Origin of the sequence: Micromonospora qiuiae, assembly GCF_016863555.1 — a bacterium.
Classification (GTDB): domain Bacteria; phylum Actinomycetota; class Actinomycetes; order Mycobacteriales; family Micromonosporaceae; genus Micromonospora; species Micromonospora qiuiae.
In genome coordinates this window covers 55,623-113,293 of the sequence record NZ_BOPC01000023.1, presented here as the reverse complement: position 1 = coordinate 113,293, position 57,671 = coordinate 55,623, and the positions used below count along the sequence as shown (strand labels likewise).

Genomic DNA, 57,671 nt, shown 5'->3' with positions numbered 1-57,671 from the left:
GCGCGGCCCGCCGCACCCGCCGCACGATCGCCTCAACGTTGTCGGCCTCGTTGTAGGTGGGAATCACCACCAGGACCCGACCCACCCCGGGCACCACCGCACGGCTGCCGCTGCGCTGCGCCACCGACGCCCCCTCTCGTGCCCGCCGGCCGGTCCGGCCGGTGGACCCTAGCCGGGCTGAACGCCCGCGCGGCGGCGCAGCACGGCCGCACCGGCCAGCGCGACCACGCACAACCCGGCCAGCAGCACCTCCGGCAGCATCCCGACCTGGGTGGCCAACGTGCGCCCCCCGGTCAGCGGCAGCTGCCGCACCACCACCGCGCGGGTGTTGAACCCGGTGGCGTCGCTTACCCGCCCGTCTGCGGTGACGAACCCGGACACGCCGACCGTGGAGGCCATCAACGCCGGCCGCCCGTGCTCCACCGCCCGCAGCCGCACCATGGCCAACTGCTGGCGTGCCTCGGCCACGTCGAAGGTGGCGTTGTTGGTCTGCACCACCAACAGTTGCGCCCCACCGACGACCGTGTCGCGCACCAGCCCGTCGTAGGCGACCTCGAAACAGATCACATCACCGAGCACCACCGCCGGGGTACGCATCACACCCGCTTCGGTGCCGGCCACGAAATCCGCCCGCACCCGGTCGACCTGGTCGCTGACCATCCGCGCGATGCGGCGCAGCGGCACGTACTCGGCGAACGGCACCGGATGCCGCTTGACGTACAGCTGCTCCAGGTCCGGGCCGACGCCCGGATGCCACAGCAGCCCCACGTTGCGCACCTGCCCCCGGCCCGGGCCGGACAACACCGCCCCGACCAGAATCGGCACACCGACCGCGTCCGCGGCGGCCGAGATCCGGGCCCCGGCAGCCGGGTTGCGCAGCGGGTCGATGTCGCTGGAGTTCTCCGGCCACACCACCAGGTCGGGACGAGGCCGGACGCCGGCGGCGACCTCGCCGGCCAACGCGATCGTGGCGTCGACGTGGTTATCGAGCACCGCCTGCCGCTGGGCGTTGAAGTCCAGCCCGAGCCGGGGCACGTTGCCCTGCACGATCGCCACCGTCACGCTCTGGCCGGAACGCGCCCCGGCCACCGGCACCATCAGCCCACCACCGACCACCAGCATGACCGCCGCGACGCAACCGGCCACCGGCACCCACCACCGGCCGACGGCGGCGTCCCGGCGGGCCCGCAGCAGCCACCAGCCGCCGGCCGCCAGCAGCCCGCCGGCCACCGCCACCGCGAACGTGACCAGCGGGGCGCCGCCAAGCGCGGCCAGCCGCAGCAGCGGCGAGTCGTCCTGACCGAACGCCAGCCGACCCCACGGAAACCCGCCGAACGGGGTGCGGTCGCGCAGCGCCTCCTGCCCCACCCACAGCACACCGGTCAGCGCCGGCCACGCCGCCGGAATCCGGTCGGCCAACGGCGACACCCAGGCCGAGGCGGCGCCCAGCAGCGCCAGGTAGCCGGCCTGCAACAACGACAGCAACACCCACGGCAGGTAACCGGTGTGCAGGTTCGTCCACGCCAGCAACGGCGCGAACAGCACCAGACCGGTCAGAAAACCCACACCGGCGCCGACCCGCAGCCGCCGCCGGTGCGTCGCCGCAGCCAGCAACGCCACCCCCACCGGCGCCATCGGCCACCACCCGTACGGCGGGAACGCCACCAGCAGCGCCAGCCCGGAAACCACCGCCATGACCACCGCCACCGGCAGAGGCACCGGCCGGGAAGCCGGCTCAGAACGCCGCGGCGAGGCAGCAGGCCACTGCACGGCCGCCACGGGCGAATCAGGCGCGATCACGCGCCGAAGGCTACCCGCCCACCGGCGGCCACCGCCCCTCAGCCCGCCCCCACGAAGTCGGGGCGCGGCGTACGCCGCGCCCCGATGCTCCCAGGCCCCTCCCGGCCGGTGCGGCGAGAATGGGCACGACGACCTTCGGACCGACCGGACGACGACTGGCTGCCCCCGTCAGGCCGTTGTCTACTGGCCCCGCACCTCACCCTGCCCGAACACCGGTAACCGCGGCCCGGTTCGCGCCGCCCCGCCGACCCCCGCCCGCTGGACCTGGCCGCCGCGACCAAAATGCACCTGTCGCTCGGCCAGCGGACGAAGGGACGAAGCGAACAACGGCCGCTTCCCGTGGTAGGACTCAAAGACGGTACGTGGCCCACCCCCGACCTTGTCAACCCACCCCCGACGAGTCGCCGCGCCACCCCGGCGTGTCGCACCGTCCGCGCCCCACCCCACCACCGGCCGGAACCCCCCGCCACTCAACCCAGCAGCGGACGCAGCAACGCCCGCGCCGCCACCGGATGCGCGACGGCGAGCAACCCGGCCGCCGCCAACACGTAGTCCACATCCACCACCGGCCGCGCCGCCCGCGGCAACGCCCACCCCCCGCCGTGGTCGGCCAACACCGCGTCCAGCACCCCCGCCGCGTCGTTGTGCCGGGCGTGCCGCAACACCCCACCCGAACCGACCAACAACCGCACGTCCCGCAAATCCCGCCCGGCCCGCTCCCCGGTGCCCACCCCGCGGGCATGCCGACGCACCGCCACCGTCGCCGCCAACGCCGCGATCCGCGCGTCCACCGCCCGCGCGGCGGCGTCGGCCGGCAGAAACCCGGGATCGGCGGCGCGGACCGCCGCCGCAGCCACCAAAGCGTCCTCCTCCCCCGCCGCGACGAGACGCTCCTCGACAGCCGCCCGCACCACCCCCGAAGCGCTCCACCGCACCCCCAGATCCCCCTCGACGGTCCGCGCCCGCCACAGCGCGCCGGCCACCTCCCGACCCGGCCCGCCGGCCCGCTCGTCCGGAGTCAACACCGAGTACACGTCCGTGGTGGCCCCACCCACATCGACCACCACCAGGTCACCGCCGACCACCTCGGCGAGCACCTCCACCCCGGTCAACACCGCGTCCGGCGTCGCCGCCCGCACCAGCCGGGCAAACCGGCCACCGGACGACAGCCGCTTACCACCGATGACGTGCCGCAGAAACACCTGCCGGATCGCCGAACGCGCCGACAGCGGCGCCAGCAGCCCGATGCGGGGCAGCACGTTGTCGGCCACCGTCACCGGCACCCCCGCCCCGACCAACAAAGCGTGCAACTCGTCACGGACGTCGACGTTGCCGGCCAGCACCACCGGCACCCGCCAGCGGGCCCGCGCCAGCCGCGTCGCGTTGTGGACGAGCGTGTCGGCGTCCCCACCGTCGGTGCCACCCACCAACAGCACCACATCCGGACGGGCCGCCCGCAACGCGGCCAACTCCGCCCGACCCAGCCGCCCCGCCGCCACGTGCACCACATCCGCCCCCGCCGACAGACCCACCCGCCGACCCGCCCGCGCCGTCACCAACGGCTCGTAGCCGATCACCGCCAGCCGCAGCCCACCCCCGGCCGACGAACACACATACCACGGCACGTCCCGCACCCCCGGCCCCGGCCACGCGGCACCCACCGCGGCGTCCAGGCCGTGCAGCACATCCGAACCCACCGTGGTCGGCACCGCCGCCGCCGCGACCAGCCCACCACCGTCGAGATCCACCACCGCCACCTTCGTGTACGTGGAACCGACGTCGGCGCAGACCGCCACGCTCACGCCGACGCGGGCACGACCACCGTGCCGGTGGCGGTCACCGCCACGATCGGCGGATCCAGAACCTCCGCAGCCGACCCACCCCCCGGCGGGCGGCCCCGGCAGACAACCCGGGCCTCGAAGTCCATGGTGCGGCTGCGGCTGCCCACCCGCGTCACCGTCGCCGCCACCTCCACCACATCACCGGCCCGCACCGGCGCCTTGAACTGCACCTCCGAATAGGACGCGAACAGCCCCTCGTCACCGTCGGTACGGATACACACCTCCGTGGCCACATCCCCGAACAACCCCAGCACGTACGCCCCGTCAACCAGGCTCCCCGCATAGTGCGCGTGCCCATACGGCACATACCGCCGATGCGTCACCGTCACACCCAACCGTGGATCGCTCATGCCACCCTTGCCTTCTTGTTCGTCACCAACGCGTGGACCAGATACGACGCCACCTCACCCGGCGTCGTACCCCGACCGAAAATCCGATCCACCCCCAACTCGGCGGCCTGCGACTCGTCGAACCGCGGCCCACCCACCACCAGCAGCGGCCGCCGCCCCACCGGCATCGCCTCCCGGAACGCCGCCGACATCTCCCGCGTGTTGTGCAGATGCGCGTCCCGCTGCGTCACCACCTGCGACACCAGCACCGCGTCGGCCCGCTCCACACGCGCTGCCTCCACCAACTCCGGCACACTCACCTGCGCACCCAAATTGGTGATCTTCAACTCCCGGTAATACTCCAGGCCCTTCTCCCCCGCCACGCCCTTCACGTTCAGAATCGCGTCGATGCCCACGGTGTGCGCGTCCGTGCCGATACACGCCCCCACCACCGACAACTTGCGCCGCAACTGCCGCTTGACCAGCGCGTTGACCTCCCTGGCCGACAGCAGCGGATAATCGCGCTCCACCACCCGCACCGCCGACAGGTCCACCAGATGATTCACCCGCCCATACACCACAAAGAAGGTGAACCCCTCGCCCATCGGCTTGGCGTGCACCAACAACGCCGGGTCGATGCCCATCTTGTTCGCCAACTGGACCGCCGCGCCCTCGGCCCGCTTGTCGTGCGGCACCGGCAACGTGAACGACACCTGCACCATCCCGTCACCGGTGGTGTCCCCGTACGGCCGCACGATCCTCTTCCCCGTCATACCGTGCTGGCTGGGCATGCCCCCCTCGCTTCGCTCGGTGCATTCGCTCATGACGGCTGCTCCAGGATCTCGGTCGCCGGGTTGTAATAATCCGCCTCGTGCCGCGCCACCCCGTCCAGACCCTTGCCCCGATCCGCCGGCCGCCGCATGATCCCGAACGTGCCCTCGGCGATCGCCGACAACAACGACTGCTCTGAGATCCGCTCCAACAGGTCGACGGCCTCACCGAGGACCCGATTGGCACGCCGCTGGATGAACCCGCCCGGCGCCGGCACGAAATCCTCGCGCAACCCACCCGCCGCCCCCAGCACGTACCGCACGTTCTGCAAGGCGATGTCCCGGTCCGACAACCACGGCGTCACCACCGCCTCGGTCATCATCCCCACCAACAGAATCCCCTGCCCGGTCATGGTGCCCACCAGGTTGAAGAACCCGTCCAGCAGATTGCCGCGGAACACGTCACCGGTCATGTGCTTCGTCGGCGGCATCCACTTCAACGGCGCCTCCGGAAACAACTCCCGCGCCAACAACGCGTGCGCCAACTCCAACCGCAACGACTCCGGCACATCCGGATCGATCTCAAACGCGTGCCCCAACCCCAACTGCCAGTCCGCCAACCCCGCCTCATGCGCAAAGTACTCATTCAGCAGCTGCGACACCGTCACCGTGTGCGCCTCGTCCACCGCGTCCGCGGTCGTCAGATAATTGTCCTCACCGGTGTTGATGATGATCCCCGCCCGCGCGTGCACCTGCCGGGAAAACCGCTGATCCACGAAAGTACGCACCGGATTGATGTCCCGGAACAAAATCCCGTACATCGAATCGTTGAGCATCATGTCCAGCCGCTCAAGACCCGCCAGAACAGCCATCTCCGGCATACACAACCCCGACGCGTAATTCGTCAACCGCACATACCGACCCAACTCCCTCGACGACTCATCAAGAGCCGCCCGCATCAACCGGAAGTTCTCCTGCGTCGCGTACGTCCCGGCGAACCCCTCCCGCGTCGCCCCCTCCGGCACATAATCCAACAACGACTGCCCCGTCGACCGGATCACCGCAATCACATCCGCACCGGCCCGCGCCGCCGCCTGCGCCTGCGGAATGTCCTCGTAGATATCCCCCGTCGCCACGATCAGATAAATCCACGGCCGCCGCGGCGGATCCCCGTACCGCTTGATCAGCCTCTCCCGCTCGGCGCGGCGCCGATCGATCTGCCGAACCCCGACAGCAGCCGCCCTGCGCGCCGCCCGCCGCGCCGCCGTCGCCGCCCGCCCGACCGGCACCGAAAACCGCACCGACCCGGCCGCCGCCTTCTGCGCCAACAACGTCACATCGGTGATCTGCTCCCGGGCCAGCGCATCGAACACCGGCACCGACACCCCATGCCCCAACCCCACATCCGCCACCACCGCGTCCACCAGACGATTCACCCACGGAATACCGTCCGGATCGGCACCGGACACCCCCGCCAGCCGCAGCACCGCCCGCTCCACCGACACCGTGGTATGGCCCCGCGCCAACTCCACCACCGGCCGCCCCACCCGCCGCGCCAACTCCCGCGCCCGCGCCACCAACGCCGGATCCAGCGCCAACTTCCCGACCGCCCGACTGGTCACCTCGCCCACGACGACCCTTCCTCGTAAATCACTTCACCACGCAACACCGTCGCCCGGCACACCGGCAACGGCGTCGGATCCTCCGCACCCCGCACCTCCGGATCCGGCGCCTGCAACACCGGAAGGCCCCCCTGCACCCCCGCCGGCGTCGACCACACCGCAAACGTCGCCGGCGCCCCCGGAGCGAGAACCCCCTCACCGTCCAGATGCACCGCCCGCCACCCACCCCGGGTATGCGCCGCGAACGCCGCCCGCACACTCATCCGCTGCACCGGATTGTGATGCGCCGCCGCCGCCCGCACCGACCCCCACGGATCCAGCGGCGTCACCGGCGAATCCGAACCGAACGCCAACGCCACCCCCACCGAGTGCATCGCCCCCATCGGATTCGACGCCAACGATCGCTCCAACCCCAACCGCGTCTCATACATCCGGCCCGCGCCACCCCACAACCGATCAAACGCCGGCTGCATCGACGCCACCACCCCGAACTCCACGAACCCCGCAATCAACCGCCGATCCATGATCTCCGCGTGCTCCACCCGATGCCGCGCCGAGCGCACCCGATCCGTGCCGAGCGTCTGCGCCGCCGCCGCGAACCCCGCCAACACCGTCGAGATCGCCGCATCCCCGATCGCGTGGAACCCACCCTGCATCCCATGCGCCGCACAATCCAGCAGATGATCACGCACCTGCTCCCCGCTCAGATACCCGTGACCACACCCGGCACCATCGACATACCCCTGCGACACATGCGCCGTCCGCGACCCCAACGCCCCGTCAGCGAACAGATCACCACCGGCGCCCACCGCCCCCAACTCCCGCGCCCGCGCCGCACCACCCAACTCACCCCAGTACCCGTACACCTCCGGCAACCGAGCACCAGAAATCGCCAGCAAACCCGTGAAGTCCTCCTCGTCGGAGATCTCCGGCCCACCACACTCGTGCACCGCCGCGATCCCCAACGACGCCGCATGTTCGAGAGCCACCCGCTGCGCCGCCACCCGCTGCGCCCGCGTCACCGACGCCCGCGCCACCCGCCGCACCACGTGGTGCGCATCCCGCCGCAACCACCCCGAGCCGTCGTACCCCGGCGCCGCCACCGCCTCCGGACACGCCGCCAACAACGCCGACGACACCACCGCCGAATGAATCGACGCCTGCGACAGATACACCCGGCGCCCACCGGCCGCCCGCCCCAGCTCCGCCGCCGAAGGCGGCCGCGGCACCGGCCACGTCGACTCGTCCCAGCCATGCCCCAACACCACCGCGTCCACCGGCAACCCCGCCGCGAACCCGGCCACCGCCTCCAGCAACTCCCCCGCCGAGCGCACCCCGGACAGGTCCAGCCCCGACAACACCAACCCGGTGTCACTGACATGCACATGCGCGTCCACGAACGCCGGCGTCACCAACGCCCCGGCCAACTCCACCACCCGGTCCGCGGCCGGGGCATCCCCATCCGCACCCACCCAGGCGATCCGCCCGTCCCGGACCAACAGCGCCGTCGCCGACGGCTCCGACGGGCAGTACAACATGCCACCGCGATACAACGTCGAGGGGTTGTTCGTCATAGCCTCAGTCTGCCGCCAACCGCGCCTCGAACAGGGCGCGCACCCCCGGCTCGCCGCGCAGCAACCCCAACGCCAGCTCCGCGTGCCCCGGTACGTACCCGTTACCGACCAGCATCGTCACATCCGCCGCCAGACCCTCCGCGCCCAACGCCGCCGCCGCGAAACTCGTCGCCATCGAGAAAAAAATCACCGTGCCGCCGTCCGCCGTCGCCAGCACCGCCCCGTGCTCGCAGCCCGGCACATCCACACAGACCACCGTCACATCCGCCGGCACCCCCAACGCCGAGGTCACCGCCGTGGACAACGCCACCGGATCCCGCGCGTCGGCCAACACCACCTCGTCAGCCAGACCCGCCGCCACCAGCGCGTCCCGCTCCCCGGCCACCGGCACCACCCCGACCGTACGGCCCGCACCCGCCCGCCGCGCCGCGGCCAGCGACAGCGAACCGCTCTTGCCCGCCCCGCCGACCACCGCCACCGCCACCGGCCGGGCATCCCGCCGCTCGGCCACGTACCGCGACACCACCCGAGCGGTCAACGCCGGCGCCCCACACACGTCCAGCACCGCCAGCGACAGCTGCGGGTCCAGATCCTCCGGCAACACCGCCGCGATCGACCGGGCGAACAGGATCGCCCACCCGTCGCACGGCACCTGCTCACTACGCCCGTCCCAGCGCGCCAGACCGTCGGTGACCACCAGCGGGGTCAGCGTCAGCGACACCAACGTCGCCACCCGCTCGCCCGGCTTGAACCCCAACGGAGAACGCCGGCCGACCTCCTCGACCGTGCCGATCAGCATGCCGCCCGACCCGGTCACCGGATTCTGCATCTTCCCCCGAGTCGAAATGATCTCGCACACCTCGGCACGGACCGCGTCGCCGTCACCGCCGTGTTTCTCCCACAACTGGCGGAAACTCGCCGCGTCCAGGTTCAGCCGCTCGACCCGGATCCGCACCTCGTTCGGCGCGATCTCCGGCCCCGGATCCAGCCGCCAGGCGGCCTGCGGCAGCACCCCCGCCGGTTCCCTGACACGGTGCAGACCCACCGGTGACGTCACGCCGACCTCCCCCTGTCCGGCCACCCAAAGCTCCGACGAGAACTCGCGGGGCGGGAAAACTTACGGCAGACTAATTCCTTCACCGGATATTTTCCAGTAGCCTTCGGTCCGCTGATCCACCGAACCAGCCAGAGGAGGGGTCGTGACCCAGACCCACCCGCCGGTACAGACCATCCCGGCACCCAAGCCGGCCCCGGCCAACACCACCGGCCAACCGTACGAATACCGCCGCAGCCCACTCGTCGAACCCGACTGGACCCGCTTCCCCGGCTGGCGCCACGTCACCCGCGACCAGTGGGAGAACGCCCAATGGCAGCGCGTCAACTGCGTCAAGAACATCAAACAGCTGCGCACCGTGCTCGGCGACACCGTCGACGAGACCTTCTACGCCGACCTGGAAACCGACCAGCGCAACTTGGCCACCATGTCCATGCTGGTGCCGCCACAGATGATCAACACCATGGTGCCGTCCGCACCACCCACCACCGAGGCGTTCCTCGCCGACCCCGTCCGGCGCTACATGATCCCGGTCGCCTCCGACCGACGCACCGACTGGCCCTCACACCCCTACGCCACCCGCGACTCACTACATGAGCACGACATGTGGGTCGCCGAAGGCCTCACCCACCGCTATCCCACCAAAGTCCTGGCCGAACTGCTCTCCACCTGCCCCCAGTACTGCGGCCACTGCACCCGCATGGACCTGGTCGGCAACTCCACCCCCACCGTCGACAAGCTCAAACTCACGCTCAAGCCGGTCGACCGGTACGACGCGCACATCACCTACCTCAAAGCCCACCCCGGCGTCCGCGACGTGGTCGTCTCCGGCGGCGACGTGGCCAACGTGCCGTGGCGCAACCTCGAGTCGTACCTGATGCGCCTGCTGGAGATCGAAACCATCCGCGACATCCGGCTGGCCACCAAGGCCCTCATGGGCCTGCCCCAACACTGGCTCCAGCCCGACGTCGTCGAGGGCCTGGAACGGGTCGCCCGCACCGCCGCCCGGCGCGGAGTCAACCTGGCCATCCACACCCACGTCAACCACGCCCAGTCGCTCACCCCGCTGGTCGCCCGAGCCGCCCAGACCGCGCTCGACGTCGGTGTCCGCGACGTACGCAACCAGGGCGTGCTGATGCGTGGAGTCAACGCCACCAGCACCGACCTGCTCGACCTCTGCTTCGCGCTCCAGGGCGAGGCCGGCATCCTGCCCTACTACTTCTACATGTGCGACATGATCCCCAACGCCGAGCACTGGCGGGTCCCGGTCTGGCACGCCCAGCAACTCCAGCACGACATCATGGGCTACCTGCCCGGCTACGCCACCCCGCGGATCGTCTGCGACGTGCCCTTCGTCGGCAAGCGTTGGGTGCACATGGTCACCGAGTACGACCGGGAGCGCGGCATCTCCTACTGGACCAAGAACTACCGCACCTCCATCGAATCCGCCGACCTGGCGGCACTCAGCAAGCGCTACGCCTACTACGACCCGATCGACAGCCTGCCGGAGGCCGGGCAGCGGTGGTGGAACGCCCACCGCGACGACTGACCCGCACCAGCGCATGGCAGCGGCCACCAGGTTGCCTGGTGGCCGCTGCCATGCCAGAGGTCACCGGGTGGCGGCGTCCTTGGCGTTGCGCCCGGCGTCCTTGACGTTCTCACCGGCCTGACGCACCCGAGCCTCACTCTGCTCGGTGGCGCCCTCGGCGCGCATGCGCTCGTTGTCGGTCATCTCGCCGACGCGCTCCTTGGCGGTGCCGCTCAGCTCCTGGAACTTGTTCTTCGCCTTGTCGGTGAAGCTCATGTCGCCTCCTCTGCCACTGCGGCGGGTCGTTCCTTCCCTCTTGGTGTCCCCCCGGCCCGTGTTGTGGAAACCTATGGGCCACCACACACCCGCTATGGCATCCTAGGAAGCTAGGTGTAATGCTGGTGGCGGCGCGGGGCCTCGGGGCCGCCGGACCGGTGGTTAACTGGACGGATGGGGCAGATCATCCTGATCCGGCATGGCGAGACCACCTGGAGCGCCAGTCGACGGCACACGTCGTACACCGATCTGGAACTCACACCCGACGGCGAGCGACAGGCCCACGCGCTCGGCTCCGCCCTCGCGGACCGGCGATTCGTCGCGGTGCTGACCAGCCCACGCATCCGGGCGCTGCGCACCGCGCAGCTGGCCGGGCTGGCCGTCACCGGCACCGACGAGGACCTGGCCGAGTGGAACTACGGCGAGTACGAGGGACGCACCACCGCCGAGATCCACCAGGAGCGGCCCGGCTGGAGCGTCTGGTCCGACGGCTGCCCGGGCGGAGAATCCCCGAGCGAGGTCGGCGAACGTCTCGACCGCCTGCTCACCAAACTGCACCCGCTGCTCGACCGAGGCTCGGTGGCCCTGGTCGGGCACGCGCACTCGCTCCGCGTGCTCGGGGCCCGATGGGTCGGCCTGCCCCCCTCCGCCGGCGGGGTGCTCCGCCTGGACACCGCCACCCTCAACCTGCTCGGACACGAGCACGGGCGGCGGGTCATCCTACGCTGGAACCAGCCCCTCTCCCCGACCGCCGAATCCGCCGCGACGACGGCGCGGCACTGATCCTTCCTGCGGCCGGATCGCGGTGGCCGACCACGCCCGGACGAACGCGGCCGGCCGCGACGACAACGGCTCCGGTCCGACGTGGAACGCGGGGACCGGAGCCGTACGTGGCGATGGTTCAGAGGTAGCGACCGGCCTCGTCGAGGAAGTGCTGCGCGTACCCCTCCGCCGGGATGTCCCCGAGGTAGTACTTCTTGAGGTCGTGGCGGGTGGACGCCAGTGGATCGCTGCCGAGCAGGTCGTCGAGAACCTGGTCGAGCCCCTGGACCCGGCCCCCGTGCGCGTCGATCACGTACGCCGCCTTCGCGAGCGGGAACGCGTCGGTGAACCGCTCCGCCGGCGCCGAGACCGCCACCATCGCGAACGGCTTCTCCGAGTACAGGTAGTCGGCCACCACACTCGACACATCCGAGACCAGCACGTCCGAGGCGTTGAAGCAGTCCACCACCGACATCTTCACCTCGGCCTCGGCCCCGAAGACGTGCGGCCGCCCGGTCGCCTTGCGATCCTCGGCCAGCAGCGTCCGGATGCGCGCGCACTCCGCGGTCAACGCCGCCGAACGCTGCGAGTACGGGTGCGGCCGGAAGACGACACTGCATCCGCGCGCCAGCAGCGCCTTGATGATGTCGTAGCCGACGGGCAGCGACGAGTAGTTGGAGTCGGCGTAGAAACCCGCCCAGGTCGGGGCGTAGAGAACCCGCGGGTTGGCGATCGAGTCGATCGGCTGCGTGCTGATGGCGACGTTCTCCACCTGCGGACGCCCCACGATCGTGAACATCTCCGCCGGCATCTGCACGCCGTTGGCCGCGAACCGGTCGATCGCCGCCTGACCCGCCACGAAGTTCTTGTCGTACATCCGGAACACCGGATTGTGACTCGGCACCTTGTCGCTGTCACCGTGATTGAGCTGAATGTGCTTGAGGTTGGTGTAGCGGATGAGGTGGCAGTTCTTCGTCGCGGTGTTGACGTAGAAGGCGGCCTTCAACGACGGGACGATGACCTCGTCGAGCTCGGTCAGGCCCGCCCTCAGCACCACCGGGGCGGTGGTCAGCCGCAGCACCTCGTTGAAGTTGGCCTCGTTGCGTACCAGGACGAAGTACTTCTTGCCGAGCCGCTCCAGGTAAGGCAGCCACATCGCGACCTGGTAGCCGGTCGCGGCAGGCGCCTCCCAGTGCAGGAGGAAGACCGGCTCGTACGCGGTCAGCGCGGCGTTCAACCGTGCCTCACTGTTGTGCCGGGCCCGTACCCGGGTCATCGCCTGCCACCCGGTGAACCCGATCAGACCGAGTGCCGCCACCGACACCGCCAGCGCCACCACCCCGATCAGGCCGGTGAACCCGCAGACCAGTGCCGCGAAGACCGCGACGGTGTTGACCAGCAGCGCCCGGGCCGTGTTGGGGCGAAGGGCGGGTCGCAACCCGCTGCCGGGCAGGTTGGCCGAGACGGGGTGGACGGCGCGGGACACCGCCATCACCGGCGCCTCGCCCAGGATCGCCACGGCGGCGAGGCCGACCCCCACCGCCAGGAAAGGATCGAGGCCGCCGTGCACCGCGCCGAGCAGGTACGCGGTGGCGAGCAGGAGCAGGCGTCCCACCACGGTCGCCTCGGCGGCGACCTGGCCGGCGCGCAGCCCGCCCCGCCACCTCCAGGCCAGCACACCGACCGCGACGAGGGCCGGAGGAAGCGCCCAGAGGCGCGAGTTACCCACCGCTGCCAGCAGCAGCGCGACGACGGCCGCCACCTCGGCCGCCAGGACGGGCAGTCGGCCGGCCAGCCAGCCGCCGACCCCGGAACGACCCGGCTTCACCGCCGAGCCCCCACCGACGACGGGTTGATCCGCAACACTCGACTCACCCGGCCCCGCCAGCTCGCCAGGAAGTTCTGCTGCACCTTCAGCTCCTGCTCCAATCGGGTCACTCGCTCTTCAAGTGACTTCTGTCCGCGTGGTTCACGGAACGGTGGTTCGAACGCGTAGGCGGACCGCTCCAGATCGCCCTCGTGGCCCTGGCGCAGCCAGCGCAGGCGCGACATCACCTGGCGACGCCCGACGGCGTCCGACGCCATCAACGTGTGGACCGGTCCGGGGAACTTGGCGGCGGCCAGCGCCGTGTCGTAGGCCGGATTCGCCTTGCCCGGCTGGAAGACGTGCTCGAGATCGTTGTGCTCCAGGAACCTCACGTACGTGGCGAACGTCTCGGCCTGCCGCGGCGCGAAGGCATCGAAGTCTGCCTCCTCGTAGAGCCGCTGCGCGTCCACGTCGGGCGGCAGATCGGAGTAGAGGCGGTAGGGAATGCCGTGGTACTCGGCGAGCTCGACGGTACGGGAGTCGTGCGCCAGCACGACCGAGGGCGTACCGGCCAGCACCCCGGCGACGTTGCCGTGGATGCGCGTGCCGAAGGCGAAGTGCTGCTCGGCCATGAAATCGACCCAGGTCGACGCATCCACGAAGAAGCGCATCCGGTCGGTCTCGTAGAGCGGGTGCTCGGTGTGGATCGGCATCCGCGGGTTGCCGATCTTGGCCGGGTTCTCTCCCCACAGCATGAGAGCGAGCCGGTGATGCTGCTGAGGCACGATGACGCTGTTGGGGTAGCGGGTGGTGTTGGCCTCGACCAGCAGGTCGACCCCCTTGACCTTGGGGGTGTAGGAGATGGCCATCGGGCTGTCGTACGCCAGCCGGTCGACCTTGCGCACCAGCGGCCCCAGCGGACCGTTGCCGAACATCGACGGGCAGCCGATCACTCGCACGTGCTCGTCGCCGAAGCCCAGGTACTTCAACATGCGCGCGGTGTACTCGCCGCGCACCCCGATCGAGGCGGAGCGGTCGAGGACGGCCCGGGTGAACCGCTTGACGACGCGCTTGTACTCGTCGGGCAGGGTGTCGAACTCGGTGCCGTACGGCAACTGGGCCCCGATGCCGACCACCGTGACCGGGATCTTCAGCCGCTCGATGACCTTGGCGAGCCGCTCCAGGTGCGGCAGGAAGGTGTCCCGGTAGGAGTTCGCCATCGGCAGGATAAACCGGTCGAACTCCTCATTCGTCCGATCGATGTACCGGCCCAGATGGATGGGACGCTCATGGACGTACGAGTTGGCGACCAACTCGGCGCCGGGCACGCTCAGGGCCCGGAACACCGCGCTGTAGAAGAGCATGTTGCCGGAGTTCGACCCGAAGACGCCCAGCCTCGACGTGGCCAGGCTCTGCTCGTGCGACAGCACGGTCAGCGGGCTCTTGCCGGCGCGGATGAGGATTCGGGTCATGAGCGGGCCCCGGGCACCGTCCGGTTGAACCGCGACCGCGTTGATCGGTACATCTCATCCTCCCCTTTCAGACCCGCCGACCGCAGCCGGGATCGGCGGCAACACGACGGGCGACGCCAGCCGCAGGTCCGGCCGCTGCTAGTGGTCCGGGTCTCACTTCCGCGCAGAATCAGGGTGGATACTAGCCACGTACGCGGCGAGTCCTCCGCCAGGGGGTGCACCCTTTCGGTCCACCTCGACCCGTTTGGCGAGATCTCGTCCCACCTGCTCCGGTGGACCGGGCACACCGATCCGGGCCGAAGCAAGCAAGCATAAACGGTCCGGCTCCGGATCAGCTGTGCGATGCTGAGCCGAAGCCGGACTCGGCTGCGGGGGCACTCACCCGCCGACGATCAGAGGTAGCGAGCAGCCTCGTCGAGGAAGCGCTGCGCGTACCCCTCCGCCGGGATGTCCCCGAGGTAGTACCTCTTCAGCTCCCGACGGGTGGCGGCGAGCGGGTCGCCCCCGAGCATGTCGTCCAGGAGCGGTTCGACCCCGTGCACCTGGCCGCCGTACGCGTCGATCACGTAGCTGGCCCGGGCGAGCGGGAACGACTCGGGGAACCGGGACGCCGGTGCCGAGACGGCCACCATCGCGAACGGCTTCTCCGAATACAGGTAATCCGCCACCACACTCGACACGTCCGAGACCAACACGTCCGAGGCGTTGAAGCAGTCCACCACCGACATCTTCACCTCGGCATCCGGCCCGAACACGTGCGGCCGCCCGTTCACCCGCCGATCCTCGGCCAACAACTCCCGGATGCGGTCACACTCCCGGCTCAGCGCCGGGGAACGCCGCGAGTACGGGTGCGGACGGAACACGACACTGCATCCGCGCGCCACCAGGGCCTTGATGATGTCGTAGCCGACCAGCAGTGAGGAGTAGTTGGAGTCGGCGTGGAAACCGGCCCAGGTCGGGGCGTACAACACCCGGGGGTTCGCGATCGAGGAGATCGGCTGCGCCGCGATCGCCACATTCTCCACCTGCGGACGCCCCACGATCGTGAACATCTCCGCCGGCATCTGCACGCCGTTGGCCGCGAACCGGTCGATCGCCGCCTGACCCGCCACGAAGTTCTTGTCGTACATCCGGAACACCGGATTGTGACTCGGCACCTTGTCGCTGTCACCGTGATTGAGCTGGATGTGCTTCAGCTGGGTGTACCGGACTGAGTGGGTGTTCTTGGCGGCGTTGTTCACGTAGAAAGCAGCCTTCAACGACGGCACGATCACCGCGTCGAGTTGGCTGGTGCCTCGGCACAGCAGCACCGGAGCGTTGGTGAGCCGCACCGCCTCGGTGAAGTTGTGCTCGCTGCGCACGACGACCATGAACCGTTTGTTGAGCCGTTCCAGGTAGGGCAGCCACATCCCGATCTGGTACTCGGTGCCGGCGGCGGCCTGCCAGTACAGCAGGAACACCGGCTGGTACGCGGCCACCACGGCCGGCAGCCGGCTCTCCACACCCCTCCGCAGCAGGGCCCGCTGCAGCAACTGCACGCCCGTGAACACGATCAGACCCACGCCCGCGGCCGCCGCAACGATCACCACCACGCCGTGGTCACCGACGAACGCGCAGCCGAGCGCCACCACCATCACGAAGCCGTTGACCAGCGTGGCCCGGTTGGTGTTGGGGCGCAGGCACGGGCGTAGTCCGGCGCCGGGCAGGTTGGCCACAACCGGCTGCGCACTGCGTGCCAGCACCGCCACCAGGGACTCGCCGAGGATGGCCAGCACCGCGAGCGTGATGCCGACGGCCAGCGTGACGTCGAGACCCCCGTGTACCGCGGCGACGACGTACGCGCAGGTGAGCAGGAGAAGTCGGGCCACCATCGAGCCGCCGGAGGAGACCCGGTGGCCATGCAGTGCGCCGCGCCAGGTCCAACCCAGCAGCCCGACCGCCGCCACCGCCGGCGGCAGCGCCCAGAGGGGCGAGTCGCCCAGCACCGCCAGGAGTACGGCCGCCAGGGCCGCCAGTTCCACCGAGCAGTCGGCCAGCCGCGGGTTCCGGATCCACGAACCCAGCCCGCCCGACGGCTCGGCGATCCCGGTTCGATCCGGCGCCGGTGGGGCGGGCTCGGCGCCGCGGGTGTCCGGATCGGTGCCGGGCGGTTCGGCCAGGTCCGGCTCGACCGGGATTTCACCCGGGCTATCGGCCGGGTTCACCTCAGGTTCACCTGCAGAGACAATGCTGTGGGTCACCGGTGGACTCCGGGCGTGTTCCAGCTCGCGTACGAGCACGGCAGCGGATGCATCCTGTCCTCCCCCGGGTAGACAAACCGGCTCGAATGCCGAGGCGGCGACGTCCATGGCGACCGGTGCCCACGTTGCCGCAAAGCAGGCTGAATTGTAGAGGCTTTCATTCCTGCGGTGTGTCCGCACCTGGTCGACTATGGGTACCCGTCAGTTCCATTCCCGGACCAATCCGAACGCATACCATTCGTCAAACGATCATGCGATCATGACTGTTCGGTGGAACCGCCCCTAGTCAGGGAGTTGCGCCGGCCGATCCGACGCACCGCCTTAGGGATCGACCTTCGGCGGGCGGTGCTCGTACGGCGTGGAGAGCACGACGGTGGTCCGGGTCGTGACGTTGGCGGAAGTGCGTATCTCCTGGAGCAGCCGCTCCAGATCCGCCGGACCGGCCACCCGCACCAGCAGCAGGTAGAAGTCCTCCCCCGCCACCGAGTAGCACGAATCGATTTCCGGCAGGTGGGCCAGCCGCTCCGGGGCGTCGTCGGGTTGCGACGGATCGAACGGCCGGATCGCCACGAACGCGGTCAGCGGCAGGTCGAGCGCCTCGAAGGAGACCCGCGCGGCGTACCCCTTGAGGACACCGCGCTGTTCCAGCCGGCGCACCCGCTGGTGCACGGCGGAGACCGACAGGCCGACCCTCTCCGCCAGGTCCGTGTACGACAGCCGGCCGTCTGCGGTCAAAGCGGCGACGATGGCCCGGTCGATGTCCTCCACGGCGTGCAAACTTACCGGGTGTGAGCCGTCGGCGCGACGACCCGCCCACCGGCCGTCCCCCTTCCACGGGGTTCGGTCAGTCTTTCGCCAGGGCCCGGGAGATCACCAGACGCTGGATCTGGTTGGTGCCCTCGACGATCTGGAGCACCTTCGCCTCGCGCATGTACCGCTCCACCGGATGGTCGGCCACGTAGCCCGCGCCGCCGAGCACCTGCACCGCATCCGTGGTCACCCGCATCGCCATGTCGGTGGCGAACAGCTTCGCCTTGGCCGCCTCGACCGAGTACGGTCGGCCGGCGTCGCGCAGCCGGGCCGCGGCCAGGGTCAACGCCCGAGCGGCGGAGATCTGGGTGGCCAGGTCGGCCAGGGTGAACCCGAGTCCCTGGAAGTCGATGATCGAGCGGCCGAACTGCCGACGCTGTCGGGCGTAGTCCACCGCGTAGTCCAGCGCCGCCTGGGCCAGGCCCACAGCGCAGGCGGCGATGCCGAGCCGACCGGAATCCAGGGCCGACATGGCGATGGTGAAGCCGTTGCCCTCGCCGCCGATCAGCCGGTCCGCCGGCACCCGGGCCTCGTCGAAGGCGACCTGCGCCACCGGCGAGGACCGCAGGCCCATGGTGCGCTCCGCGGCCTGCGGGTGGATGCCGGGCGTGGCCCGGTCGGCGAGCAGGCAGGAGATGCCCCGGGCGCCCGGACCGCCGGTGCGGCAGAAGATGTTGTAGAAGTCGGCCACCTGGGCGTGGGTGATCCACGCCTTGGTGCCGGAGACGACGTAGGCGTCCCCGTCGCGGACCGCCTTCGTGGTCAGCGCGGCGGCGTCCGAGCCACCCTGCGGCTCGGAGAGGCAGTACGCGCCCAACATCTCGCCGCCGATCATGTCGGGCAGCAACTTGCGCTGTTCCTCGGTGCCGAAGGCGGCGACCGGGTAGCAGGACAGGGTGTGCACGCTGACCGCCTCGGCGACGGTGAGCCAGCGGCCGGCCAGGATCTCCAGCACCTGCAGGTAGACCTCGTACGGCTGGGCGGCGCCGCCGTACTCCTCCGGGTAGGGCAGGCCGAGCAGACCGGCCCGGCCCAGGGTGCGCAGCACCTCCCGGGGGAACTCGGCGCGCTGCTCGTGCGCGACGACTTTCGGGGCGAGTTCCCGGTCGGCGAGTTCGGTGGCCAGTTCCAGCAGGTCGCGAGCCTCGTCGGTGGGCAGGATCCGGTCGACAGTCAGAGCGCGATGAGCCACCCATTCAGCTTAACGGTCGTTCGGGTGCAATGGGCGGACGGCGCCAGGCGCGTCGGTTGTCGTCGAGCGCGTCGGCCAGCGCCGCCGTCACCGCCGCCGCGCCCGGCAGCCGGCCGAACACGGTGCCGAGCCACTTGTCGTACGGCGGCCAGCGTCGCCCGGCCAGCAGGCCGATGCGCATCAGATCGCGGGCGACGCCGGCGGCCACCACCCGGCTGCCCACCTCGGCGCCGACCTCGGCGCACCGGCCCGGCAGGTGCTCGGCCTGCGCCACCCTGGTCCACGCGGCGGCCAGCACGTACCGCCACACGTCGTCGGGATACCACCGCAGGGCCGATCGGGCCCGGGTGAGCACACCGTCGAGACCGTCATGGAAGACCGCGCCACCGGTCACCTCCGCCAGCCGCTGGGTCGGCGTCGCCAACCAGTCCGATGTGGACACCGTCCGACTCGGATCGAAACCCAGCCGGCCGTGGAACCAGCCGCCCAGTTCATGGGCGGTCACGCCGTGCCGTACGCCGTTCTCCCCCGCGACGCCGAACAGCACGTCCTCGGCGTCGGCGAAGCGGGTCGGCAAGCCGAGAAACGTGGCCGGCAGCGCGGCGTCCACGGCGTCCAGCACTTCGGGAACACGGTGGGCGTCGGCGGGGCCGACGAACAGTTGCAGTCGGCAGCCCCAGTCGTGGTCGGTGGACCGGGACGTGTCCAGGCCGAGCAGCTCCGACCCGCCGTCGAGGCGCCCGGCGGCGTACCGCAGGTCGGCAAAGTTCCGCCGGAGCACCGGCGCGACCACCACGGCGTGGAAGTGCCGGGACAGCTCCAGACCGGGCAGGAAACGCACTACAACACCTCCGGTGGCACCACCAGACGCTGAACGGCCATCATTTACGGTGATCGTCATCGTCACCTCCGTCGCCGTCGCGCAGGAGGAACCTGCCGAGGCACCGCCATCGGGGGCTGACCGGGCCGCATCCTCCGGATGGTGCCGAACGCACCGAACGTCGGTGGGGTGTGCCAGGCTGTCGGGCGTGGCACAGCAGACCCCGATCATGCTCATCGACGCGCCCAGCCTCTACTTCCGGGCGTACTTCGGCATCCCCGAGTCCGCCGCGAGGACCGCCGACGGCCAACCGGTCAACGCCGTGCGGGGGTTCCTCGACATGCTCGCCCACCTGATCCGCACCCGGCAGCCGGGGCGGATGGTCTGCGCGATGGACCACGACTGGCGGCCGGACTGGCGGGTGGCGCTGCTGCCGTCGTACAAGGCGCACCGGGTCGCGCCCGAGGGCGGCGAAGTGGTGCCGGACACCCTCATCCCGCAGGTGCCGATGATCCTCGACATGCTCGCCGTGCTGGGCATCACCGTCGTCGGCGCCCCCGGCTACGAGGCCGACGACGTGCTCGGCACTCTCTCGGTCACCCAACCCGGGCCGGTGGAGGTGGTCTCCGGCGACCGCGACCTGTTCCAGCTGATCGACGACGTCCGGGGGGTGCGGCTGCTCTACGTCGGGCGGGGGGTGGCCAAGCTGGAGGACTGCGACGACGCGGCGGTGCGTGCCCGCTACGGCGTGCCGGCCGACCGGTACGCCGAGTTCGCCGCGCTGCGCGGCGACCCCAGCGACGGGCTGCCGGGGGTGCCCGGCGTCGGCGAGAAGACCGCCGCCCGACTGGTCGACCGGTACGGCGACATCGCCGGCATCCTCGCCGCCCTGGACGACCCGGCCTCCGGCTTCGCGCCCGGACTGCGCGCCAAGCTCACCGCCGCGCGCGACTACCTAGCGGTGGCGCCGAAGGTGGTCCGCGTCGCCCTGGACGTGCCGCTGCCGCCGCTGCCCACCGAGCTGCCGGCCGCGCCCGCCCACCCGGAGCGCCTCCTCGAGCTGGCCGAGCGGTGGAACCTCGCCGGCTCCACCCGCCGCCTGGTCGACGCCCTCGCTACCCGCGCTGGCAGCACCCCGCGGCCGACCGACGGCTGACGCTCACGCAGGACGCTACGGCGCGATGTAGACATCGGCGGAGGCGCTCCGACGTATCAGGTGAGCGACGGAAGGTCCGTCGTGCACGCTGGGAGGCCCGATGAAGTACGTCATCCTGATCCACTCGAACCCGCAGCCCTGGGGTCACCCGACCAGTGACTACCTCGGGGCCCACCAGGCACTGCCCGCCGAGGTCCGCGACCGGCTGAACGCTGAGTTCGAGCAGGTGATGGCCGAGTTGCAAGCCAACGGCGAGTTGCTCGGCGGTGAGGCGCTGGGCGACCCTGCCAACGCCCGACTGTACCGGTGGCGCGACGGCGAACCGCTCGCGAGCGACGGGCCGTACTCGGAGGCGAAGGAGCACCTCGCCGGATTCTTCCTCATCGACGTTGCTGGTCAGGCGCGTGCCGAGGAGGTCGCAGCTCGGTTCTCCGGCCCGGACGAAACGGTGGAGCTGCGGCCGCTGATGTGGCCCGGTGGCGACGATCAGTGACGGGTTCGGTCCTTGACGACGTGTGGCGCCGGGAGGCGCCACACGTCCTCGGGGCGCTGCTGCGCAGGTATGGGGATCTCGGCGACTGTGAGGAGGCGCTGCAGGACGCCGCCGAGGTGGCCGCCGCCCGGTGGCCCGTTGACGGCGTGCCTGACGCGCCGAGGGCGTGGTTGATCACAGTTGCTTCACGACGGCTGATCGACCGGGCCCGGGCGGACTCGGCCCGGGTCCGCCGCGAGACGCTCGACGCGGCCCAACGGCCGTACGCGACGCAGGATCTCACCACGCACGACCGTGACGACACGCTGCGGCTGTTCTTCCTCTGCTGCCATCCTGCACTGACGCGACCGTCGCAGGTCGCGCTCTGCCTACGGGCGGTGGCCGGCCTCAGCGTGGAGCAGATCGCGGCCGCCTACCTCGTGCCGGTCCGCACGATGACGCAGCGCCTCAGCCGCGCACGTACGGCGCTGCGCCAGGCCGGTGCGCGGTTCGTTCTGCCGTCGCAGCGAGACCTGCCCGACCGGGTCGCTGCGGTCATCGACGTATGCCACCTGGTGTTCACCGAGGGGTACACGCGAACATCGGGCGAGGAACTGCTCGACGTCCTGCTCGTCAAGGAGGCGATCCGGCTCGTCCGGCAACTGCACGCCGCACTTCCCGACCACGCCGAGGTCGCCGGTGCGCTGGCCCTGATGCTGCTCACCCATGCCCGGTCCCCCGCCCGGGTCGACGCCGCCGGTGATCTCGTGCCGCTCGCCGAGCAGGACCGATCACTCTGGCGGCGGGACCTGATCACCGAGGGCGTCGAGCTGTTGGAGCGAAACCTGCCCCGCGGCCACGTGGGCAGGTTCCAGCTGCAGGCCGCGATCACCGCGGTACATGCCGAGGCCGCGACGTACAAGGAGACCGACTGGCTACAGATCAGCCTGCTCTATGACATGTTGGGCCGGGTTGCGCCGAGTCCGGCCGTCACGCTGAACCACGCGGTCGCCGTCGCGATGGCGCACGATCCCGCAGCCGGTCTCGCCGTGCTTGAACCGCTGCTGGACGATCCCGCCATGCAACGTCACCACAGGCTGTACGCCGTGCGCGGGCACCTGCTCGACCTCAACGGCGACGCCGAAGACGCGAAGAAGCAGTACCGGATCGCCGCCCGACTGACAGCGAGCATGCCGGAGCAGCGGTACCTCAACCGGAAACTGGCCCGGTGAGGAAGAGCACCGCTCGGCAACAAAGCGGTGAACCGTCCCCGCCACTGGCGCAGCGACGCGGCGGTCGGCTCCACCCGCGTCACGCACCCGGCGCAGCACGCCGGCGAGGTGGTCCATCCGATCGTCCGTCAGATCACTTCGCGCAGGTAGCCGTCGATCGATGCGCTCAGCACCTCCTCGCCGGGGCGGGCCCACACGTCGGCGTTGAAGACCTCCACCTCGATCGGGCCGGTGTAGCCGGCCCGATCGACCGCCTCGCGCAGCCGGCGCAGCTCGATGCAGCCGTCGCCGGGCAGCGCCCGGCCGAGCAGCACGCCCTCGGGCAGCGGAGTGATCCAGTCGCAGACCTGGAACGAGGCGATCCACTTCCCCGCACGGGCGATCTGGGCGTACACCCTGTCGTCCCACCACACGTGGTACGCGTCCACGACGACGCCGACCACGCCCGGGTCGAACCGTTCGGCGATGTCGAGGGCCTGGCCGAGAGTGGCGATGACGCAGCGGTCGGCGCTGAACATCGGGTGCAGCGGTTCGATGGCCAGAGTCACTCCGGCGGCGTCGGCGTGCGGGGCCAACTCGGCGACCGCGTCGGCGACCCGGGCGCGTGCGCCGTCGATGTCCTTGCTGCCGGCCGGGAGGCCGCCGGAGACCAGCACCAGCACCGGCGCGCCGAGCGTGGCCGCCTCGTCGACGGCACGCCGGTTCTGCTCCCGCCAGTCCTCGGCGGTGAAGAACCCGCCCCGGCACAGCGTGGTCACCGTCAGCCCGGCGTCGCGTACCAGCTTGGCGGCGCGCTCGACGCCGTACCCGGCGACCGGTTCCCGCCACAGGCCGATCCCCGGCACCCCGGCGGCGACGCAGCCGGCCACCACGTCGGGCAGCGGCCAGTGCTGCGCGGTGGCCTGGTTGAAGGAGAACCGCCGCAGCGCCTCCCGCCGCCCGGTCACTGGGGCACCCCGGCGACGGTGAAGTAGGCCCGCGCGCGGGCGGCGGCCAACTCGGCGTCGGGCAGCAGGCCGGCGGCGTCGGCGAGGGTGAGCAGGGTCGCCAGGTGCGCCGGTGACCGGCCGGACTGCAACCCACCGACCATGGTGAAGTGGTCCTGGTGGCCGGCCAGCCAGGCCAGAAAGACGATGCCGGTCTTGTAGTACCAGGTGGGTGCGGCGAACAGGTGTCGGGCCAGCGGCACAGTGGGCGCGAAGATCTCGTCGTACGCGGTGAGGTCGCCCCGATCGAGGGCGGCCAGCGCGGCTGAGGCGGCCGGTGCGATGGCGGCGAAGACCCCGAGCAGCGCGTCGGAGTGGCCCACCTCGTCGCCCCGGATCAGCTCCGGATAGTTGAAGTCGTCGCCGGTGTAGAGGCGTACCCCGGCCGGCAGCCGGCGGCGCAGCGCCACCTCACGGCCGGCGTCGAGCAGCGACACCTTGATCCCGTCCACCCGGGACGCGTGGGTCTTGAGCAGCTCGACGACCGTGTCGGCGGCCAGGTCCAGGTCGGTCGAACCCCAGTAGCCGCTCAAGGCCGGGTCGAACATCGGCCCGAGCCAGTGCAACACCACCGGCCGGTCTGCGGCGGTCAGCAGTTCGTCGTACACCCGCAGGTAGTCCTCGGGGTCGCGGGCCGCTGCCGTCAGGTGGCGGCTGCACATCAGCACCGGCACCGCCCCGGCGGCCTGCACGTCGTCGAGCTGCTCGCGGTAGGCGGCGGTGACCTCGGTGAGGGTGGCCGGGCCGGCAGGGAGCTGGTCGGTGGCGACGCCGGCGACGATCCGGCCACCGACGGCCCCGGCCTCCGCCGCGCTGCGCCGGATCAGCTCGCGGGTGGCCGGGTGGTCCAGGCCCATGCCGCGCTGCGCGGTGTCCATCGCCTCGGCCACCCCCAGCCCGTACGACCACAGGTGTCGACGGAAGGCGAGGGTGCGGTCCCAGTCAAGGGTGGCCGGGCTGCCCGGGGTGTTGTCGGCTTCGGGGTCGGCGACGACGTGCGCGGCGGCGTACGCGATGCGGCTGCGCGGCGACCCGTCGGGGCGGGGGTGGCCGGCGCCACCGCGCAACCGCAGCCATCGGCCGCCGGGCAGCCGCACCTCGGCGGCGCTCACAGCGCCAGCTCCGGCACCTCGACGCGGCGGCCTTCGCGGGCCGAGACCAGGCCCAGCTCGGCCAGTTGCACGCCGCGCGCCCCGGCGAGGAAGTCCCACGGGAACGGCTCGCCGGTCGCGACGTGCCGCAGGAACGCCTCCCACTGCACCTTGAAACCGTTGTCGAAGTCCTCGTTGTCCGGCACCTCGGTCCACTGCGACCGGAAGTTCTCGGTCACCGGCAGGTCCGGGTTCCACACCGGCTTCGGGGTGACCGCCCGGTGCTGTACCCGGCAGCGCCGCAGCCCGGCGACCGCGCTGCCCTCGGTGCCGTCGACCTGGAACTCGACCAGTTCGTCGCGGAACACCCGCACGCACCAGGACGAGTTGAGCTGGGCGATGACGCCACCGTCCAGCTCGAAAACCGCGTACGCGGCGTCGTCGGCGGTGGCCTGGTACGGCCGGCCGGTCTCGTCGACGCGGCGCGGGACGTGCGTGGCGATGGTCGCGGAGACCGTGCGCACCTCGCCGAAGAGTTCCGCCAGCACGTAGTGCCAGTGCGGGAACATGTCCACCACGATGCCGCCGCCGTCCTCCGCCCGGTAGTTCCACGACGGGCGCTGGGCGGGCTGCCAGTCGCCCTCGAAGACCCAGTAGCCGAACTCGCCCCGCACCGACAGCACCTGGCCGAAGAAGCCGCCGTCGAGCAGCCGCTTGAGCTTGCGCAGGCCGGGCAGGAAGAGCTTGTCCTGCACCACACCGGTGCGGACCCCGGCGGCGCGGGCGGCCCGCGCCAGGTCGAGGGCGGCGGCGGTGTCCTCCGCGAGGGGCTTCTCGGTGTAGATGTGCTTGCCGGCTTCGATCGCCTGCCGGATCGCTTTCTCCCGCTGCTGGGTGACCTGGGCGTCGAAGTAGATCTGCACGTCGTCGCGGGCCAGCGCGGCGGTCAGGTCGGTGCTCCAGTCGTCCAGGCCGTGCCGTTCGGCGATCTCGCACAGTTTGGTTTCGCTGCGGCCGACCAGGACCAGGTGCGGCCAGACGGTGGTGCCGTCGGCCAGCGGCACGCCGCCGGCCTCCCGGATGGCCAGCAGGGAACGCACCAGGTGTTGCCGGTAGCCCATCCGGCCGGTGACGCCGTTCACGATGATGCCGATCGACCTGCGGGTCATGGGAGTCCTTCCCGTCGCACGCTCGGGTAAGCGCTTTCCCGTCAGCGTAGGTGAGCCGTCCGGCAGCGGCAAGGGTGAAAGGAAGGGCCCCTTGTTAACGCCTCGTGCATAGGAAGGGCCCCCTTTTAACATCACCGCCACCGGCTCGCCAGAGGTCGGCTGCGGACGGTGTGTCATCGGCCGGGCCGCCACCGTGCGGCCTTGACCTGCGGGAACCACGCAGCAGGGAATGGACCTGTGCTGCGGTACGGTGACCCTGCCGCCACCTACGCGGCCGGCGCGACGCGGGAGGGGACGTCAGTGGCGACGCTGTCCGATGTGGCCCGGCGAGCGGGGGTCTCGCCCGCCACGGCATCTCGCGTGATCAATGGCAGCAGCAAGCCGGTCACCGATGAGCTGCGCGAACGGGTGCTGCGGGCCGTCGCCGAGCTGCAGTACGTGCCGAACGCCCACGCCCAGCTGCTGGCCCGCTCGCACCGCGGCGCCGTCGGCGTCATCGTGCACGACGTCTCCGACCCGTACTTCTCGGAGATCACCCGGGGTCTGCAACGCGTCGCCACCGAGCAGGGCCGGCTGTTGATGATCTGCAACAGCTACCGCGACCCGGAGCGGGAACTGGAGTACGTCGAGCTGTTGCGGGGCCAGCAGGTCGCCGCCATCATCCTGGCCGGTTCCGGCTATCACCACGCCGAGTTCACCCGGCTGCTCAACGGCAAGTTGGCCGCGTACGAGGCCACCGGCGGACGGGTCGCGGTGATCGGCCGCCACGAGCACTCCGGCGACGCGGTGATGCCGGACAACCGGGGCGGTGCCCGGCTGCTCGGGGAAGAGATGTGCCGCCTCGGGCACGAGGGGATCGGTGTGGTGGCCGGGCCGCAGATGCTGACCACCACGACCGACCGCCTCACCGGGCTACGCGAGGCGCTCACCGCGCACGGCCGCGACCTGCCGGAGCACCGCATCCGGTACGCCGAGTTCGACCGCGACAGCGGTGCCGCCGCCACCGCCGCCCTGCTCGACGCGGAGCCCGGGCTGACCGCGATCGCGGCGCTGAACGACTCGATGGCCATCGGCGCGCTGTCCGTGCTGCGCTCCCGGGCGGTGCCGGTGCCCGACCGGATCAGCGTGTTCGGCTTCGACGACATGCCGATCGCCCGCGACGTCACCCCCGCGCTGACCACCGTGCGGCTGCCGCTGGTCGAGATGGGCGCGCGGGCGATGGCGCTGGCCCTGGACGCCGGAGCCGGCGGCCCCCGGGTGGAGTCGCTCGCCGCCGAACTGGTCCGCCGCGACAGCTCCGGGCCGGCGAAAGGAGCGACAGCTCCGCACCGGTGAAAGGAAGGGCACCTTTTTAACGCCTGGTGTATAGCAGGGGCCCCTTCCTAACAGCCTCAAGGACCACCGAAGCTGCGGTCGGAGAACGCCTTCCCGCCAACGCGAGAGCGGCTCGGCACGGGACAGACGTCGAGCCCCCGAACACGTACCCTGATCGCGTGTCGATACTCAGTCCCACCCAGCGGCTCCTCTCCCCGGGCGACGTGGCCGACTTCATCCGGGCGTCGTTCGGCCCCGGCGGGCGGGTGCACGACTGCGGGCCGCTGACCGGCGGCGGCTTCGCGGCGGTGTGGTGGGTGCGCCTGGACGACGGCCGCGACGTGGTGCTCAAGGTGGCCCCGCCGCCCAGCGTGCGACTGCTGCGCTACGAGGCGGACATGCTCGCCGCCGAGGCCCGCTACTTCCGGCTGGTCGCCGAGCACGCGCCGCAGGTGCCCGTGCCGCCGGTGCTGCATCACGGCCGGGATCCGCGCCTCGGCGAGTGGCTGATCACCGGCCGGCTGCCGGGGCAGGCACTGCCCGAACTGGACGGTGACGACAGTGCCGCCCGCTACGACTTCGGCACCGCCGTCGCCGCCCTGCACCAGATCAGCGGCGACCGGTTCGGCTACGATGCCGGTCGCACCGGCGGCGCGACCTGGTCGAGCGCGTTCACGGCGATCATCGAAGACCTGCTCGCCGACGCCGCCGACTGGGGCGTCACGCTCCCCACGCCGCCGCAGCGGTTCCGCGCGCTGGTGGCCCGGCACGCCGACCTGCTCGACCAGGTACGCCGCCCGGTCCTGCTGCACTTCGACGCCTGGGACGGCAACGTGCTGGCCACACCCGACGACACCGGCGCGTACCGGATGTGCGGGCTGGTCGACGGCGAACGGTTCCTCTACGGCGACCCGCTGCTGGACCTGGTCTCCCCGCTGCTGTTCCGCCGGGCCGAGGACGAGCCGGAGCACCCGTTCCTGCGCGGGTACGCCGACGCCAGCGGCACTCCGCTGGTCTTCGACGACGGGGCACGCCGCCGGCTGGCGCTGTACCGGATGCACCTGCACCTGCTGATGACCGTGGAGATGCCCAGCCGCGGCATCACCCCGGACAACGACCCCGGCCGACACACCCTGCTGGCCAAGCTGCTGGACCGCGACCTCGCCGACCTGTCCCTGGACTGACGCCACCGAAGGACGCCCGCCCTCGGCGCGAACGCCCGGCCCATATGCCGCGGCTGGCCACCCCGGGCCCGGGCACCACCGGATGCGGGACGAAACAGCCCGATCAGGACGGTGCGAAGCGGGCGATCGGGTTGGCCAGGGCGCCGACGAGTTGTAGCGCGGCCGACGGGTCGGAAAGGTCCACCATCTGCTGGTTGTCGCGCAGTTGCAGCCGGTTGAGGCAGGATAGCGCGAACTCCGGGGCGAACAGGTCGTAGCGGGCCAGCCGATCGGCCAGGTGTGGCACCCGGCCGGCGTACTCGGTGACGCACTCGGCGACGGTACGCCAGAAGGTCTCCTCGTCGGCCACGCCCTGGTCGGCCAGAAGCGCGCCCAGGAAGCGGAAGAAGCAGTCGAACACGTCGGTGAAGATGCAGAGCAGCTTCATGTCCTCGGGCACCTCGGCCCGGATCCGCTCGACGGCCGGCGGCAATGTCGCCTCGGCGCTCATCACCACGATCTCCTCGGCGATGTCCTTCAAGATCACCCGCTCGACGGCGCCGTCGCGCAGCACCAGGATGACGTTCTCGCCGTGCGGCATGAACGCCAGGTCGTAGGCGTAGCAGGCGTGCAGCAGCGGGGTCAGGTAGGCGTGCAGGTAGCGGCGCAGCCACGCCCTCGGGGCCAGCCCGGAGGCGGCGATCAGCTCGGCGGCGAACGAGCGGCCATCGGCGTCGACGTGCAGCAGCGACGCCATGGTGGCCAGCCGCTCGCCGGGAGCCAGGCCGGGCACCGGGCTCTCCCGCCAGAGCGCGGCCAGCATCTTGCGGTACGGCGAATAGCGATCGGTGGCGGCCTCGTACTGCCGGTGGCGGTAGCCGACGGCGGCCCGCTCCCGGATGATGGTCAGGCCGGTGTCCCGGAACACGTCGTCGGCGGCGATCAGGTCGGCCAGCCAGTCGTTGATGGCCGGGGTGGCCTCCATGTACGCCGCCGACAGGCCCCGCAGGAAGCCCATGTTCAGCACGGAGAGCGCGGTCTTGACGTAGTGCCGCTCGGGTTGGCTGACGTTGAAGAAGGTACGGATGGACTGCTGGGCGAGGTAGTGGTCGGGCCCCTCGCCGAGGCAGACCAGCCGGCGGCGGGCCACCTCACCGGCGAAGGTGACCGCCAACCTGTTCCACCACTGCCAGGGGTGCACCGGGATCAGGTGGTAGTCGGCCAGGTCCAGGCCGAATCCGGCCATGGTGTCGGCGAAGGCGGTGAGGGTGGGCTCGCCCAGTTCGGCGCGGACCAGCGTGTCGTAGTCCAGGTCGGTCGCGCAGGTGAAGGTCGAGTGGTCGCGGTGCGCGGCGACCCAGATCAGCCGTACCGGCCGGGCCGCCTCCGGAGCATACCGGTGGTATTCATCGACGCCGAAGCCGAGCCGGCCGTTGTTGGCCACGAAGCAGGGATGCCCCTCGGTCATCGACGTCTCGATGGTCTGGAAGTCGGCCTCGACCAGCTTCGCCGCGTTCGGCAGCGGACGGTCCATCCGGTAGGCGATACCGGCCAGGGTGGAGGTGATCTCCTCGAGGTAGACCGGCAGGATCCGGTCGGTGAGGCCGAGCGAGGTGCGCAGGTCGAGGCAGAGGTCGACGGCGTCGAGCGGCAGCGGCTCGGTGCCCCGGTGCCGGGTGATGCTCTCCGGGTCGATGTCCCAGTGCTCCAGGGTCGACACCCGGGCGGCGAACCGGTAGCGCACCGCCGGGCAGTCGCCGGTGACCGCGTACCACCGCCGGCCGGTGGGGTCGGCGACCGGATCGTCCGGCTCGGGCGTGAGCAGCCGCTCGTGGGTGAACTCGGCCAGGGCCTTGCGCACCAGCAGCCGGTTGGCCCGTTCCCAGGTCTCCGGCCGCAGGTGGGCGACCAGGTCAGGCGTGATCACACGAATTCTCCTTCGTTGCGGTCGCGGCCCGGAACCGCGCCCGGGTGCAGATGCTCAGCAGCGCCGTCTTCTCCGGCTTGGTGATCGGTCCGACCACCTCGAAGCCGACCGCCGCGTTGAGCGCGTGCACGGCGGTGTTGCGCACGTCCGGCTCGACCACGACCCGCTCGGTGCCCGGATCGGCGAAGAGCCAGGCCATCACTGTGGTGAGCACCGCCGTGGTGAAGCCGTGCACCGGCGCCTCCGGCGGCGCGCAGAGGAAGTGCATGCCCACGTCGCCGGGGCGGGCGTCGTAGAGCCCGACCAACTCGACCCGGGCGGGGTCGTACCGTTCGGCGAGGAACGCCGGCTCGCCGCGCCAGAGCCCGAGGAAGGCGTCGTGGTGCGGGTGTGCGGCGATGCGCCGGTACTCCTCCGCAACCCGGCCCACGTCGGCGTCGGCCATCAGCCAGAACGTCGCCCTGGGGTGGGTCACCCAGCGGTGCAGCAGCGGCGCGTCGGCGGCCACGTCGAGCGTACGCAGGGCGAACTCGCCGAGCCGTGGGTCGAGGCGGGTGTGGACGACGCTGCTCACGCGGGCGCCCCGAACTCCTGGAAGGCGATCGACTTCTCGATCGGGTACGCCTCTCGGCCGAGCAGTTCCCGGATGATCCAGGCGTTGCGGTACGGGCCCATGCCCAGATCGGGTGAGGTGATGCTGTGCGTGTGGGTGCCGCCGTTCTGGAGGAAGACGCGGCGTCCGGTGTGGTCGACGCTGTAGTTGCGGGCGACGTCGAGCCGGCCGTGGCCGTCGAAGCGCAGCAGATGCCGGATCGGATCCAGGAAGGCGGGCACCTGGTAGCGATAGCCGGTGGCCAGCACCAGCCCCTCGGTCGCCAGGGTGAAGTCCCGTTCCTGCTCGACGTGGCGCAGCCCGAGGGTGTGCACGCCGGTGGCCTCGTCGTACGTCACAGCGGTCAGCTCGGTGTTGGTCAGCAGGCGGGTGGGCACCGGTCCGTCGACGGTACGCGCGTAGAGCAGGTCGAAGATGTCGTTGACCAGGTCGGCGGAGATGCCCTTGAACAGCCCCCGCTGCTCGGCTTCCAGACGGTAACGGGTGGGCTCGGGCAGGGCGTGGAAGTAGTCCACGTAATCCGGTGAGGTCATCTCCAGGGTGAGCTTGGTGTACTCCAGCGGGAAGAAGCGCGGCGAGCGGGTCACCCAGTTCAGCTGGTAGCCGTGGGCGTCGATGTCGGCGAGCAGGTCGTGGTAGATCTCGGCGGCGCTCTGTCCGCTGCCGACGACGGTGATGCTCCGCTTGGCGCGCAACGCGTCCCGGTGTTCCAGGTAGTGCGAGGTGTGCACCGCGTCGGAGGCCAGTCCGGCGCAGGCGGCGGGCAGGTGCGGCGGGGTGCCGGTGCCGAGCACCAGGTGCCGGGCCCGACAGGTGACCGTGTCGCCGCGCACGGCGGCGGTGACCACGTACCGGTCGTCGGCCGGGTCGTACCCGACGGCGGTCACCCGGTGACCGAAACGCAGGTTGGGCAGCTTTGCGGCGGCCCAGCGGCAGTACGCGTCGTACTCGGCCCGCAGCGGGAAGAAGTTCTCCCGGATGTAGAAGGGGTAGAGCCGGCCGATTTCCTTGAGGTAGGCGAGGAAGGAGTACGGCGAGGTGGGGTCGGCCAGGGTGACCAGGTCGGCCAGGAACGGGGTCTGCAACCGGGACGACTCCAGCAGCATGCCGGGATGCCAGGAGACGTCGTCACGGGCTTCCAGGAACAGCCCGTCGAGTTCGGTGATCGGCGCGGTGAGGCAGGCCAGGCCGAGATTGTACGGGCCCAGGCCGATCCCGATGAAGTCGTGGCTTTCCATCCGGCCCTCCAGGCTCGGGTGCGCCGGCGGCACGCTCAGCCGACCGGGCAGGTGAGATCGGCGTGGGTGTGCGCGTACCGGCCGGCGTGCTCGGCGATCAGGTCGAGCACGTACGCCACGTCGTCGCGGGTGGTGGTGGGGTTGAGCACGGTGAACTTGAGATACTGCCGGCCGTCGACCCGGGTGCCGGCGACCACGGCCAGGCCGGAGGCGGCCAGCTCCGCCCGGGCGTGCAGGTTGGCCGCGTCGGCCAGTTCCGGGCCGTGCCCGGTGGGCCGCCAGCGGAACACGACCGTGCTCAGCGGCGAGCGGGCGAGCACCTCGAACCGGGGGTCGGCGGCGACCAGCTCCCATGCCTGCGCGGCCCGGTCGCAGACCTCGTCGAACAGCTCGCCGACGGCGTCCGGGCCCATCACCCGCAGGGTCAGCCAGAGCTTGAGCGCGTCGAAGCGACGGGTGGTCTGCAGGCTCTTGTCGACCTGGTTGGGGATCTGCTGGGCGACCGCCCGGGCCGGGTTGAGGTAGTCGGCGTGCCAGGTGGCGTGCCGCAGCGTCCGCCGGTCGCGGACCAGCACGGCGCTGGAGCTGACCGGCTGGAAGAAGGACTTGTGGTAGTCGACGGTCACCGAGTCGGCCCGTTCGATGCCGTCGAGCAGGTGCCGGCGGGTCGGCGAGACGAGCAGCCCGCAGCCGTACGCGGCGTCCACGTGCAGCCACACCCCGGCGCACCCCTCGGCGATTTCGGCGAGCGGGTCGATGGTGCCGAAGTCGGTGGTGCCGGCGGTGGCCACCACCGCCATCACCGGCAGCCCGGCACGACGGCAGCGGGTGATCTCGTGTCGTACCGCCCCCGGGCGCATCCGCCGGTCCGGGCCGGTGCGCACCAGCACGACCGCGTCCGGCGCCAGGCCGAGCAGTTTGGCCGCCTTCTGCACGCTGAAGTGACCGGCCGCCGAGGTGACGATCCGCAGCCGGGGCAGCAGGAGCCGCCGGTCGGCCGGGGCCGCCCCGGCCAGGGCCTCCTCCCGGGCGAGCAGCAGGGCGTGCAGGTTGGACTGGGTGCCGCCGCTGGTGAACACCCCGTCGGCGGCGGGGCCGAGGCCGATTCGGCGGGCCGTCCAGTCGATCAGCCGCCGCTCGATGAGGGTGCCGCCGGCGCTCTGGTCCCAGGTGTCCATCGAGGAGTTGACCGCGCTGAGCACCGCCTCGCCGAGCAGTGCCGGGATGACCACCGGGCAGTTGAGGTGGGCCAGGTAGCGCGGGTGGTGGAAGAAGACCGCGTCGCGCAGGTACACCTCCTCCAGCTCGTCCAGCGCGGCGGTGGTGTCGTGCAGCGGCCGGTCCAGGTCGATCGCGTCCAGCAGCGGCGCCAGCCGATCCGGACGTACGCCGCTGAATGGTCCGCTCGCCTGGGCCACCCGCCGGGCCACCCGGTCGACGCCGGCCGCCACGGCCCGGCGGTAGTCGTCGACGGTGCGGTCGTTGAACAGATGGGTCCGGGCGGCCGTCGGCCGGATCGGCGGAGCGGTGTGCACCGGCAGAGTCATCGAATTCCTTCCGTGGGCAGCCAAAACCCGCCGACGCGGCGCGCGGCGGTTGCTGCGATCGGTGCGGGAGGTGGGATCGGGCGGTCGCGATCGACCACGACAGCCTGAGTTAGGCTAACCTAACCTAACTTCCTGTCAAGCGTCGTTCGGCGTTTCGCACCACACTGGAGCTCGCCCTGTCCGTCAACGAACCAGCCGCGTCGCGTCGCGCCCACAGCGATAACGTGGGGCCCGTGAGCGAGCGCACCGCCCGGCGATACCGGGACGCGTACGGGATTCCGCATTTGCGCGCCGCCGACCACGAGGCGCTGGCCTTCGCCCAGGGCCGGGTCACCGCACTGGACCGGGCCTGGCAGATCGAAGTGGAACGGCACCGGTCGCAGGGCACCAGCGCGGCCTTCCTCGGCCCCGACGCCCTCGCCTGGGACAGCTTCGCCCGCCGGGCCCGGCTGGACGACACCGCGCGGCGTTGCCACGCGGCCCTCGACCCGGCCACCGCCGGATGGGTGGGCAGCTACGTCGACGGCGTCAACGCCGGCCTGGCCGCCGGCGCGGCCCGGGCACCCGAGTTCGCCGCGACCGGGCTGGCCGCCGGGCACTGGCGACCGTGGACACCGTTGGCGATCTGGCTCACCCACCACGTGCTCTTCGCCGGCTTCGGCACCAAGCTCTGGCGCACCCACGTGGCTCGGCGGCTCGGCCCGTGGGCCACCCCGCTGTTCGCCGCCGACGGTCACCTCACTTCGGGCAGCAACGGCTGGCTGCTGGCCGCCGACCGCACCGCCACCGGCGCGGCGCTGATCGCCGGTGATCCGCACCGGATCATCGAGGCGCCCGGCATCTACCAGCAGATCCGGCTCGCCTGCCCGGAGTACGACGTGCTCGGCTTCGCCGTGCCCGGCGTACCGGGTATTGCGCACTTCGGTCACGCCGGCGAGGTCGCCTGGGCCATCACCAACGCGATGGCCGACTACCAGGACGGGTACGCCGAACGACTGCGCCGCCGCGACGGCCTGGTCGAGGCGTACGGGCCGGACGGCTGGCGGGCCGCGCACCGGCACGTCGAGACGATCGAGGTGGCCGGCGCGGATCCGGTCGAGGTCGAAGTGATCGAAACCGAGCGCGGGCCGCTGATCTCCGGCGGCCCCGACGACGATCCGGCGGTGACGGTCGCCCTGCGTCACCCGCCCCGGGTCACCGCCGACCTCGGCTTCGCCGTGCTGCCGGCGCTGCTGCGCGCCCGTACCGTCGGCGACGTCGACGCGGCGTTCGACGGCTGGGTCGAGCCGGTGAACGTGGTGCTTGCCGCCGACACCGCCGGTGGGCTGCTGCACCGGGTCGCCGGCCGGGTGCCGCAGCGCCACCCGGACAACGGGCTGCGGGTGGTGCCGGCCTGCCAGGCCCGCCACGCCTGGCAGGGCTGGCATCCGATGCCGAGCGTCCCGGTCGACCAGGTGGCGGTGATGGCCAACGAACGCGGTGTCTCCGCGGGGCTCGGGGTGGAGTTCGCCCCGCCGTACCGCGCCGATCAGATCCGGGAGCTGCTCGCCGCCGGCACCGGCTGGCGCCCCGAGCAGATGGCGGCGATCCACACCGACACCTACCTCGCCGCTGCCGAACCGCTGTTGGCGTTGCTCGCCGAGACACCTGGCCTCGGCGACGAGGCCGTCGCGCTACGCGAGCGCCTGCTGCGCTGGGACCGCCGGATGGACGCCGGCAGCGTCGACGCGGCCGCTTTCGCCGACCTGCGGGCGGCGGTGGTCCGCCGGCTCGCCGCCCACCCGGCGCTGGCCGCGCTGGACGGACCGTCCGGCTACCCGGAGGTGTTCGGGCCCTGGCTGGCGCTGTTGCCCCGGGTCGGGTACGCGCTGCCGGCCCTGCTCCACGCCGACCTGCCCGGTCTCGACCGGGACGCGCTGCTGCGGGCCGCGGTCGAGGAGGTCGCCGCTGCCGGCGACACCCGACGCTGGGGCGAGCGGCACCGGCTCGCGCCGTGGCGGGCGCTGCCCGACCCGGCCACGCCGGACGGCCCGGAGCTCGCCGGCGACCACGACTGCGTGCTGGCCACCGCGAGCGTCCCCGGTGTCACCGACCGGTGCCTACGCGGCCCGGCGGCCCGGTACGTGTGGGATCTCGGCCGGCGGGAGCACAGCCGGTGGGTGGTGCCGTTCGGCGCCGACGGCACCGGCCCGCACCGCGACGACCAACTGCCGCACTGGCTGCGCGGCGAGCTGATCGAGGTGGTCTGCGACTGGGATCGGCTGACCGAGGAGCACGGTGACTGAGCGGCACCGGTACGAGCGGCACGTCCCCGGTTTCGGGCTGGTCACCTTCCGGCCGGTCGACCCGGAGATCGACGCCGACGTGATCCACTCCTGGGTCAGTCGGGAGCGGGCCCGGTTCTGGGGGATGCGTGACGCCGACCGGGACCGGGTCGCCGAGATCTACCGGTACGTCGATTCACTGTCCACCCACCATGCGTACCTGACGCTGCGCGACGGTGCGCCGGTGGCGCTGTTCCAGACGTACCAGCCGGAGCACGACCCGGTCGGCGAGTGCTACCCGGTCCGCCCCGGCGATTACGGCGGTCACCTGCTGATCGGCACGCCGGTGCGGCCCGAGCCGGGGTTCACCGGCACGCTGCTCGGCGAGTTCATCGCGTTCGTCTTCACCGATCCTGGCCGGCTGCGGCTGGTGATGGAGCCGGACGCCCGCAACGACAAGGCCATCGCCCGGCTACGGCGGGCCGGTTTCGTCGACGGCCCCCTGATCGACCTGCCGCACAAGCGAGCCCGGCTGATGTTCAAGTGCAAGGAAGGGCCCCTTCTTAACGCCTCATGCATAGCAGGGGCCCCCTTTTAACATGCCGGCGCCGGCTCGACACCGGTCAGGCCGCATCGTGGCACCGGCTCGACACCGGTCAGGCCGCATCGCCGCGCTCCGACAGGGCGTAGCGGGTCAGCACCACGTCGCCGATCTGGCGGGCCTCCAGCACCCGGGCGCGCCGCCCCGGATGCCACGGGAACCGCCCCTCGCCGACGAACCGCGGCGCCCGCCGGTCCCCGACGAAGAAGGGCGCCACCACCAGGTGCAACTCGTCGGCGAGCCCGGCGGTGAGGAACTGCCCGTGTATCCGGGCGCCGCCCTCCACCAGCAGCCGGCGTACGCCCCGCTCGGCGAGGTCGGCCAGGACGAGCGCCAGGTCGACCGGATCGCCGGCGTCAACCACCGTGGCCCGCTCGCCCAGCCGGTGCCGGGTCTTCTCCAACGCTGCCCTGGCGCAGAAGACGATCCGGTCCGTGGCGCCGACGGTGAAGAACCGGGCGTCCGGGTTCAGGTCACCGCAGCCGGTGACGGTCACCCGGGCCGGGGACTCCGGCAGGCCGCGGGCGACCCGATCGGCCCGACGGCGATCGCAGCGCACCAGCAGCCGGGGATCGTCGCGGCGAACCGTGCCGGCGCCCACCAGGATCGCGTCGCAGCCGGCCCGGACCGCGTCGACCCGGTCGAGGTCCGCGTCGTTGGAGAGCAGCAGCCGCTCGTCGGTGGCGTCGTCAATGTACCCGTCGATCGAGGTGGCGCAGCTGAGCAGCACGTACGGCCGCTGCGCCGCCCGCGGGCCGGTCACCGGACGAACGGAAGGTCGGCGGTACGGGCGGCGCGGCTGGCCTTCGCCGCGAGATAGTCGGCGTTGGCCGCGGAGAGGAACACCCCGGTCGGCACCTGCTCGGTCACGGTCACCCCGAGCCGACTCAACTGCTCGGTCTTTTCCGGGTTGTTGCTCAGCACCGCGATCGCCCCGACGCCGAGCGCGGCGAGCATCTGCGCGGCGACGCTGTAGTCGCGCTCGTCCTCGGCATGGCCGAGCGCGACATTGGCCTCGAACGTGTCCAGCCCGGCGTCCTGCAACGCGTACGCGTCGAGCTTGGCGTACAGGCCGATGCCGCGGCCCTCCTGCCGCAGGTAGAGCAGGTACCCGCCGACCTCGGCGATGCGCTGCACGGCCTCGCGCAGTTGCGGGCCGCAGTCGCAGCGTTGGCTGCCGAACACGTCGCCGGTGAGGCACTCACTGTGCGGGCGGACCAGCGGCGGCGCCCCGGAAGCGCCGTTGTTCTCGCCGAGGGCGAACGCGAGGTGCTCCCGGCCGTCGACCAGCCCGTCGAAGGTGAACAGCCGGGCAGTGGTGGCGTAGCCGTCGGGGAACCGCAGCGGCACGGTGACCTGCGTCCGGATGGTGGCGACAGGCAGTGATTCGGACATGCGTCTCCTCGTCAGACGGTGGCGGGTACACGGACACGTCGAGCCAGCAGCACGGCGGCGCCGGGCAGGCTCGCGACGAGCACCAGGGCGCCGTACACCGTCGTGGTGGCCACTCCCTCGGCGGCGGTCAGGCCGGCGGCGGCGAACGCCCACGCGGCCACCCCCTCGCGGGGGCCGAACCCGGCGATGTTGGCCGGCACGCCCATCGCGAGCAGGGCCAGCAGAGTCAGCGGCAGCAGCAGGCTCAGCGGGGCGGTGGAGCCGGCCGTCCGGGCCGCCACCAGGAACGTCGCGAGGTGCCCGGCGACGGCGAGCGCGGAGGCGAACAGCACTCCCGCCCAGGTGCGCCGGCCGAGCAGTCCGGCGCGAACGTCGGATACGGCGGTGCGCAGCGCGCGGGTCCAGCGCGACGCACCGGAGTCGGGCAGCAGCCGGGCGGCCAGCAGCACGCCGGCCAGCACCGCCAGCGCGACCGCGGTCGCCGCCGGCAGGTACGGGCGCACCGGCGACGGGAAGGCGAACAGCAGCACGACCGCGACGGCGACCAGTACGATCTGCCCGGCCATCCGCTCCCACACCACGGCCCGGATGCCACGGCCGACATCGCCGGCCTCGCGGCCGTGGCGCACCGCCCGGTGCACGTCGCCGAGGATCCCCCCGGGCAGGGTGGCGTTGAGGAACACCGCCCGGTAGCAGTGGGCCACCGCCTGCGGCAGCGGCAACCGCACGCCGATCCCACCGGCGACCAGGCTCCACCGCCAGGCGGCGCAGACCGTGGTGAGCACGCCGATGGCCAGGGCCGCGAGCAGCGCAGGCGCGTCGATCAGCCGCAGCCCGGCCAGGAACGGTCCGGTGCCCAGCCAGTAGACCAGCCCGGCCAGGACGGCGAGCCCCAGGGCCAGCCGCAGCCATCCCCAGTGCGGCCGGCGTGTCGGGCCGGCCTCGGGCGGCGTGGTGTCACCAGCTCGATCCCCCAACGCGGCCTCCCCGGCATGACGATCTTTCCTGACTGTACGCACGAAACCTACGGGCCGCCGGTTCAACGGCGCACGGCCAGCAGGTCGGCGTGCTCCACCACCACCGCGAGCCGGCCGCCCTCAGCCTCCGCCAGCCGGCGTCGCGCGTATTCACGGGTGCGTTCGGTCAGCTCGGGGCGCTGTTCCCGGGCCGCGTCGAGCCAACCGGTGAACCATTGCGCCGCCAGGGCGGCCTGCTCCGGGCCGAGCCGCCACGGGCTGGGCCGCGTTCGCACGGTCACGCCGTGCCGGGCGAACGCGGCGGCGCAGGCGTCCGGGGCGTCCGGGCCGAGCAGTCGCCGCCCGTCGCGGATGCGGCGCTGGTGCGCGTTGAACGCGGCGGCGACCTCGGCGTCCAGCGGGTCGGCCGGGGCCAGCCGTACCGTGCCGGTCACCGAGATCAGGAACAGCGCCGGGCAACCGGCCTCGGCAACTGTGGCGACCAGGTGTTCGAGCTCCGCGGCGGTCAGCATGTCCAGCAGGGCCGAGGCGGTGACCAGGTCGGCGCCGCCCAGGTCGGCGGCGGTCAGCCGGGTCAGGTCGGCCCGGCGGGTACGCACCGTCACCGGCGCGCCGTCGACGGCGGTGACGGGCCGCCCGGATGCGGCCCGGGCCAGCAGGTCCGGGTCCTGGTCGTAGAGGATCCAGTGCTGCGGTCCGGGCAGCAACGGTGCCAGCCAGCGCCCCAGCGAGCCGGTGCCGGCGCCGAGGTCGTGCACGACGAAGGGCCCGTCCCCGGTCAGGATCGCGCGGACCGCGTCGACCAGTTCGGTCGACCGGGCCGCCACGTCGGCCGGTTCCCGCAGCGCGAGCCACTGCGCGAAATCCGGCGGTAGATCGATGCCGACGCCTGTCTCGCTCACCGTGCCATCGCCTCCTTCAGCGCCGTGGTGATCCGGGTGGTGGTGCTGGTCCAGTCGTCGAGGGTGGCTCGACGCTGCGCGGCGGCCTGGCGCAGGTCCGTTCGCAGCGCCGGGTCGTCCAGCCACTGCCGCAGCGCCGTGGCCAGGGCCGCCGGGTCCTCGGGCGGCACCAGCAGACCGGGGCGAACGCCGGCCACGGTGTGCCCGAGGGTGTCCGGCAGACCACCCACGGCGGTGGCGAGCACCGGAATGCCGCGCGCCAACGCCTCGGTGACCACCATCCCGTACGTCTCCCCTCGCGACGGGTGCACCAGCAGGTCGGCGGCGGCGTACGCGGCGGCGAGCCCGTCGCCGGTCAGTGGTCCGGTCAGCCGGACCCGCCCGGCGAGCCGGTGGACGCTGAGCCGTTCGCGCAGCCGGTCCACGAACGCCGGGTCGCGGTGCAGTGCGCCGACACAGGTCAGCGCCCAGGACCGGTCGGTGACCCCGGCCAGGGCCTCGACCAGCACGTCGTGTCCCTTGTGCACGGCCACCGCGGCGACGCAGAGCAGCGCCGAGCCGGTCGGCGAGCCCGCCGCGGGTGGCGCCGGGTCCACTCCGGGCGCCGCCACGTGCACCCGGTCGGCGGGCAGCGGGTACCGCCGCAGCAGCCGCTCGCGGGTCCAGACGCTGGTGGCGACGATGGTGGTGGCGCTCGCCAACGCCCGGGCCTCGGTGTCGTCGTCGCGGGGCAGGTGCACCAGGGCGACCAGGCGCAGCCGCCGAGCGTGCGCGGCGAGGGCGTCCGGCGTCACCGAGGCGACCAGCCCGTCGACGAGCACCAGCGCGTCGTCGGGCAGGCCGGTGAGCACTTGCGCCAGCGCGGCGTGCTCCGCCGGGGACGCCTCGGGCCAGGCTCCCGGTACGGGATGTTCCCGCACCGTCCACCCCGTCGCCGCCAGTCCGGCGCAGATCCGCCGGTCGTAGCCGTTGCCGCCGCTGGGCGACGCCGGGTCGTCGATGTCGCCCGGCAGGATCACGTGCAGCACCGGCACGTCAGGCGGTCTCCTCGCCGACGCCGAGCGACCGTTCGTAGCTGGCCCAGGCGACGTGCGATTCGTGCAGGGTGACCATGATCCCGGTCAGTCCCCGGGCACCGGGACCGAGGTCGCCGGCGCGTACGCGGTCGGCGAGCCGGTCGGCGATGGTCCGGGCCAGCATCTCGGTGGTGGTGTTGGTGCCGGCGAAGGCGGGTTCCTCGTCGAGGTTGCGGTAGTTCAGCTCGCCGAGCACTGCGCTGAGCTGCCCGGTGGCCAGCCCGATGTCGACCACGATGCCGTCGTCGTCGACGTCGGGGCGGCGGAAGGTGGCGTCGACGACGAACGTCGCGCCGTGCAGCCGCTGGGCCGGGCCGAAGACCTCGCCGCGGAAGCTGTGGGCAATCATGATGTGGTCACGGACGGTCACGCTGAACACGGATCACTCCCCGTCGTAGGTGATGAGGTGGCACAGCGCGGGCAGGTCGCCCGCGCTGAGTCGGGTGAGCACGTCGGGCAGCTCGGCGAAGGACGACCGGCCGGTGATCAGCGCGTCGAACGCCGGGTCGGCCAGCAGGTCGAGGGCGAGTGCCATCCGGTCGGCGTAACTGCGGCTGTCGCGGCGCGCGGGGGCGATCCGACCGACCTGGCTGCTGCGGATGGTCAACCGGCCGGAGTGGAAGGCGGCGCCCAGGGACAGTTGCACCGGCCGGTCGCCGTACCAGCTCAACTCGAGCACGGTGCCCTCGGGTGCCAGCAGATCCAGACCGCGTTGCAGCCCGGCGGCGCTGGCGCTGGCGTGCACCACGAGGTCGCGCCCGCCGCTGGCCGTCTGCGGCGCGGCGAAGTCGACGCCGAGCGCGGCGGCCACCTCGGCCCGGGACGGGTCGGTGTCGACCAGTTCCACCCGGACGCCGGGAAAACGCGCCAGCAGGGCTGCCACCGCGCAGCCGATCATGCCACCACCGATGACGCTGACCCGGTCACCGATCAGCGGTGGGGCGTCCCAGAGCGCGTTGACGGCGGTCTCCACCGTGCCGGCCAGCACCGCGCGGGCCGCCGGCACCCGATCCGGTACGACGGTCACCGCGTCGGCCGGCACCACGTACGCGCTCTGATGCGGGTGCAGGCAGAACACTGTCCGCCCCAGCAGCCGCGCCGGCCCCTGCTCGACCTCGCCGACGCTGAGGTAGCCGTACTTGACCGGGGCGGGAAAGTCGCCTTCCTGGAACGGCGCGCGCATCGCCGCGTACTGGCTGGTGGGCACGCGACCGGCGAAGACCAGCGTTTCGGTGCCCCGGCTGACCCCCGAGTAGCGGGCGCGGACCAGGACCTGCCCGGCGCGCGGCTCGGGCAGCGTCACCGGGCGGATCTCGCCCACGCCGGGCGCGCTGAGCCAGAAGGCGTGGGCCGCTCGCGTCACCGGCACTTCTCCCTTACCTGCGTCCGGACCGAACCGATCGGTCGTATTTCCCGTATGTCCCTGACAGGGGTCGTCGATCATAAACACGGAGGCACGGTGTCCAAGGTTCGAACCGGTCCGCAAATCGGGCTGATCGTCCAGATCGTCCTACTGGCCGGGCTCGCTGCGGCGGTCGGTCTCAGCCCGGTGGGCTGGCTGGCCGGGCTGGCGTACGGCGCCGTGACCTGCCTGGCGCTCCTTCGTGGCCTGCGGCGCGCCGGCTCGGCCCGGCTCGGTCCGGCCGACTGGGTCACCATGGGCCGTGGGCTGCTGGTCGGCGGGGTGACCGCGCTGATCACCGACGCGCTGGTCACCGGCCGCGCCGCGCCGGCCGGTGTGCTGGTCGCCACGATGGCGGTGGCCCTGGCGTTGGACGCCGTCGATGGCCAGGTGGCCCGGCGCACCGGGACGGTCAGCGCCCTCGGTGCCCGCTTCGACATGGAGGTCGACTCGTTCCTGGTGCTGATGCTGAGCCTCTACGTCGCCCCGTCGGTCGGGGCCTGGGTGCTCCTCATCGGGGTCATGCGGTACGCGTTCCTGGTCGCCGGCTGGCTGCTGTCCTGGTTGGACGCGCAACTGCCGCCCCGCTACTGGCGTAAGGTGGTCGCCGCGGTCCAGGGGATCATGCTCGCGGTCGCCGCCTCCGAGGTACTGCCGGGGCCGCTGACGGCGCTGCTGCTGGTCGTGGCGCTCGGCATGCTCGTCGAGTCGTTCGGCCGGGACGTGGTCTGGTTGTGGCGCCACCGCGCCGGCCGGCCGGTGCCGGCGCTGCTCGTGCCGACGGTGCCGATCGCCAGGCGGAGCATCGACCGGCCCGAGGGCCGTGACCTGTCGACCGCGCCCGTCCTGTCGCTGCGCTGATCCGGGAGAACCAGTTGTCGATCTCCGATCAGGCCACGGCTGCCACCGCCGGGCCGGACACCGCACCGAGCCGGGAGCCTGCCAGCACGGCGAGCGAGACCGGCCCGACACAGCGCCCGGACACCGCAGCGGCCGGCCCCCGCCGCGCCACAGCGAGCGAGACCGGCCCGACCGAACAGCCCGGCCGGTGGCGCCGAGTGCTGGCCGGGATGGTCAGTGGCCTGGCCGCCGCGCTGGTGCTGGTCGCGCTGACCCTGCCCAACCGGCCCTGGCAGATCGCACCCGGCGCGTTCCTGCGGATTCCGCTGGAGGCGTTGCTGCTCGCCGCGCTGCTGCTCGCCCTGCCTGGCCGCTCCCGGCGGGTGGTGGCGGCGGTCTCCGGCGTGCTGCTCGGCCTGATCGTCGCGGTGAAGGTGGGCGATCTGGGCTTCTACTCCTCGCTGGGTCGCCCCTTCGACCTGGTGCTGGACTGGTCGCTGCTCGACGAGGCGTTCACCTTCGTGGCCGAGTCGATCGGCCGGCCCGGCGCGATCGCCATCGCGGTGGGTCTCGGTCTGGTGCTGCTGGCCGTACCCGTGCTGAGCGCGCTGTCCGCGGTGCGGTTGTCCGGGCTGCTGGTCCGGCACCGCACGGGCGCCACCCGCGTCGTCGCCACGCTGGTGGTGGTCTGGGCGCTGCTCGCCGCGTTCCAGGCCCGGATCGTGACCGGCGTGCTGGTGGCCGACACCAACGCCAGCGCCCTCGTCCACGAGCACGCGTCCGAGGTGCGGGCCCGGCTGGCCGACCGCAAGGCGTTCGCCACCGAGGTGGGCGTCGACCCGTTCCGGGACGTGCCCGCCGACCAGTTGCTCACCGGGCTGCGCGGCAAGAACGTGCTGATCGCGTTCGTGGAGAGCTACGGCCGGGACGCGATCTCCGACCCCGAGTTCGCGTCTATCCAACGGAGCCTCGACGAGGGCGCGCAACGGCTGGCCACGAAGGGCTTCGCCGCCCGCAGCGGCTTCCTCACCTCCCCGACGGTGGGCGGGGCGAGCTGGCTGGCGCACGCCACCCTGCTGTCCGGGTTGTGGATCGACAACAACCAGCGCCACAAGAGCCTGCTCGCCAGCGACCGGTTCACCCTCGGCGACGCCTTCGCCCGAGCGCAGTGGCGCACGGTCGGGGTGATGCCGGCGGTCAACCAGGCGTGGCCGGAGGGGGCGTTCTACGGCTACGAGCAGTTCTACAGTGGGCCCGACCTGGGCTATCAGGGACCGAGGTTCGCCTTCGCGCCGATGCCCGACCAGTTCGCTCTGCACCGGTTCCACCAGCGCGAACTCGCCGGGCCGCGAGACCGGCCGGTGATGGCCGAGCTGTCGCTGGTCTCCAGCCACTCACCGTGGACCAAGGTGCCCTCGCTGGTCGGGTGGGACGACATCGACGACGGCGAGGTGTTCCGGCAGGGCGTCATCGGCACCCCGGCGGCACAGGCCCGCACCGGGTACCGGCACTCGATCAGCTACACGCTGCGTACCCTGATCTCCTACCTGGAGACCTACGGCGACGACGACACCGTGCTGGTCATCGTGGGCGACCACCAGCCCGCCCCGGTGGTCACCGGCGACAACCCCAACCCGGACGTGCCGATCCACCTGTTGGCGAAGGACCCTGCGGTGCTGGAGCGGATCACCGACTGGGGCTGGCAGGAGGGCCTGACGCCGGACACCGCCGCCCCGGTCTGGCCGATGGACGCCTTCCGCGACCGCTTCCTCACCACCTTCGGCCCCACCCCCGCCCGACCTCAGGCCAAGGGCCGCTGAGGCCGGTCGGGAGCTTTCTGACCCGAGCCGGCGGTGGTCGCGGCTACCGCCGGCTCCATTGCTGGTTGAGCTGGCCGTTGCAGGTCCAGAGGACGAGTTTCGTGCCGTTGGCGGTACCCGCGGCGTTGGCGTCCAGGCAGAGTCCGGACTGCACGCCGGTGATGGTGCCGTTGGCGTTCATCTGCCACTGCTGGTTCGTCCCACCGTGGCAGTCGTAGATGGTGACCCGGGTGCCCGGCGACGTGCCGTAGCCCTCGGCGTCGAGGCACTTGTTGCCGTAGACGGTCAACGCCCGGCTGGACGTGTGGGTCCACTGCTGGTTGGTGCCGCCGTGACAGTCCCACAACTGGAGCTGGGTGCCGTTGGCGGTGCTGTAGCCCGGGACGTCGAGGCACCGGCCGGACGCAGCGCCGACGATCGCACTGGCCTGCCCTCCGCCGCCACTGCCCGGGGTGCCGATGCTGCCGGGTACCGATTGCAGCGCGGCGTACCAGACCGCGGCCATCTTGTCGTAGCCGTTGGCGGTCGGATGGATGCCGTCGATCAGGTCGCCGGTGGTCAGGGCGCTGTGCATGTTCACCAGGTGTACCCGCTTGCCCGCGTTCACCTTGCTCTGCACGATGCCGGGAATCGCCGCGTTGAAGGTGCGTACGGCCGCCGCCTGGTTGCTGTTCGTGAGCGTGATGATCTGCGCGACGAACACGTCCGCGTCGGGGGCGGTGTTCGTGATCCGGTCGATCAGCGTGGAGAGTCGGTTCGGCGCGGTGCTCACGTTGTAGTTCTGCAGGATGTCATTGGTGCCGATGTGCAGCAGGACGCTCCGCGGCCGCTGGGTGTTCAGCCAGCCGACGATGTTGGCGTCGATCTGGTCGATGCGCCAACCCGGATGCCCTTGATGGTCGCGGTCACCGAGGCTGGCCGGCCCGTTGAACTGCGACCCGACGAAGTCGACGGTGTATCTCCCGTTGACCAGGCGCTGCCACAGACCTATGCGGTACCCGCCCGGAATCTGGGTGCCCTCGGTGATGGAGTCGCCGAGCGGCATCACCCGCACCCCGCCGTTGGACTCCGCGCTGGCCGTACCGGGCTGTGCCGCCACCCCGGCGGCCACGAGACCGAGCGCGGCGACCGCAGCGAGCCATCGTCCCCTCGTACGCATCATCACACCTGCCATCTGTTTCCCCAGCGCGACCAACTCCACCGTCACACCGAGACCGCGGCACCGGACCCAAACAAGCCCTGTGAACGTTAACAGTTACGTAAATCGATTGTCACCACCCACCCCACTCCCGTCAACCTCCCCATCCCCCCCTCACTCCTCCTCGCGATCTTGCGCCTTTGGTCGCTGATAAGCGGTGTTCCGTGGCTTATATCCCGACCGAAAGTGCAAGATCGCGAGGGCTCTGGCGGCCGGGCTCGAGGGCTCTGGGGCTATACGGGTGGGATGGGTTAGGGGGTGGGTTTGTGGGCTATGAGGATGTCGCGGGTTATGGCCTGGTCTACGCGGTGGGTCAGGGAGTGCCAGGGGGCGTGGTCCAGGACGGTGAGGCCGGCGGCGGTCAGGCGTTCGGCGGCGGCCTCACGCCGGGCCACGTTGGTGTTCCAGGAGATGCCGAGGGCACCGCCGGGGCGTAGCAGTCGCGCCCAGCCCGGCGCGGCGGCGGCGAGCAGGGCCAGCGGGTCGCGGGCCAGGCCCTGCTCGGCGGTACGGCTGCCGTGCTGGACGCCGTACGGCGCGTCGGCCACCACCAGGTCGATGCTCTCCGGGCGGAAGAACTCGCCGGCCCGGGTGGTGTCGGCGCTGACCACGTCCACCGTCTGCACGTCGCCGGCCTTGCGCGCCTCCTTCGAGGCGGCCACCTCCAGCCGCAGCCGCCGGCCGACCACCTTGCGTTCCCGGCGTACCGGCCCGGACTCCAGCACCCGGTGCGTGATCCGCTTGCGTTTGAGCCAGGTGGTCAGGAACGCCTGGTACGACTCGAAGTCCTTGCCGTCCCGGTCCAGGCCGGCGGCGTCGAAGCCGTACATCATCGCCTGGTTGACCGTGGTGCCCCGGCCGCAGAGCGGGTCCAACACCCGGAACCGCCGGGTGAGCAGCTCCTCGGCCCAGGCAGAGGCGAGCAGGGTGAGGTTGAGCAGCAGTTTGGTGAACTGTTCGTTGGTCTTGCCCGGGTACTTCTGGATGGTGATCAGATCGTCGTCGAAGCGGTCCAGCCGGGTCAGCGGCACCGGGCGCAGCAGATCGCCGACGAACTCGAACAGCGCGTACGCGCTGGAGAGGTTACCCAGCAGCGCCGCGTCCCGCTCGCTCAGCCCGCCGTCGACGTCGAACGTGACGTAGCGGACCCCGCCGACGGTGTCGGTCTCCACCGCCCCGATCCGCCCGCCCAACACCGCGTCCCCGAAAATCTTCAGCTCGGCCCGCGTCAGGTCGACGGCGGCGCCGGCGTACACCCGGTTACTCGAAGGCAGGATCAACATCCCGTACCGCTTCACGACCATCCACTATCGCACGCCGCCGATCCCCTCCCGCGCGCGCCCATTCGCGCGGGAGGGGAGGACCGGACTCAGGCGGAAAGACCCCCGACCTGGGTGTTGATCCAGGAGCGGATGGCGGGCAGGTCACCGAAGATGGAGGCACCCAGTTGGCCTTGATCAGGGTGCCGGTGCAGCCCGAGGTGTACACCAGCCACGGGTAGTTCTCGGTGGCCGGCCGACCGCCGACCACGAACGTCCCGACGTCGGAGTCCCCGGTCCAGGTGTAGCTGCCGGTGACGGCCGAGCTGAGGCTGCCGGCGAAGAGCTGGTCGACCCGGTTGGCCTCGGCCGAGCTGGGATTGGCGTTGGTGCAGGAGACCGGGGCGCTGCTGCCGGACATCAGGTCGGAGCAGAGCCCGGTGCGCCGGTCGGGCAGGCCGAGGATGTGGCCGAGTTCGTGGCTGGCGATCCGGGTGCGGTGGTAGCCCTGGTTGACCGCCTGCCACCCCATCCAGATCCGGCCGGAGCCCAGCCCGGTGACCTGCGCCCGGGGCCAGCCGTCGTCGACGAGGATGGTGACGCTGGCGGGTGTGCCCGGCACCAGCCGGACGTTGCTGACCCGGCTGTTCCAGATCTGGGCGGCCTGGTCGAAGTTGGTCCGGAACTCGCCGGCCCGGCTGGCGTCGTAGTAGACGGTCCGGGCGGCCGAGGCGCCGGTGGCGGTCACCACCTGAACCCCGGTCGCCGCCAGCACCGCCGCCAACGCGGCGGTGGCCACGCGCAGCAGTCGTCGTCGGATCATCACGCGCTCCCCTGCGGATTGTGCGGCGCACCGACGCATCGCAATCGATGTGCGTCGATGTTAATCGTCGCCGTCGGCTGGCTGTCATCGCAAAAGTGTCATACCGCCGGGACGGCTGTTACCCGGGTGTTACGTCACGGTGAAGCTCCGGTGGCACGCCACTCCGACAGTGAAGCCACAAGGTCTCCGCCCGCACGCGACGGGCGAAGAAGAGAGGGAACGACGATGAGGATCAGAAGGACCATGACCGCGCTGGTCGTGGCATTCGCGGCGCTGCTCGCCGCAGCCGCGACCGCCACACCCGGGACGGCGGCCGGTGCGCCGTACTGCGGGATCACCTGGGGCAGCGGGGACAAGACGACCGGGCCGATGAGCAGCGCACCCCTGATCGCCGTACGCACCGGCCAGCACGACTGCCACGACCGCGTGGTGTTCGAGTTCGACGGTCCGGTCACCGGCTACTCGGTCGGCTACGGCGAGACGTACACCGACGGCGAAGGACTGGCGCTGTCGCCGTACACCGCCGGTGGCGCGTTGCTGCGGGTCTCGCTGCGCGCGCCGGCCTACGACGACGAGCACCTCGCCACCGTGCCATACCGGGTCGGCGACCACGCGGCGAACGTGGTGCGGTACCAGACCCTGCGCGACGTGGTCTTCGGCGGCAGCTTCGAGGGCTACACCACCTTCGCCGTCGGCGTGCGGGCGCGGCTGCCGTTCCGGGTCTTCCTGCTGGCCGGCCCCGGCACGCACAGCCGGATCGTGCTCGACGTGGCGCACCAGTGGCAGCAGTGACCGACCGTGGGGGCGGGGGTCCGGCGCCGGCCGGTCCCCCGTTCCCGGCCGTCACGCCGAGCGACGCCCGGCCGCCCGCGGACTACCCTGGGTGCATCATGGACGGCCGCGTGCTGGTGGTCGAGGACGACGCCTCCATCCGGGAGGTCACCGCCCTCGGGCTGCGCCGCGCCGGGTTCCGGGTCGACACCGCCGTCGACGGCCGGCAGGCCCTCGCGGCCTGGCGGGCCGGGCCGGTCGACCTGATCGTGCTGGACGTGATGCTGCCCGGGCTGGACGGCCTCGAGGTGTGCCGCGATATCCGGCGCAGCAGCACGGTGCCGATCCTCATGCTGACCGCCCGCACCGACACCATCGACGTGGTGGTCGGCCTGGAGTGCGGCGCCGACGACTACCTGCGCAAGCCCTTCGACCTGCCCGAGCTGGTGGCCCGGGTCCGCTCGGTGCTGCGCCGCACGGTCGCCCCGCCGGAGCCGGGCCCGCTGCGGATCGGCGGCCTGGAGATCGACCCGGGCGCCTTCGTGGCCCGCCGCGACGGCGCCGAGTTGCCGTTGACCGCCACCGAGTTCCGCCTGCTGCTGGAGCTGGCCCGCCGCCCCGGGCAGGTCTTCAACCGCGAACTGCTGCTGGAACGGGTCTGGAACCACAGCTACCTCGGCGACAGCCGGCTGGTTGACGTGGCGGTGCAGCGGCTGCGCGGGAAGGTCGAGGACGACCCCGGCAACCCGCGACTGATCCGCACCGTGCGCGGTGCCGGCTACAAGTTCACCGCCGGATGATCGGGCGGCGGCGATGCTCCCCGACACCGTACGCCCCGGCCGGCTGCGCCGCCGGCTGACCATCGCGTTCGTGCTCGTCGCCGGGGTCTCCGCGGGGGTCCTCGCCGGCGGGTCCTACCTGCTGCTGCGGCAGGCCCGCCACGACGCCTCGCTGCACGCCGCCGCCGCCGACGCCCGCTACCAACTGGTGCTGGCCGGTCAGTTCCTGCCGCTGACCGAACAGCGCCGCGCCGAGCTGCTCACCAGCTTCGAGGGCAGCGGCCGGCACGTGGTGCTCGTCGCCGGGGACGCCTGGCCGTCGCATCCGGCGTACGCGCCGCCGCTGGGCGATCAGCTGCGGGCCACGGTCGCGGCCGGACAGCTCGGCTACGAACGCGCCGGGCTGTCCCGGCTGCTCGTGGTGGGCGGCCGGATCCCCGGTTCCACCGTCGAGCTGTACGTCATCACCGACGAGGGCGATCTCGCCGCCGGCCTGGACCAGCTGCGCAACGCCCTCGCGGCGGGCTGGGCCATGGTGGTGCTGCTCGCCGCCGCCGTCGGGCACACGCTCGCCCGGCGCACCCTGGAACCGGTGGGGCGGGCCAGCCGAGCCGCGCGGGCGATCACCGAAGGACTGCTCGCCACCCGGCTACCGGTCCATGGCCGGGACGAGTTCAGCGCCTGGGCCGCCTCGTTCAACGAGATGGCCGAGGCGCTGGAGGCGAAGATCGCGGCGCTGCACCGGGCGCAGGAGCGGGAGCGGCGGTTCACCGCCGACGTGGCGCACGAGCTGCGTACCCCGGTCACCGCCCTGGTGGCCGCGGCCTCCCTGCTGCGCGACCACCTCGACCAACTGCCCGCCGACGCCCGTAGGGCCGGCGAGCTGCTGGTCACCGATGTGGTCCGGCTACGCCGACTGGTGGAGGACCTGATGGAGATCTCCCGACTGGACGCGGGGCAGGTGGCCGTCGCCGACGCCGACGTGGACGCGCCGGCCCTGCTGCACGCGATCCTCGCCGCCCGCGGCTGGCGGGACCGGGTCGACGTCGACGGCGACCCGGTCCGGCTGCGCACCGACCCGCGCCGGCTGGAACGGGTGCTGGGCAACCTGATCGCGAACGCGGTGCAGCACGGCGACGGCGAAATCCGGGCGCACGTCACCCGGCGGCACGGCCGCGTGGTCTTCGAGGTCGACGACCAGGGTCCCGGTATCCCGCTCGAGCACCTGCCGCGCCTGTTCGACCGCTTCCACAAGGTCGACCCGGCGCGCTCCGGCGGCGGCAGCGGGCTCGGCCTGGCCATCGCCCAGGAGAACGCCCGGCTGCTCGGCGGCCGGCTGACCGTGCACAGCGCCCCGGGCCTCGGCACCCGGTTCCGACTCGACCTGCCCGACGCCCCGGACGCGGAGATCGGATCAGCGGCCGCACACTCGTCACCGCGGTCACCCGGCGGCGCCAGATGAGCCGGCGGCGCCGCACGAGTCGCCCGGCGGCCACCGGGGTCGCCATCGTGCTGCTCCTGGCCACCGGCTGCGCGCCGTCGCGCGCCGGAACACTGGGGCCGGCGCCCACCGCCCCTGCCCCGACCTCGGCCGCCCCCACCAGCGTCGGCCCGTCAGCCACCGCCGCACCGTCACCCGGGGGCACCCACGCACCGGCGCCGCCGAGCACCGGCGTCGCCGGCACCACCCGGCCCGCGACCCTCACCCTGGAGCTGTGGTACGTCCGCGACGGGCGGCTCACGCCGACCCGACGGACCCGACCGGCCACGGTGGCCACCTCCCGGCTCGCCCTGACCGAGCTGGCCGCCGGACCGACCCCGGCCGAAGCCGCGGCCGGTCTGGTCACCCTGCTGCCCGACGGCGCCGAGGTGAGCCGGATCGCCGACGGTGTCGCGACCCTCCGCCTGCCCGACGCACCCGATCCGGCCACCGCCCGGGCGCGCGAGGCCCAGGTGGTCTACACACTCACCCAGTTCCCCACCGTCCGGCGGGTCGCCTTCGGCCGGGACGCGCCGGCCGGCCGCGCCGACTACGCCGACCTGTTGCCCGCGATCGTGGTCACCGGCCCGGTCATCGGTGACCGGGTGACCAGCCCGGTCACCGTGCTCGGCACCGCCGACGTGTTCGAGGCGACCGTCAGCGTCCGGTTGCTCGACGCCGCCGGCCGGCAGCTCGCCACCGCGTTCACCACCGCCACCTGCGGCACCGGCTGCCGCGGCGCCTACCGGGTCGCCGTCGGCTACCGGCTGGCCCGTCAGCAGCCCGGCACCATCGAGGTGTACGAGGTGTCGGCCGCCGACGGCTCGCGTACGAACCTGGTCGCCGTACCGGTGACACTGGCCGCCACGCGGTAGACCCGGCGGGTACGACCGGCGTCCGTGGCCCGCCACGGGCGCCGGCCGGATCTCTCAACCCTTCACGCAGACCACCTGCTTGAGGTGCGCCACCACCTCGACCAGGTCCGCCTGCTGAGCCATCACCTCGGTGATGTCCTTGTACGCGCCGGGGATCTCATCGATCACCCCGGCGTCCTTGCGGCACTCCACCCCGGACGTCTGCGCCGCCAGGTCCGCGGTGCTGTACGTGCGCTTGGCCTGGGCCCGCGACATCCGGCGTCCCGCCCCGTGCGAGGCCGAACAGTACGCCCACTCGTTGCCCTTGCCGCGCACAATGTACGAGCCGGTGCCCATCGACCCGGGAATGATGCCGAGATCACCGCGGCCCGCCCGGATCGCTCCCTTGCGGGTCACCAACACGTCCACCCCCTCGTAGTGCTCCTCTGCCACGTAGTTGTGATGGCAGCTGATCGGCTCGTCGTAGCCGACCTGCGGGAACCGCTCCCGCATCAGATTCATCAGCACGGCGAGCATGACGGCACGGTTGCGCCGCGCGTACTCCTGCGCCCACCAGAGGTCCCGGCGGTACGCGTCCATCTCCAGCGTGCCGGTGAGGAACACCGCCAGGTCCGGGTCGGGCAGGTCGGCGTTGTGCGGCAGTCGGCGGGCCACCGCCATGTGCCGCTCGGCCAGTTCCTTGCCGATGTTGCGCGACCCGGAGTGCAGCATCAGCCAGACCCGACCGGCGCTGACGCCGCCCTGTTCCAGGCAGACCTCGATGAAGTGGTTGCCGCCGCCGAGTGTGCCCAACTGCCGCCGAGCGCGGGTCTCCAGCTGCGTCACCCTCCGGTCGAGGTCGGCGAAGCGCCGCCAGAAGTCGTCCCAGCCTCGCTGCTCCAGGCCACGCACCCGGCGCGGGTCCACCGGGTTGTCGCGCTGGGCAAAGCCGACCGGGATCGCATCCTCGATGGCCCGGCGCAGTCCGGCCAGGTCGTCGGGCAGGTCGGCGGCGGTCAGCGAGGTGCGGACCGCCGACATGCCACAGCCGATGTCCACGCCGACCGCGGCGGGCGAGATGGCCTGCCGCATCGCGATCACCGAGCCGACCGTGGCTCCCTTGCCGAAGTGCACGTCCGGCATCACCGCGACACCCTGCACCCACGGCAGCGCACCGATGTTGCGCAGCTGCCGGGCGGCCTGCGGCTCGATCCCGTACGGGTCGGTCCACACCCGCACCGGCGCCCGCGTCCCCGCGAGCACGTTGAATCCCATGATCGTTTTCTCCTGAACTGCGAACGGCCCCGTCGATCTTGCACTTACGGTCGCCAGAACACGGCTTTTCTACCCTTTGACCGGGCAAGAAGTGCATGATCGACGGCCACGTGCGGGCGTGGGGGCACGGCGGGGGTGGGGAGGGAGAGGGTGCGCGCGCTATTCAGCGGCGGAGGGCCGGCGACGAGGTGAGCGGGCCAGGCCCAGGAAGGTGGCCGCTCTGCCGGCGGGTACGAAGGCGTGACCCGGCAGAGGACAGCCGGCCTGGTTGGGTTTCTGTTCCGGCACGCCGTACTCCTTCCGGCTCTCGTCGTTTCGCCCTGACGCGGAGAAGAGTATTGCCGGGCCGGCATGGGTGCAATTGATATTGCCCTGCCGGTCAGGCACCGCTGGGCCGGAACGGCGGGGTAGCGGGGGCAAGCCCAGCCTCAGGCGTGGGCCGGATCCTGCTGGTCGCCGGCGGCGACCTTGTCAAGGTGGGCGGCGAGTTCGTCGGTGAGCAGCAGGTCGGTACGGATGTACTCGTGCGGGTAGCCGGCCCGCCCGACCATGTGCGCCGCCACCGGCGCGGTGGCGAGCTGAAACACCCCGACCAGCACCAACGTGGTGATGTCCACCCCGGTACGCAGCCGCAGCGCGCAGCCGAGCAGCACCAGCAACAACCCGAGCACCTGCGGCTTGGCCGCGGCGTGCATCCGGGTGAGCAGGTCGGGGAAGCGCACCAGGGCCACCCCGGCGGCGAGGCTGAGCAGCGCACCGATGAGCAGGCAGGCGGCGGCGATGACGTCGAGCACGGCGTCGAGGCTCATTCGGCGTCTCTCCGTGCGGCGAACCGGGCGACGCTGACCGACCCGACGAACCCGAGGACGGCAAGGACCACCAGCACCGGCAGGGCGGTGGCGTCGCGGGTGTAGGCGGCCTCGGTGGCGATGGCGGCGACGATGATGGCCAGCATCACGTCGGTGGCCACGGCCCGGTCCAGGATCGACGGACCGCGAATGATGCGGATCAGGGTGAGCCCTCCGGCCACAGCGAGCAGCGCGGTGACGGTCACGGCGACGGCAGTCAACGTGATGCTCCTTCCAGGTCGAGTGGCGACGGCGGGTTCTCGCGAATGCGGCGCAGTTCGTCGGGTGAGCCGAGAGCGGCGACGATGCGGGCCTCCAGGGCGTACACCTCGCGCCGGAACTCTTCGACCTCCTCGCGGCTACGCAGGTTGATGACGTGGACGAACAGGGTGCCGGTGGTGCGGTCGGCCTCCAGGATCAGGCTGCCGGGCACCAGGGTCAGCGCCTCGGCGGTGAGCGTGAGGTTGAGGTCGGTGTTCACCCGCAACGGCACCGCGATGATGGCGCTGAACGGCGGCTTGCCGGGCGGCCGCAGGGCCAGCCAGGCGATCTGGATCGAAGCGATCACGAGGTCCTGTAGGAACCGCAGCCAGAAGTGCAGCATCGGCAGCGGGTGGATCCGCCCCGCGAAGGTCACCGGCGGCAGCGGGAAGACGGCCAGCAGGATGATGGCCACCACCAGTCCGCTGATCACATTGGCCCAGGAGAGGGTCCCCCACAGCAGCACCCAGACGCTGGTCAGGCCGGTCAGTGCGATGATCCGGTTCCGGCGCCGGGCGGCCCGGGTCAGGGGCGGCCTCGGCGGGTCGACCGGTGGGGCCGGGGTCATCTGGTCGGCGCTCACGGCGTACCTTTCGGGAAGACGGCCTCGACGTACGGCGTCCGGCGCAGCAGGTCGTCGGCGGCATCGGTGCTCAGTTCGAACAGCGGCCCAGCGGCCACGGTCAGCACCAGCCCTAACGCCACCAGCGCGGCGGTCGACGCGATCATCAGTCTGGGCATGGTGGCGGCGCTGTTCTGTGCCGTGGCGACGCCCCGGCCCGGCTCCACCGCACCGTCGGTGCGGGCCGCCCGGTCCGTGTCGTCAACTCGCGGCATCTCTGGGTGTGGTGCCCTCCAGAAGGCGACATTCCACACCCGGGCGATGGCGTACAGGGTGAGCAGGCTGGTGACCAATCCGCCGGCGACGAGGATCCAGGCGAGCAGGCCGCCGTCGTTTATGCCCGCCTGCACCAGGCCGAGCTTGCCGAGGAAGCCGGAGAACGGCGGGATGCCGGCGAGGTTCAGCGCGGGTACGAAGAAGAGCACGGCCAGCAGCGGCGACAACCGGGCCAGGCCACCGAGGCGGTCCAGGGCGGTGCTGCCGCCCCGGCGTTCGACCAGGCCGGCGGCGAGGAACAGGGTGGTCTGGATGGTGATGTGGTGCACCACGTAAAAGATCGCCGCGGACAGGCCGAGCGACGAGGTGAGTCCGACGCCGAAGAGCATGTACCCGATGTGACTGATCAGCGTGAACGACAGCAACCGCTTGATGTCCGACTGCGCGACCGCGCCGAGGATGCCGACGACCATGGTCAACACCGCCGTGACCAGCAGCAGGGTGGACGTCCGCCCGCCCGGGAAGAGCAGCGTCTCGGTGCGGATGATCGCGTACACGCCGACCTTGGTCAGCAGGCCGGCGAAGACGGCGGTGACCGGGGCCGGAGCGGTGGGGTAGCTGTCGGGCAGCCAGGCCGACAGCGGGAACACCGCCGCCTTGATGCCGAAGGCGAGCAGCAGCATGCCCTGCAACACCAGCCGGATGTCGTCCGGCAGGGCGTCCAGCCGGTCGACCAGCTGGGCCAGGTTGAGGGTGCCGGTGGCGGCGTACACCAGTCCGATGGCGACCACGAAGATCACCGACGAGAGCAGGCTGACCACGACGTAGGTGGTGCCGGCCCGGATCCGGGTCTCGGTGCTGCCCAGGGTCAGCAGCACGTAGCTGGCGACCAGCAGGATCTCGAAGCCGACGTAGAGGTTGAACAGGTCGCCGGAGAGGAAGGCGTTGCACACTCCGGCGGTCAGCACCAGATAGGTGGGGTGGTAGACCGACAGCGGCGTCTCCTCGTCGCCGTCGGCCATGCCCTGTCCGATGGAATAGACCAGCACGCAGAGGGTGACCGCGGCGGAGACCACCAGCATCAGCGCGGCGAGTTGGTCGGCGACCAGCACGATGCCCATCGGGGCGGCCCAGCCGCCGACCTCCACCACGAGCGGTCCGTCCAGGCTGGACCGGACCAGCAGCATCGCGGCGACCGCGACGGTGGCGGTGAGCACCGTCAGGCTGACCCACCGCTGGGCGCGGGGGCGGCCGAGGAGCAGCAGGGTCAGTGCCGCGCCCAGCAGCGGCATCACCACCGGCAGCGGGACCAGGTGTGTCATCCGGACCTCCCCGGGGTCGCCGAGGCGGCCAGCCGCTCGCCCTCTGCCGTCATGTCGTCGTCGTCATCGTCGCCGGTGTCCTCGCCGTCGGGGCCCTCGTCGCGCTCCGCAAGAGTCATGATTCGGCGGTCCTCGACGTCGTCCTGCACCTCGTCGTGCCCGTTGAGGTGCCAGCTGCGATAGGCGAGGGCGAGCAGGAATGCGGTCATGCCGAGGGTGATGACGATGGCGGTGAGGATCATCGCCTGCGGCAGCGGATCGCTCATCTCCTCCTGCGAGGTGGTGCCGACGATCGGCGCCCCGCCGGCCCGCCCGCCGATGAGCAGCAGCAGGTTGGCGCCGTTGCCGAGCAGGATGACGCCCATCAGCACCCGGGTGAGGCTGCGTTCCAGCAGCAACGTCACGCCGGCGGCGACGAGCACGCCGATCACGATGACGTAGGTGAGGTTGGGTGTCACACCAGCTCCTTTTCCCGTACCTCGTCGTCCTCGGTCTCGTGCTGGCGGTCCATCTCCGCGCCGAGGCTGCGCAGGATGTCCAGCACCAGGCCGACGACGATCAGGTAGACGCCGACGTCGAAGAAGGCCGACGTGACGAAGTGGATGTGCCCCACCACCGGCAGGTGGAAGTCGAGCATGGCGCTCTGTAGGAACTCCCCGCCGAGCAGCATCGCGGCGACGCCGGTGCCGACGGCGACGAACAGCCCGGCACCGAGCACCACGCCGGCGTCGACGGGTGCGGCGCCGTTGAGTTCCGTCCGCCCGCCGGCCAGGTAGCGCACGGCCAGGGCGAGGCTGGCGACCAGGCCTGCGGCGAACCCGCCGCCGGGGGCGTTGTGACCGCTGAACAGCAGGTAGATGGAGAACAGCACCATGGCGTGG

53 protein-coding genes and 1 pseudogene (2 of these 54 cut by a window edge) are annotated in these 57,671 nt (G+C 71.7%); 15 read left to right on the top strand and 39 right to left on the bottom strand.

Going from position 1 to position 57,671, the window contains the following annotated elements; genetic code table 11:
* The 8 genes from Vqi01_RS09285 to kdd all read right to left on the bottom strand — a co-directional run.
* Positions 1–124: the beginning of a polyprenol monophosphomannose synthase gene (locus Vqi01_RS09285; protein WP_204034252.1), read on the bottom strand. 677 nt of this gene lie to the left of the window's left edge; only the first 124 of its 801 coding nucleotides appear in the window; the start codon lies at positions 122–124; its stop codon lies off the left edge, out of view.
* A 44-nt stretch (positions 125–168) separates the two neighbouring features.
* Positions 169–1,779 (bottom strand): apolipoprotein N-acyltransferase, encoded by a 1,611-nt coding sequence (gene lnt, locus Vqi01_RS09280; protein ID WP_239098284.1) that lies wholly within the window; start codon positions 1,777–1,779, stop codon positions 169–171.
* A gap of 491 nt (positions 1,780–2,270) precedes the next feature.
* Positions 2,271–3,602, bottom strand: a complete 1,332-nt coding sequence (locus Vqi01_RS09275) for a glutamate mutase L (RefSeq protein ID WP_204034251.1) — start codon at positions 3,600–3,602, stop codon at positions 2,271–2,273.
* On the bottom strand, positions 3,599–3,991 hold the full coding sequence (gene kal, locus Vqi01_RS09270) for a 3-aminobutyryl-CoA ammonia lyase (RefSeq protein ID WP_204034250.1): 393 nt from the start codon (positions 3,989–3,991) through the stop codon (positions 3,599–3,601). Before kal ends, Vqi01_RS09275 begins: the two co-directional genes overlap by 4 nt.
* Positions 3,988–4,743, bottom strand: coding sequence for a lysine 5,6-aminomutase subunit beta (gene kamE / locus Vqi01_RS09265; RefSeq protein WP_204034248.1), 756 nt, complete (start codon positions 4,741–4,743; stop codon positions 3,988–3,990). The genes kal and kamE overlap by 4 nt, the downstream gene beginning before the upstream one ends.
* A 47-nt stretch (positions 4,744–4,790) precedes the next feature.
* Positions 4,791–6,362, bottom strand: a complete 1,572-nt coding sequence (gene kamD / locus Vqi01_RS09260; RefSeq protein ID WP_204034298.1) for a lysine 5,6-aminomutase subunit alpha — start codon at positions 6,360–6,362, stop codon at positions 4,791–4,793.
* Positions 6,359–7,936, bottom strand: a complete 1,578-nt coding sequence (locus Vqi01_RS09255; RefSeq protein ID WP_204034247.1) for an amidohydrolase — start codon at positions 7,934–7,936, stop codon at positions 6,359–6,361. Before Vqi01_RS09255 ends, kamD begins: the two co-directional genes overlap by 4 nt.
* 4 nt (positions 7,937–7,940) lie before the next feature.
* Positions 7,941–8,993 (bottom strand): L-erythro-3,5-diaminohexanoate dehydrogenase, encoded by a 1,053-nt coding sequence (gene kdd, locus Vqi01_RS09250; protein WP_504740164.1) that lies wholly within the window; start codon positions 8,991–8,993, stop codon positions 7,941–7,943.
* 142 nt (positions 8,994–9,135) lie between these two features.
* On the opposite strand from kdd, the gene Vqi01_RS09245 reads away from it, so the two are divergent.
* Positions 9,136–10,539, top strand: a complete 1,404-nt coding sequence (locus Vqi01_RS09245; protein ID WP_204034246.1) for a KamA family radical SAM protein — start codon at positions 9,136–9,138, stop codon at positions 10,537–10,539.
* Positions 10,540–10,599: 60 nt separating this feature from the next.
* On the opposite strand, the gene Vqi01_RS09240 is transcribed toward Vqi01_RS09245, so the two are convergent.
* Positions 10,600–10,794: a CsbD family protein gene (locus Vqi01_RS09240; protein WP_204034244.1), complete on the bottom strand. Its 195-nt coding sequence runs from the start codon at positions 10,792–10,794 to the stop codon at positions 10,600–10,602.
* Between the two features lie 174 nt (positions 10,795–10,968).
* Here Vqi01_RS09240 and Vqi01_RS09235 point away from each other — a divergent pair, with 174 nt between their 5' ends.
* Positions 10,969–11,577 (top strand): histidine phosphatase family protein, encoded by a 609-nt coding sequence (locus Vqi01_RS09235; protein ID WP_204034243.1) that lies wholly within the window; start codon positions 10,969–10,971, stop codon positions 11,575–11,577.
* Between the two features lie 118 nt (positions 11,578–11,695).
* Here the strand turns inward: Vqi01_RS09235 and Vqi01_RS09230 are convergent, their stop codons facing one another.
* The 6 genes from Vqi01_RS09230 to Vqi01_RS09205 all read right to left on the bottom strand — a co-directional run bounded on the left by Vqi01_RS09230 (position 11,696) and on the right by Vqi01_RS09205 (position 19,918).
* The gene (locus tag Vqi01_RS09230; protein WP_204034242.1) at positions 11,696–13,384 is read right to left on the bottom strand and encodes a CDP-glycerol glycerophosphotransferase family protein; all 1,689 of its coding nucleotides are present in this window, start codon (positions 13,382–13,384) and stop codon (positions 11,696–11,698) included.
* The gene (locus tag Vqi01_RS09225; RefSeq protein ID WP_204034241.1) at positions 13,381–14,835 is read right to left on the bottom strand and encodes a polysaccharide pyruvyl transferase family protein; all 1,455 of its coding nucleotides are present in this window, start codon (positions 14,833–14,835) and stop codon (positions 13,381–13,383) included. Before Vqi01_RS09225 ends, Vqi01_RS09230 begins: the two co-directional genes overlap by 4 nt.
* Positions 14,836–15,227: 392 nt before the next feature.
* The gene (locus Vqi01_RS09220) at positions 15,228–17,039 is read right to left on the bottom strand and encodes a CDP-glycerol glycerophosphotransferase family protein (protein WP_239098278.1); all 1,812 of its coding nucleotides are present in this window, start codon (positions 17,037–17,039) and stop codon (positions 15,228–15,230) included.
* Positions 17,040–17,396: 357 nt separating this feature from the next.
* Positions 17,397–17,843 (bottom strand): Lrp/AsnC family transcriptional regulator, encoded by a 447-nt coding sequence (locus tag Vqi01_RS09215; protein WP_204034238.1) that lies wholly within the window; start codon positions 17,841–17,843, stop codon positions 17,397–17,399.
* Between the two features lie 76 nt (positions 17,844–17,919).
* Positions 17,920–19,062 (bottom strand): acyl-CoA dehydrogenase family protein, encoded by a 1,143-nt coding sequence (locus Vqi01_RS09210; RefSeq protein WP_204034296.1) that lies wholly within the window; start codon positions 19,060–19,062, stop codon positions 17,920–17,922.
* A gap of 19 nt (positions 19,063–19,081) precedes the next feature.
* On the bottom strand, positions 19,082–19,918 hold the full coding sequence (locus Vqi01_RS09205; protein WP_204034237.1) for a DUF4037 domain-containing protein: 837 nt from the start codon (positions 19,916–19,918) through the stop codon (positions 19,082–19,084).
* A 208-nt stretch (positions 19,919–20,126) separates the two neighbouring features.
* Between Vqi01_RS09205 and Vqi01_RS09200 the strand changes: the two genes are divergently transcribed.
* The 3 genes from Vqi01_RS09200 (at position 20,127) to Vqi01_RS09190 (ending at position 22,757) form a co-directional block, all read left to right on the top strand.
* On the top strand, positions 20,127–21,053 hold the full coding sequence (locus tag Vqi01_RS09200) for a 5'-3' exonuclease (RefSeq protein WP_204034294.1): 927 nt from the start codon (positions 20,127–20,129) through the stop codon (positions 21,051–21,053).
* Between the two features lie 100 nt (positions 21,054–21,153).
* Positions 21,154–21,546 (top strand): YciI family protein, encoded by a 393-nt coding sequence (locus Vqi01_RS09195; RefSeq protein WP_204034236.1) that lies wholly within the window; start codon positions 21,154–21,156, stop codon positions 21,544–21,546.
* Positions 21,543–22,757, top strand: a complete 1,215-nt coding sequence (locus Vqi01_RS09190) for an RNA polymerase sigma factor (protein WP_239098277.1) — start codon at positions 21,543–21,545, stop codon at positions 22,755–22,757. Before Vqi01_RS09195 ends, Vqi01_RS09190 begins: the two co-directional genes overlap by 4 nt.
* 128 nt (positions 22,758–22,885) lie before the next feature.
* On the opposite strand, the gene Vqi01_RS09185 is transcribed toward Vqi01_RS09190, so the two are convergent.
* Genes Vqi01_RS09185 through Vqi01_RS09175 form a run of 3 tightly spaced genes read right to left on the bottom strand, consistent with a single transcriptional unit; the run spans position 22,886 to position 26,003 of the window.
* Positions 22,886–23,704, bottom strand: a complete 819-nt coding sequence (locus Vqi01_RS09185; protein ID WP_239098276.1) for a sugar phosphate isomerase/epimerase family protein — start codon at positions 23,702–23,704, stop codon at positions 22,886–22,888.
* Positions 23,701–24,855 (bottom strand): dihydrodipicolinate synthase family protein, encoded by a 1,155-nt coding sequence (locus Vqi01_RS09180; RefSeq protein ID WP_204034234.1) that lies wholly within the window; start codon positions 24,853–24,855, stop codon positions 23,701–23,703. Before Vqi01_RS09180 ends, Vqi01_RS09185 begins: the two co-directional genes overlap by 4 nt.
* On the bottom strand, positions 24,852–26,003 hold the full coding sequence (locus tag Vqi01_RS09175) for a Gfo/Idh/MocA family protein (RefSeq protein WP_204034233.1): 1,152 nt from the start codon (positions 26,001–26,003) through the stop codon (positions 24,852–24,854). The genes Vqi01_RS09180 and Vqi01_RS09175 overlap by 4 nt, the downstream gene beginning before the upstream one ends.
* A 300-nt stretch (positions 26,004–26,303) precedes the next feature.
* Between Vqi01_RS09175 and Vqi01_RS09170 the strand changes: the two genes are divergently transcribed.
* Positions 26,304–27,338 carry a LacI family DNA-binding transcriptional regulator gene (locus Vqi01_RS09170; RefSeq protein ID WP_204034291.1) on the top strand — a complete coding sequence of 345 codons (1,035 nt, stop codon included), beginning with the start codon at positions 26,304–26,306 and terminating at the stop codon, positions 27,336–27,338.
* Positions 27,339–27,496: 158 nt separating this feature from the next.
* Entirely contained in the window at positions 27,497–28,501 is a 1,005-nt protein-coding gene (locus Vqi01_RS09165) for a phosphotransferase (protein WP_239098275.1), read from the top strand.
* Positions 28,502–28,604: 103 nt separating this feature from the next.
* Here the strand turns inward: Vqi01_RS09165 and Vqi01_RS09160 are convergent, their stop codons facing one another.
* Genes Vqi01_RS09160 through Vqi01_RS09145 form a run of 4 tightly spaced genes read right to left on the bottom strand, consistent with a single transcriptional unit; the run spans position 28,605 to position 33,805 of the window.
* A complete protein-coding gene (locus tag Vqi01_RS09160) occupies positions 28,605–30,404 on the bottom strand; it encodes an IucA/IucC family protein (protein WP_275408754.1) in 1,800 nt (599 codons plus the stop codon).
* Complete coding sequence (locus Vqi01_RS09155) at positions 30,394–30,981, bottom strand: GNAT family N-acetyltransferase (RefSeq protein ID WP_204034231.1); 588 nt, start codon at positions 30,979–30,981, stop codon at positions 30,394–30,396. Before Vqi01_RS09155 ends, Vqi01_RS09160 begins: the two co-directional genes overlap by 11 nt.
* Positions 30,978–32,258 (bottom strand): lysine N(6)-hydroxylase/L-ornithine N(5)-oxygenase family protein, encoded by a 1,281-nt coding sequence (locus Vqi01_RS09150; RefSeq protein WP_204034230.1) that lies wholly within the window; start codon positions 32,256–32,258, stop codon positions 30,978–30,980. Before Vqi01_RS09150 ends, Vqi01_RS09155 begins: the two co-directional genes overlap by 4 nt.
* Before the next feature lie 35 nt (positions 32,259–32,293).
* A complete protein-coding gene (locus Vqi01_RS09145) occupies positions 32,294–33,805 on the bottom strand; it encodes a pyridoxal phosphate-dependent decarboxylase family protein (RefSeq protein ID WP_204034229.1) in 1,512 nt (503 codons plus the stop codon).
* A gap of 233 nt (positions 33,806–34,038) precedes the next feature.
* Between Vqi01_RS09145 and Vqi01_RS09140 the strand changes: the two genes are divergently transcribed.
* Together Vqi01_RS09140 and Vqi01_RS09135 are read left to right on the top strand one after the other, a co-directional pair.
* The gene (locus tag Vqi01_RS09140) at positions 34,039–36,090 is read left to right on the top strand and encodes a penicillin acylase family protein (RefSeq protein WP_204034228.1); all 2,052 of its coding nucleotides are present in this window, start codon (positions 34,039–34,041) and stop codon (positions 36,088–36,090) included.
* Positions 36,083–36,667, top strand: a complete 585-nt coding sequence (locus tag Vqi01_RS09135) for a GNAT family N-acetyltransferase (RefSeq protein ID WP_204034227.1) — start codon at positions 36,083–36,085, stop codon at positions 36,665–36,667. The genes Vqi01_RS09140 and Vqi01_RS09135 overlap by 8 nt, the downstream gene beginning before the upstream one ends.
* 58 nt (positions 36,668–36,725) lie before the next feature.
* Here Vqi01_RS09135 and Vqi01_RS09130 read toward each other — a convergent pair whose 3' ends face one another.
* The 7 genes from Vqi01_RS09130 to Vqi01_RS09100 form a co-directional block, all read right to left on the bottom strand.
* Positions 36,726–37,433, bottom strand: coding sequence for a RibD family protein (locus Vqi01_RS09130; RefSeq protein WP_204034226.1), 708 nt, complete (start codon positions 37,431–37,433; stop codon positions 36,726–36,728).
* Entirely contained in the window at positions 37,430–38,065 is a 636-nt protein-coding gene (locus Vqi01_RS09125) for a GTP cyclohydrolase II (RefSeq protein ID WP_204034225.1), read from the bottom strand. Before Vqi01_RS09125 ends, Vqi01_RS09130 begins: the two co-directional genes overlap by 4 nt.
* 11 nt (positions 38,066–38,076) lie before the next feature.
* Positions 38,077–38,973 carry a lysylphosphatidylglycerol synthase domain-containing protein gene (locus tag Vqi01_RS09120; protein WP_239098283.1) on the bottom strand — a complete coding sequence of 299 codons (897 nt, stop codon included), beginning with the start codon at positions 38,971–38,973 and terminating at the stop codon, positions 38,077–38,079.
* 131 nt (positions 38,974–39,104) lie between these two features.
* On the bottom strand, positions 39,105–39,944 hold the full coding sequence (locus tag Vqi01_RS09115; RefSeq protein WP_204034222.1) for a class I SAM-dependent methyltransferase: 840 nt from the start codon (positions 39,942–39,944) through the stop codon (positions 39,105–39,107).
* Positions 39,941–40,978, bottom strand: a complete 1,038-nt coding sequence (locus tag Vqi01_RS09110; protein ID WP_204034221.1) for a glycosyltransferase family 4 protein — start codon at positions 40,976–40,978, stop codon at positions 39,941–39,943. The genes Vqi01_RS09115 and Vqi01_RS09110 overlap by 4 nt, the downstream gene beginning before the upstream one ends.
* Before the next feature lies 1 nt (position 40,979).
* Positions 40,980–41,399, bottom strand: coding sequence for a 6-pyruvoyl trahydropterin synthase family protein (locus Vqi01_RS09105; protein WP_204034220.1), 420 nt, complete (start codon positions 41,397–41,399; stop codon positions 40,980–40,982).
* A gap of 3 nt (positions 41,400–41,402) precedes the next feature.
* Complete coding sequence (locus Vqi01_RS09100; protein ID WP_204034219.1) at positions 41,403–42,383, bottom strand: zinc-dependent alcohol dehydrogenase; 981 nt, start codon at positions 42,381–42,383, stop codon at positions 41,403–41,405.
* 96 nt (positions 42,384–42,479) lie between these two features.
* Here Vqi01_RS09100 and Vqi01_RS09095 point away from each other — a divergent pair, with 96 nt between their 5' ends.
* Positions 42,480–43,283, top strand: coding sequence for a CDP-alcohol phosphatidyltransferase family protein (locus Vqi01_RS09095; protein WP_372444335.1), 804 nt, complete (start codon positions 42,480–42,482; stop codon positions 43,281–43,283).
* 14 nt (positions 43,284–43,297) lie between these two features.
* Complete coding sequence (locus Vqi01_RS09090; protein ID WP_239098274.1) at positions 43,298–45,082, top strand: sulfatase-like hydrolase/transferase; 1,785 nt, start codon at positions 43,298–43,300, stop codon at positions 45,080–45,082.
* 43 nt (positions 45,083–45,125) lie between these two features.
* Here Vqi01_RS09090 and Vqi01_RS09085 read toward each other — a convergent pair whose 3' ends face one another.
* From Vqi01_RS09085 to Vqi01_RS09075, 3 genes and pseudogenes are all read right to left on the bottom strand, one after another.
* A complete protein-coding gene (locus Vqi01_RS09085; RefSeq protein WP_372444334.1) occupies positions 45,126–46,256 on the bottom strand; it encodes a ricin-type beta-trefoil lectin domain protein in 1,131 nt (376 codons plus the stop codon).
* Positions 46,257–46,531: 275 nt separating this feature from the next.
* Positions 46,532–47,578, bottom strand: coding sequence for a TRM11 family SAM-dependent methyltransferase (locus tag Vqi01_RS09080; RefSeq protein ID WP_239098273.1), 1,047 nt, complete (start codon positions 47,576–47,578; stop codon positions 46,532–46,534).
* Between the two features lie 109 nt (positions 47,579–47,687).
* Positions 47,688–48,362: pseudogene (locus tag Vqi01_RS09075) on the bottom strand (snapalysin family zinc-dependent metalloprotease); the annotation flags it as partial.
* 225 nt (positions 48,363–48,587) lie between these two features.
* On the opposite strand from Vqi01_RS09075, the gene Vqi01_RS09070 reads away from it, so the two are divergent.
* The 4 genes from Vqi01_RS09070 (at position 48,588) to Vqi01_RS09055 (ending at position 52,267) form a co-directional block, all read left to right on the top strand.
* Positions 48,588–49,154: an AMIN-like domain-containing (lipo)protein gene (locus tag Vqi01_RS09070; RefSeq protein WP_204034216.1), complete on the top strand. Its 567-nt coding sequence runs from the start codon at positions 48,588–48,590 to the stop codon at positions 49,152–49,154.
* Positions 49,155–49,252: 98 nt separating this feature from the next.
* Positions 49,253–49,933, top strand: coding sequence for a response regulator (locus Vqi01_RS09065; RefSeq protein WP_204034215.1), 681 nt, complete (start codon positions 49,253–49,255; stop codon positions 49,931–49,933).
* Positions 49,934–49,946: 13 nt separating this feature from the next.
* On the top strand, positions 49,947–51,374 hold the full coding sequence (locus tag Vqi01_RS09060) for an ATP-binding protein (RefSeq protein WP_204034214.1): 1,428 nt from the start codon (positions 49,947–49,949) through the stop codon (positions 51,372–51,374).
* Positions 51,371–52,267, top strand: coding sequence for a Gmad2 immunoglobulin-like domain-containing protein (locus tag Vqi01_RS09055; RefSeq protein ID WP_204034213.1), 897 nt, complete (start codon positions 51,371–51,373; stop codon positions 52,265–52,267). The genes Vqi01_RS09060 and Vqi01_RS09055 overlap by 4 nt, the downstream gene beginning before the upstream one ends.
* Positions 52,268–52,321: 54 nt before the next feature.
* Here the strand turns inward: Vqi01_RS09055 and Vqi01_RS09050 are convergent, their stop codons facing one another.
* The 7 genes from Vqi01_RS09050 to Vqi01_RS09020 all read right to left on the bottom strand — a co-directional run.
* A complete protein-coding gene (locus Vqi01_RS09050; RefSeq protein ID WP_204034212.1) occupies positions 52,322–53,521 on the bottom strand; it encodes an RtcB family protein in 1,200 nt (399 codons plus the stop codon).
* Positions 53,522–53,949: 428 nt separating this feature from the next.
* Complete coding sequence (gene mnhG, locus Vqi01_RS09045) at positions 53,950–54,330, bottom strand: monovalent cation/H(+) antiporter subunit G (RefSeq protein ID WP_204034211.1); 381 nt, start codon at positions 54,328–54,330, stop codon at positions 53,950–53,952.
* Complete coding sequence (locus Vqi01_RS09040; protein ID WP_204034209.1) at positions 54,327–54,590, bottom strand: monovalent cation/H+ antiporter complex subunit F; 264 nt, start codon at positions 54,588–54,590, stop codon at positions 54,327–54,329. The genes mnhG and Vqi01_RS09040 overlap by 4 nt, the downstream gene beginning before the upstream one ends.
* Positions 54,587–55,213, bottom strand: coding sequence for a Na+/H+ antiporter subunit E (locus tag Vqi01_RS09035; protein WP_239098272.1), 627 nt, complete (start codon positions 55,211–55,213; stop codon positions 54,587–54,589). Before Vqi01_RS09035 ends, Vqi01_RS09040 begins: the two co-directional genes overlap by 4 nt.
* Positions 55,210–56,790, bottom strand: a complete 1,581-nt coding sequence (locus Vqi01_RS09030; RefSeq protein ID WP_204034208.1) for a Na+/H+ antiporter subunit D — start codon at positions 56,788–56,790, stop codon at positions 55,210–55,212. Before Vqi01_RS09030 ends, Vqi01_RS09035 begins: the two co-directional genes overlap by 4 nt.
* On the bottom strand, positions 56,787–57,248 hold the full coding sequence (locus tag Vqi01_RS09025; RefSeq protein WP_204034207.1) for a Na(+)/H(+) antiporter subunit C: 462 nt from the start codon (positions 57,246–57,248) through the stop codon (positions 56,787–56,789). The genes Vqi01_RS09030 and Vqi01_RS09025 overlap by 4 nt, the downstream gene beginning before the upstream one ends.
* Positions 57,245–57,671: the 3' end of a Na+/H+ antiporter subunit A gene (locus Vqi01_RS09020; RefSeq protein ID WP_204034206.1), read on the bottom strand. The gene runs 2,396 nt beyond the window's last position; only the last 427 of its 2,823 coding nucleotides appear in the window; the start codon falls outside the window, past its right edge; the stop codon is at positions 57,245–57,247. Before Vqi01_RS09020 ends, Vqi01_RS09025 begins: the two co-directional genes overlap by 4 nt.

Excerpts from the sequence above, each read along its gene's own strand:
- kal (WP_204034250.1), bottom strand. The coding sequence starts at position 3,991 with ATGAGCGATCCACGGTTGGGTGTGACGGTGACGCATCGGCGGTATGTG.
- kamE (WP_204034248.1), bottom strand. The coding sequence starts at position 4,743 with ATGACGGGGAAGAGGATCGTGCGGCCGTACGGGGACACCACCGGTGAC.
- Vqi01_RS09255 (WP_204034247.1), bottom strand. The coding sequence starts at position 7,936 with ATGACGAACAACCCCTCGACGTTGTATCGCGGTGGCATGTTGTACTGC.
- Vqi01_RS09240 (WP_204034244.1), bottom strand. The coding sequence starts at position 10,794 with ATGAGCTTCACCGACAAGGCGAAGAACAAGTTCCAGGAGCTGAGCGGC.
- Vqi01_RS09235 (WP_204034243.1), top strand. The coding sequence starts at position 10,969 with ATGGGGCAGATCATCCTGATCCGGCATGGCGAGACCACCTGGAGCGCC.
- Vqi01_RS09225 (WP_204034241.1), bottom strand. The coding sequence starts at position 14,835 with ATGACCCGAATCCTCATCCGCGCCGGCAAGAGCCCGCTGACCGTGCTG.
- Vqi01_RS09200 (WP_204034294.1), top strand. The coding sequence starts at position 20,127 with ATGCTCATCGACGCGCCCAGCCTCTACTTCCGGGCGTACTTCGGCATC.
- Vqi01_RS09195 (WP_204034236.1), top strand. The coding sequence starts at position 21,154 with ATGAAGTACGTCATCCTGATCCACTCGAACCCGCAGCCCTGGGGTCAC.
- Vqi01_RS09175 (WP_204034233.1), bottom strand. The coding sequence starts at position 26,003 with ATGACCCGCAGGTCGATCGGCATCATCGTGAACGGCGTCACCGGCCGG.
- Vqi01_RS09150 (WP_204034230.1), bottom strand. The coding sequence starts at position 32,258 with ATGGAAAGCCACGACTTCATCGGGATCGGCCTGGGCCCGTACAATCTC.
- Vqi01_RS09145 (WP_204034229.1), bottom strand. The coding sequence starts at position 33,805 with ATGACTCTGCCGGTGCACACCGCTCCGCCGATCCGGCCGACGGCCGCC.
- Vqi01_RS09125 (WP_204034225.1), bottom strand. The coding sequence starts at position 38,065 with ATGTCCGAATCACTGCCTGTCGCCACCATCCGGACGCAGGTCACCGTG.
- Vqi01_RS09085 (WP_372444334.1), bottom strand. The coding sequence starts at position 46,256 with ATGGCAGGTGTGATGATGCGTACGAGGGGACGATGGCTCGCTGCGGTC.
- Vqi01_RS09070 (WP_204034216.1), top strand. The coding sequence starts at position 48,588 with ATGAGGATCAGAAGGACCATGACCGCGCTGGTCGTGGCATTCGCGGCG.
- Vqi01_RS09065 (WP_204034215.1), top strand. The coding sequence starts at position 49,253 with ATGGACGGCCGCGTGCTGGTGGTCGAGGACGACGCCTCCATCCGGGAG.
- Vqi01_RS09060 (WP_204034214.1), top strand. The coding sequence starts at position 49,947 with ATGCTCCCCGACACCGTACGCCCCGGCCGGCTGCGCCGCCGGCTGACC.
- Vqi01_RS09055 (WP_204034213.1), top strand. The coding sequence starts at position 51,371 with ATGAGCCGGCGGCGCCGCACGAGTCGCCCGGCGGCCACCGGGGTCGCC.
- Vqi01_RS09050 (WP_204034212.1), bottom strand. The coding sequence starts at position 53,521 with ATGGGATTCAACGTGCTCGCGGGGACGCGGGCGCCGGTGCGGGTGTGG.
- mnhG (WP_204034211.1), bottom strand. The coding sequence starts at position 54,330 with ATGAGCCTCGACGCCGTGCTCGACGTCATCGCCGCCGCCTGCCTGCTC.
- Vqi01_RS09030 (WP_204034208.1), bottom strand. The coding sequence starts at position 56,790 with ATGACACACCTGGTCCCGCTGCCGGTGGTGATGCCGCTGCTGGGCGCG.